This window comes from Streptosporangium amethystogenes, from assembly GCF_000721075.1.
Lineage (GTDB): Bacteria > Actinomycetota > Actinomycetes > Streptosporangiales > Streptosporangiaceae > Streptosporangium > Streptosporangium amethystogenes.
The window spans coordinates 1-55,174 of record NZ_JOEQ01000033.1; the positions used below are offsets into that span (position 1 = coordinate 1).

Consider the following 55,174-nt stretch of genomic DNA (forward strand, 5'->3'; position numbering starts at 1 on the left):
GCGCCTGGAGTGCGACATGACGCAGCGACGGCTTCGGACCAGACTGCGTGGCGCGCGGCGGTTTCTGGGGTGACGTTCACCGGTGATCGCGGCCTTCTCCTGTCGGAACTTCGGTGGGGTGGCCGGTTCCGGTGCCGACCTCCACTTCGGAGATCCGCGCGACGTCGAGAACGAGGTAGGCATTCCCGCGACGGTGCCCCGCGCACTCTCGACCAGGTGACCGTCGAGCTGCGTCATCCAGGTCCTGTCGCGGTACACCAGGCATCCGGCGCGCTCGTGGACATGCGGGGCCAAGTAACGTGCCGGGCCCCGGCGATAACGGCGCCATTGATCAACCTGAGCGGAAATTCGGGCATGAGAGATGGAGCTTTTCCGAATTTCGCGACGGTGACAGAAGCGATCACAGGGCTATCAAAACATATTATCATGTGATATACGACCATTAGTCGCTTCACCGATTGGCCCGTGAGGTGGATTATGGTTCGTCCTTTTCTCATTCTCATGGTATCGCTAGCGGCATTTCTCCCTTTCACCTCCCCCGGAGGAGAATCCCCGGACGACACCGGCGACAGCTGCCTGGCGGAAGTGAATGGCCTGCGGGGGTGGCCGCTCCAGGAAGCTCGGCAGTGGCTCAGGACTCAAGCCCGAGACATCGACATCATTCTGAACCCTGCCGACGTCCCGGCCACATGGTCACCTTTGGTGATCAGCGCTCAGTCGGATTGCGACAGCGAGGCCACGCTCGAACTCGGCACCCGCGTGCCCAACCTGATCGGCTTCACCCTCCAACAGGCCCGCGACGAGCTCACCCAGATCGGGCTGATCCCCAACTCCCAGCCAAGCAACGCGGCCCCCGACTGGAAGGTAGCGAACCAGAACCCCGGCAAGGACGCGCTCGTGCCCTATGGCACGAGCGTGGACTTTGATGTGATGGCACCGGTCACCTCGCCGCCGGAGACCAGCCCGCCCAGCACACCGCAGACCTCGAAGCCCACGCCGAGCAGGTCGCAGCCGCCCCGCGTCGTCGTGCCGTCACTGACGGGCCTCGACCGGGCCGAAGCCAAGAAGAAGCTTGCCGCCGTAGGCCTGGTGTTGCGGCTGGATCCAGATTCCCCTCGTGCGGGCAAGGTCGTCACCCAGGACCCTTCAGAAGACAGCAAGGTCGCCAGAGCCACCAAGGTGACGGTGTGGCTTGAGGCGTTGGAGGATAACCCGAATCCGGGCAACGCCAGCGCGGAGCTGAGCCTGGAAGGCGGGGCCGCACTCGCCGGCCTGCTGCTGATCCTGCTCCTCGTCTGGTCGCTGATCCGCCGTCGCAGTACCCGCAAGAAGCGGGCTCGGCAGAGCAGGCCCCACACCTTCGCGATCCACTGCGTTCCTCACCCCGATCTCACGCCCGAGGTGGAGATTCACCGCAGCAGGTCGGTCAGCTCACCGGATATCCGAGTCGAGACATACGCCGACCCCGGTCGCCAGGAACTCAGAAAGGTCCTCCCGTGACAGTTTCCATCGAAACCGATCCGAGCACGGCCGACCTGCTGCTCTTCGGCGATCCCCGCTACGCCGCGGAGGCCCTGGGCGAGGCCATCGACGCGCAGCGGATGCTGCAGACGATCCGAGGCGGCGCCCGGCGTGCCGACACCGCCTTCAGGGACGCGCTCAACGGCAACGTCGCACAGGCAGGAAGCGAACTGCTGAGCGGCCTGGATCTGGGCACGTGCCTGCTCGGCGGCTGGTCGAAGTACCGCGAGCTGCGCCTGGCCGCCCGAAAAACGGTCGAGAACCCGGGCAGCACACAGTTGGTCCGCCTGGCCGAACACAAGATCACATCCAACCACGCCCCATACGTCGAGGTTTTCCTGGACGGCAAGCGAGTCGCCCGGGTCGATTTCGGGATCAAGTTGGAGTTCGACATCGCGCTGCTACAGGCGGGCGTCAGCCAGGGCCGGATAATGAGTTTTCACGCGCCCGCGTGCACGGCGAGCATCACCTGGAACGTGCGCGGTTTCACCATCGCGCGGAACGAGGCGCCGATCTCCTTCAAGGCGCGTGCCAATCTCGGCAAGGGGATCCCCCTCTACAAGGAGAATTGACCGGACCGCCCGGCACGACCGTTCTCCGGACCCGCATCCGACGGCCGGTCGTTCGGGCGAGAGCTGATGGTTGGCGCCTCATCTACCGCTCCCAGACCCTGCTCATCGCCACCCCGGACCGGATCTCATGCGATGTCCGCATACCTTCACCGGCTCACCAGCCTCATGGCATGACCGTGGACGACCTGTTGACCCCTTCCTTTTCCGGGGGAGGACACGCGGGAGGGATATCGCTCCAGCGGGCTGGGCTATCACGTGTGCGTCCTGCAGGCCGGCCAGGATTTTTGGGACGATCGCAGCGAGGAGATCGACGCCGCCCTCCGGACACTGGTGACCGCTCTGACGGCACGCTGGGGTGAGCCTGAGGCCATCGACCTATGGCCTTACCTGTGGGGTGAGAACCCAGCTCCGGAGCCGATGATCACGCTCTGCCAGCTCAGTGGCAAGATGCTCCTGTGGCGGCGGCCGGAAGCCGGCCGGTGGATCGCGCTCGCCGTCGGCCAGGCCGATCCGGAGTTCCCGATCGAGTTGCTCGCGGCGGTTGGTGAAACGCCGATCCCCACGCCGCCTGATCAAAACCGGCGAAGGTTCGTACTCACCCCACGAGGGTTCACGTCAAGCATCACAGGCAGCGGTCGTCGACTCCGTGAGGCGTCCTTACGCTGAGGTGCATGAGTCACCGGCGTCATCGGCAGCGGAGAGAGCGTCGGCGATCCAGCGTTGAGCCGGCATCCCCGGTGACGAATGTGGTGGTGGACGCCGACGTACTGATCGCCGGTCTGTTCTCCGCCAAGCGGAAGGATCATGCCGACCTCATGGATGATCTCGCTGCGGAGATCACCGAGTTGGGTGGGCGAGTCGTCCGGCGGTTCGTGCAACGCCGAGGCGTCTCGGGCGGCAAGAAGGGCCAGGCTCCAGGCGGTCAGGCGAACATGGATCAGCCCTACTCATCGCGAACGCTGATGAGCACCGGCAAGGTGCACGAGATCGCAGAGGCCTGTACGGAAACCCAGGCCGCGGCTGTTGTGTTCGCCAACGACCTGACCGGCAGGCAACGGACGGTGCTGACCGAGATCCTCGGCTGCCCCGCATTGAGCCGCAGCGACCTGCGACGCTCGGAGTGCTACCACCCTGGCGAGTGGTCTGTCCGGAATCTCTGAAGCACCTCACTCACACAGTCGCTGAACGAGGCGCGAAAACCGCTCGACGATAGAACAAGATCACCTCGACCCGATCACAGTCCTACGACGCGGTCAGGCATGCCCAGCCATGAGGCGGCCGTGCACCCGGCAAGCAGCACCGTGTTCCACCGCGAGGAACCACTGGGACTAACCCGGCCGTTAGTCGTGCGGGGGTGCTGAAAGCATGACACGAGTCTTCAAAGTCCTCTGGTTCATCGCGGGGGCGGTTATGGCCGTCCTGGCGGTGCTGCTGGGCGGTATGGGGTTTTCTCCGGCGGAACGCTGGATCCGGCGACCTATCCGCCACCCGGACGGATCGGTGACCGTCGAAGGGGGGATCGTTCGGCTTCCCCCTGGCAAGGAGTTCTTCGGCTTCGTGACGGTGTCGACGACGAAGGTCGTGCTCTCCATCGACAAGGAGGCGAAGTTCACCCAGGTCGTGATTCCCCTGGCGGGAGCGAAGATCAACGTGCTCGATCACGACGACAAGAAGGACTTTTGGGCGAAGGCCCTGGTGACCACCGCCGAGGGCGAGGAGTATCGGCTCTCGTTCCATCCCGAGCACGTCGAGGTCCTCCTCGACCTGTTCCGTGCGGCCGTCCCGTCAGAGTGAGCGGTAGAGCACCCAGGCCCGCCCGGCCTCGGCGGCGCGGGCCCGGAAATCGCGTCCTTCCACCGGGCCGAACCGCGCCTTGTACAGCCGGAACAGCGTCCACAGCGCGGCCAGGCCGGTCACCGCGTCCGCGGGTGCGGACCGCCAGGCCGGTACGCGGGCCAGCAGCGCCTCGGTCTGCTCCGGAGTGTGACCCGCCTCGATGAGACGGGGAGCGAGCATCACCGCGTCCACCCAGGCAGCACCGCGCACCGCGAACGCCCAGTCGACGACGTACGTTCGCCCGTCATCGATCCGGAAGTTGCCGGGGTGCAGGTCGTAGTGGAGGAGGGTGTCACCCTCCAACGCGTCGGGGCTGAACGTGGTGAGCGCCGTCTCGTACATGGCCCGGTACGGCAGCTCCCCGGCGAGCAGGCGCGCGGCCTTGGCCTGGAGTCCCGCGATGTTCACCGCGACCTCCGGAAGCTGGCCGGGGCACGGGGTGAGCATCTTGTCCAGGACGACCAGGGTGTCCAGCACGAGCGGCACGTCGGGCGAGCCGGGTGACAGGTCGGCGTCCCGGCCGTCGAGGTAGTCGTGCAGCAGCACGATCCATCCCTCCACCTCACCGCTCCAGCGCAGGCGGGGGGTGGGTAGGCCGGACGGCAGTACGGTGCCGGCTCGTCGTTCCCGCTCGTAGAGGGTCGCGGCCGGGGCGGCGGTGGAGACGGCCTTGAGGAAGACGGTTTCGTTGTCCTCGGTGTGCAGTTGGGCGGCGAGGCCGGGCATGAGTCCCTTGGTCACCGGTTCGGCCTTGAGCACCTGGCCGATCTGCTGCTCAACGGTGCCGCGTACGTTGCTGGGGAGGTCGTCCCAGTGTGGTTTCACGGTCAGCTCTCCCTCGGGTCGTCGGCACAGCCCGCTTAGCACTGGCTGCATTCGCTGGCGGGGATCCACAGCTTGGGGAGGACGGACAGGCCGGGCGGCTCGCATGGCCTTGACGGTAGTCCCGGTCGTAGTCACGGAGTGGGAAATCGTGTCGGCAGGGTGCCAACCAGCATGTTGTGAATGGACCCGTCGGCGAACCTCACGCAGAGTCATCTAGGCCATCTCTGAGAGACGGGCATATCCCCTCAGTCGAGTTCAGTCCAGGTAGGTATACGGGTAACGGGAAGAGCACCAGTTAAGAGCAGTCCTCGCGATGATCGTTGGAGTCCACTCTGGGCTCTTGAGTTGGACATAGCCAGACAAGCCCCAATTTGTCACCGCAGTGCCCTATCTTGATCAGCATGATCGATGACGGGTGGAGCACCCCTGTGGGCTCGCTCATGGGACGCAAGGAGCGCATGGCAAAGTACGGGGGCGCCAAATACGGCGGCATTGAGCCATCTAGGAAGACCCCGAATGTCTTTGTCTACTCAGACCCAGCCCGAGGAGAAGCCTATGGTTACAACTTCGACGGCTGGAATGAGGATCGCACTGTCTTCCTCTACACAGGTGATGGACGTATCGGTGACCAGCAGATGCGGGATGGCAACCGAGCCATCCTCGAACATCAAGCAGAAAGCCGTGCTCTCCGTTTGTTCATAGCCGATGGAATAATCCCTGACACACGGCAGAAGAACCATCGATATATCGGCAAGTTCGAATTAGACAGAGGGCAACCATATTTTCTGGAAGAAGCGCTCGACAAGAAAAAAGTTATGCGCACGGTCTTCGTATTTCGACTCCGCCCTCTGAATGAGATTCTTTACCGCGATATCGATCAGGGCCGCCATGGAGACATTCGAACTACAAGCGAAGCTGTACTCGTCCCATTAGAAGCACATGTATCGAAAACTTTCGAAAGCCCCGGAGTAGGAGCAACAACCGCTGCCCGCAGAGAAAGTGAGCTCTGCGCTCGATACATTTCTTACCTTGGCCGCCATTTTCAACGCTGGAAGATTTCTCCAGCTGGCCAGACCAGTCCTCTTTTTACAGACCTTTACGACAAGGAAGGAAACGAGCTGTACGAAGCTAAGGGAACTACGACACGCGATGCCATACGGCGGAGCGTTGGCCAGCTACTCGACTATCGGCGTCATATCACTCCTGAGCCTAGCTTGACACTCTTACTACCTCACCGCCCAAACGACGACCTAATCAATTTCCTTCGCGATGTAGGGATATCCTGTGTATACGAAGAGCCAGAGACAGGATTCTCTCGCATAGACTTCGCCGCCAAGAAAGATCAAAAAAAGAGCAACACGTAGACCTAAGTCACCATAGGCAAGCGCATCAAAATAATTCAATTTCATTCAGAATTAAAGCTCAACGCTCTACTACCCAAGAGGACTTTCGCTGTAGCTTTCCACTAACAAAGTCGCTTAGGCGGACAACAACACATGATTCCAGAATCGACCCGTGACCGTAACCTAATAGATACTCGCAAGTTCATGACATCTATGGCTTTCTATCGCTCCCGTGGGGCTATGCTAATCGCCAATCAAGGAGGTTTCCTCCTCGGACGACATAAGTTAGGAGACACCGACCTGTGGACGACGCACCAGTGCTGGGCTTATACGACTCTCTAGTCACCAACGAACTCGTCCAACAGATGGCTTCCTGGCGCAAATCGGGCTATCTTATCGAGGTTTCCCAGGTTGACCGAGAAGAGGTCGCTCACCTACTCGGCCGGTTCATCGGAGAAGCAGCCGCCCGGGCGATGGTCACGCTTAAGAACACCGACGAGCAAGTGGAGTTAGCCAACCGGATTTTGCTGCGTCTGGCCGAGCCTAAGTCCATCGAGGATGGCCCGAACAGGTTGTTATCGGTCATCAAGGACGCGCCCGGCGCGGTTCTTCCTGAGCGGCCGTTGACCTCGCTGTCGGAGGCGGCTCTACTTACCAATGCCAGGGAGGATCCGAATCTGGCCCATGAGCTGGCAGCTGAGCTGGCCAGTGCCGATCGGGTAGACCTGCTGTGCGCGTTCGTCAAATGGTCTGGACTGCGCATCCTAGAGAAGCCGCTCGCCGAACTGCGCCACCGAGGCGTCCCGCTGCGTGTCATCACTACCACCTATATGGGTGCGACTGAGCGACGGGCCCTGGACCGGCTCGTGGATGATTTCGGTGCAGAAATTCGGATCAGCTACGAACAGAATGCAACCCGCCTGCACGCTAAGGCATGGCTATTGCGTCGCCGTACCGGCTTCGACACCGCCTACATCGGCAGTTCCAACCTGTCACGTGCTGCCTTGCTGGACGGACTAGAGTGGAACGTCCGCCTGTCCTCGGTGACTACCCCGCGACTGCTGGACAAGTTCGAGGGCACCTTCGACTCCTACTGGAACAGACAACAGTTCGAAGCGTACGACCCAAAGACCGATAGTGAACGGCTTGATGAGGCTCTGTCCCGCTCAAAGTCAGGCGAGCGGATCTTCGACATCCCCGCGCTATTGCCTCATCCTTTTCCACACCAGATAGAGATGCTGGGGGATCTCGACGTCGAGCGGACTGTGCACGACCGGCATCGAAACCTACTGGTAGCAGCCACCGGAACCGGCAAGACGGTCGTGGCCGCCTTCGACTACCGCAACCTGCAACAGCGATTGGGCCGGCGCCCCTCTCTGCTATTCGTCGCACATCGCAAAGAGATCTTGCAGCAGGCTATGCGTACCTACCGGCAGGTCCTGGCCGCTCCCGACTTCGGCGAACTGCACGTCGGCGACGACCAGTCTCGGCGCTGGCAGCACGTGTTCGCCTCCGTCCAGTCCCTTAACTCGCGTGGCATCGGCACCTTTACCGCCGACCACTTTGACGTCGTGGTTATCGATGAGTTCCACCACGCCGCCGCCACCACCTACCGACGGATCATTGATCACCTCAAGCCTAAGGAACTCCTCGGCCTAACCGCCACTCCCGAACGGGCCGATGGCACCTGGGTTCAAGATGAATTCTTCGACCGGCACATCAGTTCTGAACTGCGCCTGTGGGACGCTCTAGACGAAGACCTGCTCTGCCCCTTCCACTACTTCGGTATCAACGACGAGACCGACCTCAGCAGCGTGGCCTGGTTACGCGGCTCCTACCTCGGTCGCGAACTCGACGAGGCCCTTGCCGGTGACAGCGACCGGGCTCGACTCGTGTTTAACGCACTGCTGGATAAGGTCAGCGATCTGCAGGCGGTCCGCGGCTTGGGTTTCTGCATCTCGGTACGGCATGCACACTTCATGGCCGAGTTCTTTACCGAGGCGGGCCTGGAATCGCTGGCCGTGGACGGATCAACTGATCCCGTCGAGCGCAGAGCGGCGCTGACTGCCCTGCGTGACGGGAAAGTCAAATTCCTTTTCGCCGTGGACCTGTTCAACGAGGGTCTGGACATCCCCGATGTGAATACGCTGCTCCTGCTGCGGCCGACCGAGAGCGCAACAGTCTTCCTCCAACAACTCGGCCGTGGACTACGCCGTACGCCTGATAAGGACGTGCTGACCGTCCTCGATTTTGTCGGACAGCACCGCAAGGAGTACAGGTTCGGGAACCGATTCCATGCGTTGACTGGGTTCACCAGAGGACGTCTGCAGCAGCAGGTGGACAAGGACTTCCCGCTGCTGCCTTCGGGATGCCAGATCGTCTTGGATCGGGTTACCAAAGACCGATTGATCGCCGAACTAAAGGTTCAGCTCAACGCCACCATCTCTACACTCACCCAGGAGATCCGCTCCCTCGCGGAGATGTCCCTTATTAACTACCTCGAAGCCACCGGCCGCGATATCCACGACATCTACCGCAACCGACGCTATTGGACCTCGCTGCTGCGCCGTACTGGGCTTATCAAGGAAGATGCTTCCCCCATAGAGGATGCACTCGGCCGTCGCGTGCGTGCTCTGCTTCATGTAGACGATCAGCGACGAGCCGAGGCGTACTCACGTCTGTTGCGCTCTGACGGTCCGTCCTATAGTCAGTGCTCCCTTGCCGACCAGACCTTCGCCCGCATGCTGTTCTTCTCCTTCTGGCGCGACGGGGGCGGCTTCAACTCCTACGACGAGGCTCTCGCACAGCTGCGCGCTGAGCCTGCGCTATGCGAGGAGATCCGGCAGGTAATCGCCTACGGTGCAGAGCGTCCTAGGTACGTTGCCAGACCTCTGCCCGAACCACTGGGACAGGTGCCTCTTGCGGTCAACGCCCGGTATTCGGCTGACGAGATCCTCGCGGCCCTCGGCTGGGCGAAGCTGGGTGGCTCCATGACGTCAACCATGCGCGAAGGTGTCGTGTGGATCCCGACCACACAGTGCGACGCGCTCTTCGTAACCTTGCACAAGAACGAGAAGGAGTTCTCACCACAAACCATGTACCGGGACTTCGCGCTCACCCCGACCCTGTTCCATTGGGAATCCCAGCACCGTACGAGCGCGCAGTCAGTCACTGGGCTCCGTTACCAGAACCACGAACGAGACGGCAGCCACGTGCTGCTATTCACCCGGGAACGCAAGGAAGACGAGAACGGCTACCCCGAACCATTCGTCTTCCACGGCACCGCCCGATACGTGGAACACCAGGGTGAGAGACCCATGGCCGTGACCTGGCGGCTTGATGAGGAGATGCCAGCCGATTTGTTCCGTCGCGCTGCTATCGCGGGGTAACACAGGGTCTCTGGCCATATAAAGACCGGCACTGATGTCTTCCATGAGCAGTAGAGCAATTAATTAAGCGACATTTTTCTTCCGCCAATGAGATGATCATCTCATTGGCGGAATTGAGATCTCCTGCTACAACCTCGAACGCACTTCCGGCAACATCTGTCACTTGCCATGGAGGATCCGGCTGAACCATTGATTAGCTAATCAGACCTCGAAGGATCCGTTCTTGATGCCGCCGATGAAGGTCCGCCATTCGGCGCTAGCAAAGCGCAGAACAGGCCCGTTCGGGTCTTTGCTGTCCCGTACGGCACGACCCCCGTCTGGGAGCTCTGCCATCTCTACGCAGTTGTCCTGCTGAGCACTCTTGCTGCTCTTGCGCCAGGTGAGTACAGGGGTGATTCGGTCCACGGTTGTTACCTCTCCTCCTGCTTTAGTTGATCAACCAGGGCAGTCACATAGTGTACGGACTGCTCGACGGTCAGAGCGGCCGCTACCACGCGATTAAACATGAGCGCATACGCCTGAACCTCCTCTGGGCGCTCCAAAAAGAGATTGTCTGTTGGTGTCTCCAGATAGACAAGTGATGGATCCAGATCGCCCATAAAGTCCAGGACGACGAATCCGCTACCCATCGCCGCATGTGCCCCGATCGAGTCAGGCAGCACCTGCACGGTGATATTGGGTTGTCTCGCCATGTTGACGAGGCGTGCGAGCTGTTCAGCCATGACGGCCGGGCCGCCAACCATCTTCCTCAGTGCTGCCTCATCGACGACGGCCCAGAGCTGGGGTGGGTTGTCGCGAGTGAGGATCGCCTGCCGAGCCAAGCGCGCCTCAACGTGCCGTCGCACAGCAGCCTGATCAAGAACCTGTCCAGCTTGGAAGACTGCTGTGGCGTAGGCGGCTGTTTGCAGCAGGCCCGGGATGGTCACGAGCTCGACAGTGCGGATCTGGGTCGCTTCCGCTTCGAAGCCAGGAAGGCTGCCACCGAACACATCCTTGTACTTGGCCCACCAGCCTTTTTCGCGGGACTGACGAGCAAGGTCGAGTATCGCCTCGCGCACAGCGGGATCGATGACGTTGTAAAGGTCTAGCAGGAGACGAACGTTACCGATATCGGGCAGAACCCACTTGTTCTGCTCCATGTGGGTGAGGCGGCCCCGTGACCATTCCAAGCGCTTGGCAACTTCATCGTGCGTGAGACCAGCTTGCTCGCGTAGCCGAATGAGCTCAGCACTCAGACGCCGTCGTTTGACAGTTGGACTGCCGATCATTGGCCCTCTTTTCACACGTCAAATGAGCGAATCACACAATTTAACCGCTGAAACCAGACAATATCGGCGATGAAATATTGGCCTTGAAAATTCTGCTGCCAGCCATCACCATGTGAGAGTATCCATCACCCAGAGTGATGGGAATGTAACTCTTGCCTAATGTGCCTTTTGGACTCTCGGGAAGCTTTCAGAGCTAAATACCCGCATGTGGGTCGTTATGAGCTCAGGTAGTCCAACAGCGCTACCACTAGGCCAGGAGGCCAAAAAACGGTTCTGCCAGGCGAATGGCGTCGCCTGGCAGAACCTCGTCCGCACATCGGAGGTGCGAACTGTGCTCCACAGTAGTAGGACCCCGAAGATCGTCCGGGTCCGCTGGCATGCCGAGCAGCCGCCGACTCCCCTCGGGTGCCGCTGGTGCGGTCATCCCCCGTACGCGCACGACGCCGCCAGCCTGCCGCACCGGCCCGGTCACCTGTGGGAGCAGCCCACCCCGGCCCAGGTCCGTACCCGCATGACGGCCCGGCGGCGTCTCGGACTCTGCGGTCGGCTACCCGCGCCTCCCGTACCGACCACCGTGACCCCGCGTCCGACGAACCGTTCTCCCATCGGCCGGGGACGCCACTCGCGACCGGCCGCACCGCCGTACGGGCGCGAATCGCCACCAGGCCTGCGGCCCGGCAGGCGCGAGGCGTACCGGAAGGGGATGACAGCATGAGCACACCTCTCGTCGAGACGGAGAACCTCTGGCACGAACCCGGCGACGACCCCCGCGCGCTGCGCACGCTGACGCTCCGCTTCCCCGACTGGCGTCCCTGGTACGGCAAGAGCACCGGACACTGGTGGGCCCTCTCCCCCACCCGCTACCGGCAGCACATCGGCCTCGTCGAGGCCGACACCCCCGCCGAGCTGGCCGCCCGGATGCAGCACATCGAGGACTTTCACCCTCGCCCCGACCACCGGACGATCGTCGCGGTGCCGCACCCCGAAAACCCCGACGGGGACAACGAGACCACAGGCAAGGGAGGTGACCAGGATGACCGTACGACTGCTGTCCGTCCTCGTCGGCGTGCTCGCTGACCGCCTCCGGACCACAACCGGCGACACCACCGGACCGGCCACCACGATGTGGTCACCGCACCTGGGCCGGATCCCCGGCTGGTCGACGACACCGAACCACACCCCCGTCATCTCCCAGCGCTTCTCGGCCACCACCGACCAGGTCAGACCCGCACGCACCTTCGTCGCCGACATCCTCGGCGACGACCACCCGCTCCGCGACGACGCCATACTCCTCACCAGCGAACTCGCCACCAACGCCATCGAACACTCCGCCAGGCCAATCGACGCCGAACCGGCCGGCGCCGGAACCGCGGACACCACACCACCGGAGTTCGTCGTCACGGTGGCCTTCACCCCGCACGGCGTCATCATCACCGTCCAGGACCCCGGCTCCGCCCAGATCCCCCGCGTCAGAACCCCCCGCCCCAACGCCACCGGCGGCCGAGGACTCCTCCTCGTCAACGAACTCGCCACCCGCTGGGGCTTCCACCGCGCCCCCACTGGAACCGTCATCTGGTTCGAACTCACCTGACAACCCGACGTGACGGCGCGAGCCTGGAGGAGCAGCGCCGTCACGTCCTCAACCAACTGAGCCACGCGGTTCGAGCACTGTCGGATATCAGAACTGTCCGAATGCCTGCTCTGTCGGCCTGTTCTGGTAGCGAAGGTGGACGACGTCACGCCTCCGCTGACCGAGGTACCAGTCGGCGGCCTCATCTGTGTCGATAGTTGCCCGCAGTATGCCGGTGCTGTTGGCGGGCAGTTCGGCGAGACCCTCTCCGCGTGGCGAGATGATCATGCTGGGGCAGTGCTGGTGGGGATCGGCGACGTTGGCGGCGAGGACGAACCGCTGGTTTTCTGCGGCTCGGCTGATCAGGTGGCTTCGCCAGACTCCGGCCGACTCGGTGAGATTGGCGGCATGGGTGAGGTAGATGAAGGCTTGTGCTCCTGCGTCGGCTAGGTACTGCCATTGTTCGGGAAAGCGGATCTCGCGGCAGATCTGGACGCCGACGGTGAGGGGGCCATCAGCCAGGCGGAGTTGGAGCGTGGTGAGCTCGGATCCGGCCTCCAGCAGGCCGCGCTCGTTCATCGCCAAGTTGATCTTCCGATAGGTCCATCTGGTGCCGTGCGGTGAGAAGTAAAGGGCGGTGTTCCACCAGGCACCGTGCTCGAAGAGCAGTGAGCCGCAGAACAGGTGCACCGCTTTCTCGCGCACCAACGTGGTGACATGGTCGATGGCGCGTGCGAGCGCCGTGGGGTCAAGGCGGCTGAGAACCGACAGGTCAGAGCCGTAACCCGACAGGGCGCCCTCGGGGAGCACGACGATCTCGTCCGGCTGAGCTTCGGCCAGGACCATCGCGATGGTCGACAGATTCTCTGCGATGTCCCAGGTGATGGGGATCTGCACAACCACTATCGACGCTTTCATGAGTTCTTCCTTCGGCGACTGACGTCGGCAGCGTAGGTTATCCAGTCGCCAGAGGAGGCTCGTTGCCAGGCGACATCGATGTGGATGCCGAGCATATGGGCGAGGATGGCGGCAGGGAGTGCCGATGCCACCTCCTCCGCTGAGCTGCTGCGCGAGACTCTCGTCCAGCAGTTGCGCAAGCGAGGATTCAATGGTCTGGTCACGATCTCCTGGCCTGCGACGAACTGAACGACGAACGGGTCAGGACGCGCTGTGACTTAGCACTTCACCTGGCGGGGCTGAGCGCTCTAGTTGGCGAGCTGATCTCTGTTTAGCAACGGTGCGGATGTCGTTGCAGAGTGGGCGCGTAGGGTCGTCGGCATGGCACTGCGACCTGTTCAGGTGAACATAAAGGCTCTTGATGCCTCGGCGGTCGGCCGATTCTGGGCGGAGGCGCTCGGCTGGAGCGCTTACAGCCCCGGCGTGACCACCTACGTCGGACCCGTCGGCGGCTTGGTCTGGCCGGACCCGGTCGCCGTCTGCATCGACGTCGTTCCCGTCCCGGAACTCAAGACAACAACGAAGAACCGTGTGCACCTCGATCTCGCCACCACCTCTGTGGCCCATCAGGCGGAGTTGGTCGCACGCCTCCAGGATCTCGGTGCCACGCCCGCCGACGTGGGCCAGGGCAAAGTGCCGTGGACGGTCCTCGCCGACCCGGAGGGCAACGAGTTCTGCGTGCTGGAGCCTCGGGAGATCTACCGGGACACCGGGCCTATCGCCGCGGTGGTGGTCGACTGTGAGGATCCGCGGGCCATGGCTCGGTTCTGGGGTGAGGCGATGGACTGGACCCTGCACGAGGTGACCGACGATCATGCAGCGTCGCGCTCCGCCAAGGGGGTCGGCCCGTATCTCGAGTTCCTCCGCACGCCCGGTGTGAAGACCGTGCCCGACCGCGTCCATCTTGACCTGCTGCCGTACCCCGGTGACGACAAATCAGCGGAGGTGGCCCGACTGCGGACCCTCGGCGCCACCGACCTCGACCTCGGCCAGGGCGATGTCCCGTGGACGTGCCTGGCCGACCCGGAGGGCCACGAGTTCTGCGTCCTCGGCCCGTCCTGACGGGGAGAGGACGGCGTTCCCAGTCTCCGAGGTCATCGGGAGGCGACTGGGACAGCTCCGCCCAGCCGCGCAACCACCCTCGGGTGGCGGAGGTCGGTGGCAGAAACTCCTGGGCCGGTTTGGGGGCCATCGAAATCCCGGTCGGCTTTACTTTCCCGGTCATTGGGTGATCCTCTGTCCGAGTGGACCTTGACCAGTTCTTTGCATTCGGACCCGAGGTGCCGTTCACCGCGAAACGGGTGTTCACCGACCGTGAGGAGTACATCCGGGCGTTTCAGCAGCGGCTTACCGGACACCTGGCCGAGGAGTGGCCCGTCGAGAGGCTGATGGATTTCCAGCGGCCCGTCCGAAACGTGATGGGACTGAACGGGGAGGGCGGCATCGGGAAGTCCACGCTGATCCGCCACCTCGCCGACCTCGCCCAGAGCGGCGAGTTCGACGGGCTCCCGGATGACTGCGCGGTCGCCGTCATCGACTTCGCGGACCTGTCGAGCCAGAGCTTCGAAACGGTGCTGCTCCGGGTACGCGCCGCGCTGGGGCGCCTGGGCAAGTCGTGGCCCGCTTTCGACATCGCGCTCTCGGCGTACTGGGAGCGCAAGCACCCCGGTGAGTCCCTGGTCCGCTTTCTGGGAAAGTCCTCCTCGGTCGGCGCCGTCTCCGATTCGCTGCGCCTTTCCGAGCAGGTCGCGTCAAGCGTCGACGGCCTGTTCGCGGGGCTCGGTGCCGTCACGACCGCCTACCGGGTGCTCGATCTGGTCGGCACGTCCGCACGGCAGTCGATCACCCTGCGGCGGCTCCGGCGTGACCTACCCGCGTTCGGCCCGATCCTTCAGGAGGAGGATCCGGACCGGATGCTCGGCTACCTGCCGATCCTGCTGAGCGCGGATCTGGAGCGGATCCGCCGGAAGGACCCGGTATTGGCGCTCTGCGTGCTGGACACGTTCGAGAACGTGCAGGTCCTGCCACCCGAGCGGGGCGGGCTGGAGGACCTGGTCGTCCGGATGGCGTACCTGATGCCCAATGTGTTCTTCACCGTGGGAAGCAGGCGCCCGCTGCAGTGGCATGAGCCGGTACGCGGCGTCGGGTTGACATACGGCGGGGCGCGACGATGGCCGGGGCTGGCCGATCTCACCGACCAGTTCCCGGTCGACGGCTTCGAGGCGACGGATGCCGACCTGTTCCTGCGGGAGCGGCTGCTCGTCGACGACGAGCCGGCCATGGAGGCCGGGCTGCGAGAGCGGATCGTGGCCGGTTCCGGGGGGTCACCGCTCTACCTGGAGCTGTCGACGGGCCTTTTCGAGCAGCATCTGGCCCGGGGAGAGGCTCCGGATCCGAAGATGTTCGGCGAGCCCTTTCCCGAGCTGGTCTTGCGGATGATGCGCGACCTGTCGGCCGAGGACCGTGACCTGCTCCGGGCCGCGGCACTGCTGGAGGCATTCGACGACCGGCTGCTGGCCGCGATCCTGCCCGAGGCACGCGGCAGGCGGATCGAGGACTTCATCGCCCGGCGGTTCGTACGGCACGATCCGACCGTGTGGCCGCCCTGCCGCCTGCACGAGAACCTGCGTCGCGGGATCACCGGCTGCGACGCGCACACCCCGGATGGATGGACCGCCCGAGAAAGGCGAGATAGGGCCTCGCAGGCGCTCGCGTATCTGACGGATTTCACGCTGTCGATCTGGGGTGACGACCCACCGGCCGGGCTGACCCCGGCCGACCACAGCCGCCGTACCGTCGCCGCCTTTCTTCTCACCCTGTACGGCGCCGCCGAGCATGACATCCTGCCACCGGGGCTGGGGCAGATGGCCTACACCATGCGCTATTTGGGGCACTGGCAGGTGCTGACGTCACTGCCCCGGTTCAGCGCGTCCCCGCAGCTGGCCGCGCTCGCCGAGGTGGCCAGGTTGACGGTCCAGGTGGACCGGGAGGCGACGGAGCGTCACATGGCCATGAAAGCGGCGGTCGGGAACACCGACGCGGGTCCGTACGCCGACTACTTCCACTTCGAACTCGGCAGCCTGGCCCAGTTCACCGGTGACCTGACCGACTCCGACCGCCATTTCGGCATGGTCGCCGACCAGCTCTCACCGGTTGGCGTCGCCGCCCGGTTCGACCTGGCGGGCAACGCCTTCCGGCGCAGTCGTTACCCGGAGGTCGTACGGCAGATCGAGAGAAGGTCGGCCGGGACGAGGCTGGAACGGATCGGCGCCGGTGACCTGATGGGCCACGTGTACCTGCACAACGCCCGCTTCCAGGAGGCGGCGGAGCTGTTCACCCGGGTCCTGGCCGAGGCGCGACGAGCGGACGCACCGCTCTGGGCGGCGCGGGCCGCGCGCCACCGGGCTCTTGCCTCCATGTGGTTCGATCCGGAGCTGACCCTCCGGACGGTTCCGGAGGCGCGTGAGCTCAACCAGTCGGTCGGGGAGGTCGTGGGGCTGGCCCAGTGCGACATGGCGGAGTCGATGGCCCACGCCATGCGGGGAGAGTGGGCCGTCGCCACCCGCCTGCTCGGCGAGGCTCGCCTGACCTTCGAGGCCGTCGGCGCCTCCGCCGAACTGCTGCCCATCGACGTGGTCGAGGTCCTGCAACTCATCGCGCGAGGCCAGGAGGAGCAGGCCCTGGCCGTCACGGTCCGCCTCGCGGAGACGGCCGGAGCCGAGGAGGCTTTCCTGCCCGTGTGGGCGGCGGTCACCGCGCTTTGGACCGGGCAGCCGGAGCTGCACGACTTCACCCGGACAAGGTGGTTGGATCTTCCTGAGACGACACGAGAGCGGTGGGTACAACCGCTCCATCGGCTGCGAGCGGGAGGCGGGTCATGAAGGTCTGCGGCCCGCTTGATGTCGGTGACAAACGAGGGCTCATCCCGACCGGCCGCGTTCCGGAGGCCGACATCGCCAAGGCGCGCGACGTGGCGCTCAAGAGTGCGGCGTTCGACGGTGTGGCCGGTCCGTACGATCCGGGGGCCACGGTGGTCCACGGTCGCCGGACGGCCGTCAAGGTCCAGCACCGCCTGCACGAACGCCTTGGCACCGCGCTGCGGATGGAGTCGATGCGCGAGGCCGCGGGGCTCAGGGTTCCGGCCCTGCTGGACGCGGGCACCGTGCGGACCGCGTCCGGGCCTCGATGGTGGCTCGTGCTGGAAAGGATCGGCGGTTCACCCGGCGAACGTCCGACCCCCGCTCAGCAGCGCGGCCTGGGCGAGCAGCTCCGCCGCTGGCACGGTGCCGCGGACCAGGGCGGGCTGCGCCTGGACGAGCCCGGCGCTCTCGGGGTGCTGCTCGGCTCCGCGCGCAATCTCGCGGCCCGCGATTACCCGGCCATCTCGCACCTGTTCGACCAGGCGTGCGCGGGACAGCCGATGGTGGCCATCCACGGAGATGTGGCGGTCGGCCACAACGCCCTCTTCGAGGGGGACGACCTGCTGGCCGTCCTGGACCCCGGTGCCGTGGAGGTTGGGCCGCCCGTGCTCGACCTCGCCTGGTGCCTGGCCGTCGACCTGCCACGCGGCGCTCATCCGCGATGGCTGCTGGAGGGGTACGGCACCGATGCGGTCGATCAGGAGGCTCTGGGCGCCCTGCTTCCCCTGATGATCCTGCGCAGGCTGATTGACTCTCACGCCGAAGGACTCAGCGAGGACTCCCGGTGGCTCGCCTCCTGGTTGGCCGCCAACGCCCCCGACCTCGCGCCTCTGGCCGCGCCGGAATCATCGCGGTGAGCGCGGGTCGGGCCGGCGGCCCGTTCGAGTACGCCATCCTGATCAGGCGCACGGAAGGGATCGCGATATGAGCAAGGCGACCACCGGCATGCTGCACCACGTCGAACTCTGGGTGCCCAACCTGCCACGGACCGTCGCCGGCTGGGGGTGGCCGTAAGAAGATGGATCCGGCGAACGGCCTTCATCGGTCGTGACAGGCGGGAACCCCGGTCTCCGGATGTCGGCCGTGAACGGGGTCAGCCGGCGCCGTGGTCCAGGGCGTGGCGCAGGTAGAGCTCGGGCTTGGCCAGGTAGCGACGCCAGTGGTCGACCAGCTGGAGCTTGTCCCACTCGGCGGTGTGGATCCCGTGGTCGTCGAGTTCGAGGATCTGGGCGCCGGGCAGGCCGGCGAGGATCGGCGAGTGGGTGGCGCAGATGATCTGACCGCCCTCGCCGCGTACCCGGTCCATCAGGCTGAGCAGCCGCAGGCACGAGGTGAACGACAGGGCCGCCTCCGGCTCGTCCATCAGGTACAGGCCGGGGCCGGCCACCATCCGTTCGAGAACCGTGAAGAATCCCTCACCGTGCGACTGCTCGGTGAGATCCTCCTGCCAGTAGCCGTACAGGCCGGACACATTGCGTCCCAGGTTGAACAGGGTTTCGGCGCGGAGGAAGAACCCGCGTCTCTTGAGCCGGGGACCGTGGATGAGCCGCAGCCCGAGCGAGGTCAGCTCGACGTCCAGGACCTCGCCGAGCGGGGTGGCCGCGGGTCCCCTGCTGGCATACTTCGTCCCGGCCTTCCCTCCCTCGGAGTTGATCCGGCACACGTCGGCGACGGCCTCGACGATCGTGGACTTCCCCGAGCCGTTCTCCCCCACCAGGAACGTCACCGGGGCGGTCAACTCGACGCCGTCGACCAGGTGGGCCACCGGAGGCAGGGTGAACGGCCACTCTCCGGGGCGGGGGTCGGGAATGCGCAGGTTCGTGATCAGCATCGCGGTCATTATCGCCGACCGCGATTTCCTGGACCTTGAGCCCGTCCGGCCACGAGCCCGCCTGGCCTGTGGAGTCCACCACGGCGCCGCTTCTGACGACGGCGTCGTCCCTGAGAACGAGCCGGTCGCCGCGGAGACCTCCGCTGGTCCTAGGTCCAAGGTCGCAGGCCATGCTGACCGGACGTCCGATGCCGTCGGCCACGGCGAGCGGCATAGTCGTCTCGAAGACAGCACGGAACACGCGGGGAAGGGAGGGGCGATGACCGGACCGGACGGACCGAGCCCGGGCGCCGCCCATCCCAGTGCCCTCAAGGGGTGTGCCAACAAATGTCCGCCGATCCCGGTGCAGCCATGACAGGCCACCGAACCACATACGGACGAAAGGCACACCCATGTCCACAGCCCAGTCCCCGGCCCGCGGCCGACGGCCGGGATGGAGCCTCGCGCTGCTCGCGCTCGGGCATCTGATCATCAGTCTCGACTTCACCATCATCTACGTTGCTCTTCCCGACATCGCTACCGATGTCGGCTTCACACCGCACACCCTGCAATGGGTGGTCACCGCGTACGTCGTCCTGTACGGAGGCTTCCTGCTGTTCGGCGGTCGGCTGTCCGACCTGGTGGGACGCCGGCGGATGTTCGTGCTCGGCATGGCGCTGTACGGCGTGGCCTCCGTGCTGGGCGGCCTGGCCACAGCGCCGGCGGTACTGCTCACCGCGCGCGCCCTGCAGGGCCTCGCGGGCGCGGTGCTGTTCCCCGCGGTGCTCGCCCTGGTCAACACCGCCTTCGCCGAGGGCAGGGAACGCAACCGCGCGCTGACGGTCTGGGCCATGGCGGGTGCCGGCGGGCTCACCGCGGGCGCACTGGCCGGCGGGGTGCTCACCCAGTCCCTGGGCTGGCAGGCCGTGTTCTACGTCAACGTCCCGCTGGCCGTCGCGGGTGCCCTCGCCGCCTTCGCCCTGCTGCCCCCCGACGGCCGCGTCACCAGAGGAAACGTCGACGTGCTCGGAACCTTGACCGGTACCGCGGGCATCACACTGTTGATCTTCGCGGTCGCGCACGGCTCCGAGGTCGGCTGGGCACGGGCCGAAGTGATCGCCGTAGCCGTTCTCGCGGCGGTCCTGCTGGCCACGTTCCTGCGCGTCCAGGCCCGGGGTCGGACACCGCTGATGCCGCTGCGGCTGTTCCACAACCGCGCGCTCAGCGGAGCGGTCGTGGTCATTCTCGTCTTCGGGCTGACGATGCAGGCCGTGCCGTACTTCCTGACCCTGTACTTCCAGGATGTCCTTGGCTTCAGCGCCCTGGAGACCGGGCTGGCGTTCCTCGGCCCGACCCTGTCGATCACGGCAGGAAACTTCCTCAGCGAGCGACTGGTCCACCGTTTCGGCACCCGGAGCACGCTGATCACCGGCATCGTCGTCAACGCCGTAGGCGCCGCGCTCCTCGCCCCCGGCATGCACGCGGACGGATCCTTCCTCACCGTTCTGGCCGGGATCGTCGTCATCGGTCTGGGCATGGGCATCACCTACGAGTCGATGTGGATCGCTGTCGGCACCGGCGTCTCGGCGGACGAGCAGGGTCTGGCCTCCGGAGTGGCCTCCTCCGCGCTGCAGGTGGGAACCGCCGCGGGTCTGGCGGTTCTCGTGGCTGTCGCCAACCACGGCATCGAAGGGCTGTCCGGGCAGGCGCTGCGCGTCGCCTCCGCCGAGGGGATGCGTGCCGCCGTCTACGTGCTGGGCGCCGTCATGCTGACGGCCGTCCTCGCCGCCCTCAGGCTCCCCGGTCAGCGTGCCCGGGTCACCGCGTCCCCGCCGGTCCCCGACCCGGACGCCGCCGACCTACGCCCCACCGGCTGACAGGACTGACAGCGTCCGCGGCTCCGGCGTCCGGTCGCCGTCGCCCTCCCTCACCTCTCGGCGACCGGTCCGGTTCGGACCCGTCACCGCCTCCCGGTCACGCGTCCCAGGTGACCGGGAGGCTTTTCACCCCGTAGATGTCCGCGGCCTCCGGACCCAGACCGACCTCCTCGGCCGGTACGGCCAGGCGTAGCGTGGGGAAGCGGTTGAGCAGCGCGGGGAACACGACCCGCATCTCGACGCGGGCGGCGATGGGCGGGCAACAGAGCACGCACGACGATCAATGGCAGTCACCGCGACTTCGGGCTTGTCGCCGAATTGCCCGACATCCTCGCCCTGGCCCACGAAGCGGCCGAAACCCGCATGACGACGGCCACCTATAGGCCGATTGCGGCTGACTCAGCCGACGCGATGACCGGGGCAGACCCTCCACGGGGGGCACCGGGAACGGGCCACGCCCCATAGTGGCCTCCTCAGCGGGGGTTCAGGATCTCGGTGATCCGGATGAACCCGTCTGTGCCGTGGCCCCGTCCGATGGCGCGGCGCGCCATGCCTTCGGCCGCACGCATCACACCCGCGTCGATGCCATGGGCCTCGGAGGTGTGGACGATATGGGCCATGGACGATACCGCCGAGGTGATCGGGTTGCCTTCGCCGGAGAACCGGCCGCTGTCCACTTCCTCCGCGGCCTCCTCGAAGATCGGCGGGAGGATCGCGCCGATGCCCTTGGCGAACGGTGCCAGCTCCCGTGCGGTGACGCCTTCTGCCCTCGCCACGGCCAGGGCGTGCGCATAGCCCGCCATCGCGGTCCAGAAGATGTCGAGCAATGCGATGTCGTATGCGGCCGCCCGGCCGATTTCCGCACCGAGGTGGGTGTGGGTGCCACCCAGAGCGTCCAGCACCGGCCGGTGCTCCCGGTAGATCTCCGTGGGGCCACTGTGCAGGAACACCGCGGCCGGCGTGCCAATGGTCGTGGTCGGAGTCATGATCGCACCGTCCAGGTACCCGATGCCGTGCTCGGCCGCCCAGGCCGCGGTGTTCCGGGCCCGGTCGGGGGTGTCGGCGGTCAGGTTCACGACCGTGTGCCCCTTGAGCGCGCCGGTGACCGCACCGCGCCGCACAATGCCGTCCACCGCGTCGTAGTTCACCACGCAGACCACGGTCAACCTGCTTGCGGCGACCGCCTCCTCGGCCGATCGGGCGCCGACCGCGCCCCGCTCGACCAACTCCCGATCCCTGCCCGGCGTCCGGTTCCAGACCGTGGTCAGCAGACCGGCGTCCAAGAAGGCGCCGGCCAGAGCCCGGCCCATCGGCCCCAGGCCGAGCACGGTGACGGCAGACTGTTCGGTGTGCGAGGTCATGCCTCAACTCCCTTGGAAATTAACGAATAGGACGAAGATGACGCGCAGTCGCGCCCAGGACCCGAATGTGTGCGGAGTGACTGCCGCGATCGCCGTGATCGACGGCAAGTGGAAGACGATTTTGCTCTGGCTCCTGGAGTCCGGTCCCCACCGCCCTGGCGAGCTGCGTCGGCGGCTGCCGGGCCTCACCGAGAAGGTGCTGACTCAGACGCTCCGGGAGATGGAGACCGACGGACTGGTCCACCGGGAGGTGCACGATGTTCGGCCACTGAAGACCGTGTACTCCCTGACCACGTTCGGCCGCGAACTCTCCGAAGCGTTGACGCCTCTTTCCGACTGGGGCCACCGCCGCTTGGAGAAGCTGGCCGAGGCCCAACCGGTCTCCTGATGCACCGCCAACCTCCCCGTCACACCTGGATCTGACGGCCCTCCGACCGCCCACGACCAAGCTTCAGGCCACCCCGGCCCGGCCGACAAGTACCCACAAAAAAGTGGCTACCACAGGTAGCGCGAGTGCAGGCGGTGATGTGACCGGGTACGGCGGAACAGGTGGTCGGATCGGTCAGGAATCGAGAAGCACCGGTCACCGAGCCGCGGATAACGTAATGGCCATGGACATCACCATTCACACGAGCTTCCTCCCGCACGACGACCCGGACGCGTCCCTGGCCTTCTACCGCGACACCCTCGGTTTCGAGGTCCGCAACGACGTCGGACAGGGCAAGATGCGCTGGATCACGGTCGGCCCCGTCGGCCAGCCCGGCACGTCCATCCTGCTGGCGCCACCGGCCACCGACCCCGGCATCACCGAGGACGAGCGCCGCACCATCGCCGAGATGATGGCCAAGGGCACCTACGGCTGGATCCTGCTGGCCACCTCCGACCTCGACGGCACCTTCGAGAAGGTGCAGGCCGGCGACACCGAGGTCGTCCAGGAGCCGACCGAGCAGCCGTACGGCATCCGCGACTGCGCCTTCCGCGATCCCGCGGGCAACCTGATCCGCATCCAGGAAGTTCGCTGAGCCGTCCGGTCATCGCCACCGCCTACCTCGGCGTGCGCCCCGGGTGCTCGCGGACATCGACGAAAAGGAGTTCTTCCATGTGTCACCCCTCGTGGGGGCGCGCACTCACCGCGGCGCAGCGCCTGAAAGACCTCGCGCGACTGCGCCGCGTCCGCGACCGGATCGACCGGGAGTACGCGCAACCGCTGAACGTCGAGGCGCTCGCCCTCGGCGTGCACATGTCGGCCGGGCACCTCAGCCGCCAGTTCCGGCTGGCCTACGGCGAGTCGCCGTACTCGTATCTGATGACGCGTCGCATCGAGCGTGCGATGGCGCTGCTGCGTCGTGGCGACCTCAGCGTCACCGAGGTCTGCTTCACGGTCGGCTGCTCGTCGCTGGGCACCTTCAGCACCCGCTTCACCGAGCTGGTCGGCATGCCGCCCAGCGCCTACCAGCGCCGCGCGGCGGGCGCCGCGGCGGGGATGCCGCCGTGCGTGGCGAAACAGGTGACCAGACCGGTCAGGAATCAAGAAGCGCCGGTCACCGAGCCGCAACTAGCGTGATGACCATGACATCCATCGAATCCGTCACCCTCGACGTGGCCGACCCCACGGCCGCCGACCGCTTCTACACCGCCGCCTTCGGTCTGGACACGCAGATACGCCTGCGTGCCTCGGAGGCACCCAGCACCGGCTTTCGCGGGTTCATTCTGGCACTCACGGTGTCCCAGCCGGCCACCGTCAACAACCTCGTCGAGGCCGCCCTCGACGCCGGCGCCACAGCGCTGAAGCCTGTCGTGAAGTCGCTCTGGGGCTACGGCGGTGTCATACAGGCCCCGGACGGGACGATCTGGAAGATCGCCACCTCGGCGAAGAAGGACACCGGTCCCGCCACCCGGCAGATCGACGAGATCGTGCTGCTGCTGGGAGTCGCGGACATGGCCGCGAGCAAGAAGTTCTACGTCGACCAGGGCCTGACCGTGGCGAAGAGCTTCGGCCGCATGTACGTCGAGTTCGCCACCGGGTCGAGTCCCGTCAAGCTGGCGCTGTACCGGCGCCGTGCCCTTGCCAAGGACGTCGGCGTCTCTCCCGACGGCACCGGATCGCACCGGCTCATGATCGGTGGCGATGCCGGGCCTTTCACCGACCCGGACGGGTTCGCCTGGGAGACCGCACCGATGACCGACGGAGCCCGTCCCCTGAAGGAAGGGCTCTCCACGTAGTGACTGGAGAAAGTATGACGGGCGCGCCGCCGCGTGGACCTGAGGAGCGGCTGCGGGACACTCTCGCGAGACTGGAGAGCGACGTCGATCTCTGGGTCGCGACGTCGGGCTCTCCGGGTGGCGTCTATCTCATCCCGCTCTCGTACCTCTGGGACGGGACCACGTTTCTCATCTCGACGCCGCGTGCCTCGGTCACCGGCCGCAACCTGCTGGCGGACGGCCGGGTACGACTCAGCCTCGGGTCGACGCGCGACGTCGTCATCGTCGACGGCACCGCCGAGCCGGTGGACCTCGCCCATCTCACCCCGGAGAGGGGTGACGCGTTCGCAGCCAAGACCGGTTTCGACCCGCGCGAGCTCGGCAAGTCCTACCAGTACTTCCTGATCCGGCCGCGGCGCATCCAGGCCTGGCGAGAGGCGAACGAGCTGCGGGGCCGCGACCTCATGCGCGACGGCCACTGGCTCGGCTGACCTCCGCCCCAGGAGAACGGTACGGCCGAGGACATGGACTTCCAGCTCGTGATGTTCGTACGCGGACCGGCTTGCCGGTGCCCGTCGCGTACGGCGACCGTTCCGATGGCGCGGTCGGGCCGGCCGAACACCGGCTCCCCCACCCCGACGTCACCTCCCGGTGCCGAATCGGGTCGGGCCGGAGTCCGGTTCGAGTACGCCATCCTGGTCGGAGGCACGGAAAGGGGATCGCGGGATGAGCAAGGTGACCACCGGCACGCTGCACCATGTCGAGCTCTGGGTGCCCGACCTGCCACGGGCCGTCGCCGCCTGGGGGTGGCTGCTGGGCGAGCTGGGCTACACCCTCTTCCAAAACTGGGCCGACGGGCGCAGCTGGCGGCTCGGCTCCACCTACCTGGTCCTTGAGCAGTCCCCCGCGCTCAGCGCGGACGAACACGACCGGCGCCGCCCCGGCCTGAACCATCTCGCCTTCCACATCGAGAGCCGGGCCATGGTCGACACCCTGACCGAGCGGGCACCGCGGCACGGCTGGACCCTGCTGTTCCCGGAACGCCATCCCCACGCCGGCGGCGAGCGGCACTACGCCGCCTATCTGGAGAACACCGACGGATTCGAGGTCGAACTCGTCGCCCCCGAAACATCACGCCAGGACTGACGCCGCCCCACGGCTCCGGCCGAGCACATGCGGCCGCCGCCACCCGGGCGGCGCGCTGATCACTCTTATCCCAACAGCGATACACCGGGCGCGCCGACTGGTGCCTGGTCAGAGACGCCGAACCACACGAGGCGGCCCGCGTCCTGTGCGACGAGGCCGCGCTGCGCGACGCCCTCGACAGGGTGGCCGACGAGTTCGGTCCGCCGGACGTCGTGGTGTACAACGCCGCGATCATCCAGGCCGACGCGCCGGGCGAGCTGTCGGTCCGCGCCCACCTGGACGCCTGGGCGGTCAATGTGATCGGCGACGGCGCTCTCGGTCACGTCCTGTCCCTCACGGCGGACGGCAGACCATGTCGCCGGTCAGGAAGGACGGCACCGTCGGCATCTGGGACACGGCGACCGGCCGACCACGGCCGGTGACGATCCGCATTCCCGAGCCGTACGCGGCGCTCGATCCCACGGGCACCCGTCTGCTGAGCTTGGCGGCCCGGACGGCCTGCCGTACAGCCGCCGTCGACGACCGCAGACTGACCGGCCTGCATCGGTCGTGACGGGCAGGAACCCCGGTCTCCGGGACGCCGGCCGCAACCAGGATCAGTCGGCGCCCCGGTCCAGCGCGTGGCGCAGGTAGAGCTCAGGTTTGGCCAGGTGGCGGCGCCAGTGGTCGACCAGCTGGAGCCTGTCCCATTCGGTGGTGTGGCTCCCGACGAGTACGACATGACCTGCTCCGACTGATCCGCAACCGGCTTCCAGGTGGTCCGCAGTTCCACCGTGATGGACTCGCTCACATTCCGATGAGGCGAGAAGGAGTCCTCGATGTCGCGTTTCTCCAAGCCCGGCAAGCGGATCATGGCCGTCGTGCTCGGCGTCCTCGCCGCTTTCGTGATCAGCGGCGCCACCTCCGCCCCCGCCCAGGCGCAGCCCAATGACGGCTACATCGTCTGGGAGTGGTGTTTCGACTGGGAGGACGGCTTCTTCGGTTAGTGCGGCCACTATCTGTGATCCGATGACCCGGGGTCCTTCGGGCCCCCGGGTCATCGAGCCGTGCGCGGGGACTCGGCGCGCATCCGTCGCCCCTGGTCGCCGGCCAAGCCCCTGACAGAACGAGATGACCCATCCTGCCCTACCTCGGAGGTAGGGTCACCCTTTACCTCGACGGTAATCGATGGATCACGCCCGGACCCGAGAGGCTTGCGACATGAGTAGTGACACCCGTGACATCGTGGAAGAACTGCTGCGTCGGATGGCGGAGGGGGATCACGACCGTACGGCTGAGTTGTTCGCCGAGCCGATCGACTGGCGGCTCGACTGGCCCGCCGAGGGGCATCCAGCGGTGCCGTGGATTCGCCCCCGGTCCAGCCGGGCCGATGTGGCAGACCACTTCCGGTCGCTGGAGGCCCATCACGTGCCCGAATCGAACGGCACATCGGTGACGCGGATCCTGGTCGACGGGGCGCACGCCGTCGTGCTCGGGGAGATCGTGCAGACGGTGCGGGACAGCGGCGCCGCGTACACCTCGCCGTTCGCGCTACACCTCACCGTTGAGGACGGGCTCGTCACCCGCTACCACATCTACGAGGACAGCCTCACGGTCGCGCGGGCCCTCAGCGCTTAAGCCTGATCACGGCGTTAGGCGCTGCCAGGACGGTCCTCCGCCCTGTGACAGCTCCGGCGAGATTCCCCGGATTGTGGACCCCGGTGCCAAGGTGTCACAAACCACAACACCGGCACTATTTGCCACAACGAGCGGTGTCGCCGTCGCCACAGCTCGCTGGAAGTCCTGGGGCAGCTGCGGCCGAGCCGACCTGTCATCAGGTGAGCTCGATGGCCGGCAGGCGGGACGTCGGGTACGACACTCAGTCGCCCATGCTCACTGCCGTCTGGCGCCCTTCCACGTCCGCTCGACCACCGCGTCTACGGACGCTGGGGCCCGCGGCCGAGCTGCCAGACCTCCCAGCCGGCGGCGAGCCACGGCCCCGGCTTGACCGCGTTGCGCACGTCCACCAGCACCCTGTGACGTACCAGGTCGGCGGTGTCCGCGGGGAGCTCGGGGTCGGCGGCGAACTCCGGCCACTCGGTGGCGAGCACGACGAGATCGGCGTCCGTGATGGCCTGCTCGGCGGTGTCGGCGTAGTCGAATTCGGGGTGCAGCTCGCGAGTGGCGGCGATGGCCGCGGGGTCGTAGATGACCGGTGTCGCGCCGCGTTCGGCCAGTCTCTCGGCCAGGCGCAGGGCGGGCGAGTCGCGTACGTCGCTGGTTCCGACCTTGAACGCCGTGCCGAGGAACGCGATGGTACGGCCGTCGATCGGACCGCCGTGTGCCTTCTCGATCAGTCTGATCGCCGCCGGGATCCGGTCGGCGTTGATCGATTCGACGGCCGTCAGGAATCCGTGCGCGTTCCGCGCGCCCAGCTCGCCGACGCGGTGCGTGAAGGCCGCCACGTCCTTGGGCAGGCACCCGCCGCCGTAGCCGATGCCCGGCCGCATCCCGTCGTGCCCGATCCGCTTGTCGGCGCCGATCGCGTGGGCGACCGTGTTCACGTCCGCTCCGACGAACTCGCACACCTCGGCTATCGCGTTGATGAACGAGATCTTGGTGGTCAGGAACGCGTTCGCGGCCGACTTGATCACCTCTGCCGTGGGCGGGTCCGTGAGGATCAGTCCCACCCCGTGGTCGAGGATCGGGGCGTACACCTCCTCGACAGCCTCTCGGGCCTGCCGGGAGGTCAGGCCGGCCACGATCCGGTCGGGGAACAGGGAGTCCCGCACGGCATGGCCCTCGCGCAGGAACTCCGGGTTCCAGACCAGCTCCACGCTCGGGACCCGCGCGTCATCATCGATGATCTTCTGGAGCCGTTCGACGGTGCCGACCATCACCGTGCTCTTGCCGACGATCGTGGCCGGCCTGCTCAGCAGCGGGACCAGCGACCGTATCGCGTCGATCACCTGGGCCATGTCGTAGCCGTGGCCGTCCTCGCGCAGCGGGGTGCCGACCGTGATGAAGTGCAGGTCGGCGAAGTCCGCGGCCTCCCCCAGGTCGGTGGTGAAGCGGAGCCGGCCGGAGGAGGTGTGCCGGACCAGGAGGTCCTCGAAGCTCTCCTCGAAAAAGGGGGCGATGCCGTTGCCCAGGGCTTCGCACCTGCCGGGGTCCGACTCGACGCCGATCACCTCGTGGCCGATCTCGGCCATCGCGACGGCGTGCGGAGCGCCGAGGTGACCGCATCCGATCACGGAAACGCGCATCTTGGGTCCTGTCCGTTGACTTCCTCGGGCGCATACGGGATGCGCCCCAAGAAGTTATCGCGTGCCGGGGTACCGAGGTGTCGGCTCGGCGGCTTTCACACCTCAAGTCCAGAGGTCGACGCGGCTCTTTGCCGCCTGATGTGTGCGGGCCGGCCGTACGGTCCCGTCGGCGGCGGCGCATCGAGAAACACGAACCGGTAACAACTCGCACCCATACGGTCACCGCACTTGACAGGAAGGCCCGCTTGCCATTTTATGCACTTAACCGACTTATTAAGTAGGAATTAAGGAGTAATCAATGAGGGTTCGCAGGCTCCGGGGGACGGCAGTGGCACTGGCCGCGGTCACGGTGACAGCCCTCGCGGCGGCCTGCGGAGGAGGCGGGGGGTCCTCCGGCGGCGACACGGCGAAGACGACCGAGGTCCGCCTCGGTTTCTTCCCGAACATCACGCACTCCACGGCCCTGGTCGGGGTGCAGAAGGGCTTCTTCGCCAAGGCACTCGGCAGCGACACGACGTTGAAGGTCTCGACCTTCAACGCCGGACCGGCCGCGACCGAGGCGATCTTCTCCGACGCCATCGACGCGACCTACATCGGGCCGAACCCGGCCATCAACGCCTGGGCGAAGTCCAAGGGCGAAGCCATCAAGATCGTCGCAGGCGCGGCGTCCGGCGGCGTGTTCCTCGTGGTCAAGCCCGAGATCAACAGCGTCGAGGACCTCAAGGGCAAGAAGATCGCCACGCCTCAGCTCGGTAACACCCAGGACGTCGCGCTGCGCTACTGGCTCCAGGAGAAGGGGATCAAGACCGACACCAAGGGCGGCGGCGAGGTCTCGATCCTTCCCCAGGAGAATGCCCAGACCCTGCAGACCTTCGCCACCGGTGACATCGACGGCGCCTGGGTGCCCGAGCCCTTCGCGAGCCGCCTGATCCAGGAGAGCAAGGGCAAGATCCTGCTCACCGAGGCCGACCTCTGGCCGAACAAGCAGTTCGTGATCACGCACCTGATCGTGCGGCAGCAGTTCCTCAAGGACCACCCCGACCTGGTGAAGAAGCTGATCGAGGCGCACGTCGAGTCCAACGCCTTCATCCAGTCGGACCCGGCGGGCGCCAAGGAGGCGGTCAACGCGGAACTGAAGGAGCTGACCGGCAAGCCCGTCGCGCCGGCGGTCCTGGACAGCGCCTTCGGCAACATCACCTTCACCAACGACCCGATCGCGTCCTCCCTCGTCGGCAGCGCCGACCACGCCCAGAAGGTCGGCCTGCTCGACCCGGTGGACCTGAACGGCATCTACGACCTCAAGATCCTCAACGAGGTCCTGGCGGCCAAGAGCCAGCCCGCGGTGAGCGACAAGTGATCAAGCACAGAACAGCAGAGTGGAAGCGGCGCCCCCGGTCACGGACCGGCGAGCCGCTGGTCAGGGAGGCGAAGTGACAGCTCCGATCCAGGAGCTGCGCCCCGGCCGGACCGACGGGCACGAGCCCGCGGTCCGGCTGGACGCGGTTTCCAAGGTGTACGGCAGGGAGCTCCTGGCCCTGGACCAGGTCGCGCTCTCGGTGGACCGAGGCGAATTCGTCTGCCTGCTGGGCGCGTCCGGCTGCGGCAAGAGCACGCTGCTCAACCTCGTCGCCGGTCTGGACCGCCCCACGGCCGGAGAGATCGACACCGGGGACGCCCGCATCGCGATGATGTTCCAGGAGCCCGCCCTGTTCCCCTGGCTCACGGTCTCGGGGAACATCGAGCTGGCGCTCCGGGTGACGAGCTCGGGCAAGAACACCACGAAGAAGGAACGCCGCGCGCGGGCGACGGAGCTCCTGGAGATCGTGCACCTCGGCGGCTTCGGCGACAAGCGCCCGCACGAGCTGTCCGGCGGCATGCGCCAGCGGGTCGCGCTCGCCAGGGCCCTCGCCCAGGAGGCCGACGTGCTCCTGATGGACGAGCCCTTCGGCGCCCTCGACGCCATGACCCGTGACCTGCTCCACGACGAGCTGGAGCGGATCTGGCGGGAGCGGGAACTGTCCGTCCTGTTCGTCACCCACAACGTGCGCGAGGCCGTACGGCTCGGCGACCGGGTCGTCCTGCTGAGCAGCAGGCCCGGCAAGGTGATCGAGGACTTCCCGGTGACGCTGCCGCGGCCACGTCGTACCGACTCCGCCGAAGTGGCCGAACTGGCCTCCACCATCACCGACAGACTGCGCCAGGAGGTGCTGCGCCACGCCAAGCCGGCGACGCAGCCGGCCGCCGGCGCCGGGATCGAGAAGTAGCGGGTGCCCAATGACTGCTGATCTTTCCCAGCACATCGCCGGTCTGGACGCGCTGGAGCTGTCCAACCGGGAACGACAGAGCCTGGCTTCGAGGATCTGGGCCAGGAGCTGGCCGATGATCTCGGCGATCGTCCTCGTCCTCGCCATCTGGGAGCTGGTCGTGCTCAGCGGGTGGCGCCCGGAGTACGTCCTTCCCGGCCCGGTGGCCGTCCTGGCGGATCTGTGGAACCGCCTCGGTGAGCCCGAGTTCTACGAGGCCCTGGGCGTGACGATGCGCCGCGCGATCACCGGATTCGCGATCGCGGTGCTGGTCGGGCTCGTGGTCGGCGCGGCCGTGTCCCGGGTCCGGCCGCTACGGGCGGCGCTCGGCTCCCTGATCACGGGCCTGCAGACCATGCCCTCCATCGCGTGGTTCCCGCTGGCGATCCTGTTCTTCAAGCTCAGCGAGAGCGCGATCCTGTTCGTGGTCGTCCTCGGGGCGGCGCCGTCGATCGCCAACGGACTGATCGCCGGCGTGGACTACACCCCGCCGATCCTGCTCCGTGCCGGGCACATCCTCGGCCTGCGGCGCCTGGCCCTCTATCGGCACGTCATCCTGCCCGCGTCGCTGCCGTCGTTCCTGTCGGGCCTCAAGCAGGGCTGGGCGTTCGCATGGCGATCCCTGATGGCGGGCGAGCTTCTCGTGATCATCGCCCACCAGGCGTCGATCGGCGAACAGCTCGACAACGCCCGGGAGCTCTCCGACTCGCCCGGCCTGCTCGCGACGATGATCGTGATTTTGGTCATCGGCATCGTGGTGGACATGTGCTTCGGCGCGGCCGACAACGCCCTCCGGCGTCGCTGGGGACTCGACCAGCGCGTCGGCTGATGCGAATCCCCCGCTCCGCGGGCCCCGTACCCGCAGAGCGGGGGTTTCGTGACCCCCGCTCCGGTGCCGGTGCCGGTGCCGAGAGGGGTCGTGGCCACGATCGCCGGCCCTGCATTCCGCACGTGACCCCGATCCACCCGGGGTGATTACCCGCTGCGCCGGATCAGGTATGGCTACCGACCCGCAACGACGCGGCACGTACGGAAAACGGGGTTAGCGCGTCAGGTGCCGTCCGCCGGCCACGGAGAGGACCTCGCCGTTGACGTGCCCGTTCGCGGCCGAGCCGAGGTAGGCGACCGCGGAGGCGACGTCCTCCGGCGTGCAGATACGGCCCGTCGGTGTCTTCGCGGCCTCGGCGTCGACGACTCCCTGCCCGAACCCGGGTGTGTTCAGCACCCGCTCTGTCAGGGTGAAGCCTGGTCGCACGACGTTGGTGAGGATGCCGTGCTGAGCCTCCCGGACGGCGAGCACCTTCGCGGCCGTCTCCAGCGCGCCCTTGGCCGCGGGGTACGCCACGGCCGCGGGCATCGGCTGATCGACCACGTCGGACGAGATCAGCACCAGCCGGCCCCACCCGGCATCTCTCATGCCGGGAAGGACTGCGTCGATCATCGTCAGCGTCCCCGCCGCGTTGAAAGGCCCGAAAGCTCGCGGCGCTCGGGCTGCACCCGGGGCAGGATGTGCTGCTCTGGCTCCTGGCCCAGGAACGCGAGGGAATGACGGTCTCGGAACTGGCGGCGCGGATCGGAATCGAGCCACCGACCGCGACCCGCAGCCTGGCCCGGCTGGAGAGTGGCGGATGGTTCCGGCGCGAGCCGGTCGCCACGGACCGCCGCCAGGTGCGCATCGTGGTCACGGACGCGGGTCACGAGCTGATACCCGGCATCGAACGCGCCTGGGCGGAACTCGCCGAGCAGGCGCTGGGCGGCGCGAGCGACGAGCAGCGCGAGATCGCGCTCACCACGCTCGAACGGGCCAACGACCGGCTACGCGGTCTCGTCGGTGAGGACGTCCTGGCCGAGGAATGACACACCCGCGCTTCCCTCAGCCACTTCAGGACCTCACCGAGCGGTGTGACCGCTCCGATACCCGCGTACTTTGTCCCGCGCGCGGTTCGAAGCGCGTGTGTTCGCGGTATCTCGGGTGAGAAACGCGTGAGCCCGCACGCCTTCCTCAGCTCATGACAGCAAGGCGTGCGGGTTACGGGAATCCGAGTCAGTGTCCTGCTATCGGCCGCGGGGCTTCATGGCTGCCGCCGCGTCAACCTGCGGTAGATGAGCCGCTGCCTTGACCAAGGGCAGGCGAACTCCTCGGCGTCATCGGGCACGCCTTCGCGGGTGGTCGCGGAGCTGCGCGCCTTCCTGCCTGAGTAGGAAGCGAACGGTGCGCCGGCTCCCGTACCGTCGTGACGGCTGCAGCGAGTCCGTTGTGGCCTTAGCCGTCCTGGCCGACGGAGATGAAGTTCGCGTATTCGTCGAAGCGGAAGTACACCGCGGCGTGCGCCTCGCCGCGCATGCCGTTCCTGGTGGCCACGTGCACGACATGCTGTTGGAGGACTTCGCCGGGCCGGGAGAGTTGGCGGACGACGTCGTAGTGCATCGATTCGAACTGCTCCCTTCCTCCGTCGCGAACGCTCCAAGGTGGATGGTTCGCGACGGTGTCCGCGCGGAGAGGCTGCGCGGGCTCAACACCCAACCTGCGAGGCTCGTGCTCCACAGGCATCACGCATTGCGCATAAGGCAAGGAGTCGGCGCCGACACTGCCTGGCGGACAACCCGCGTGGAGATTGCCGATCAGCTGAGGCGTGCGGCCCAGACGGTGCGTTCGGTGCGTACCAAGAGGTCGTCGCGGCGCAGGATGCTGTGAGGGCTGTCCGTGTCGAGCAGCCGGTCGAGCGCGGCGAGATCTTCGGCCGGGAGTGCCTCGGCGGCGGTGTCGCGGATGCGCCGCAGGGTGGCCAGGGCGTAGCGGCCGATGGCCTCGCTGCGGGAGCCTTCGATGTTCACGGCGACGGTGCGCTCACCTTCGATGGTGAACCCGGCGGCGACCAGCATCGGCCCCCAGTCGGCGCCGCGGTGGGGCATCTGTTCGGCGTGGAAGTGCTCGGTCGCGGCGTGGCAGCGGTCTTCCAGGCCGGGCCGGTCCTCCGGGGCATTCTCGGGCAGGAAGCGGGGGAATCCGGCCAGCTCGACGACGGCGAACAGGCCGCCGGGCGCGAGCATGTCGCGGACGTTGCGCAGGACGTGGTCGGGGTCGGCCATGTGGTGCATCGAGGCCGAGGCCCAGACCAGGTCCGGCGTGCCGAGGTCGGGCCAGTCTGCGGCGTCGAGGTCGGCCTGCACGGTGCGCACGCGGTCATCCGCGTCCTGGGCGCATGCCTTCTTCCGCAGGCGCTGCAGGTGTCCGGGCGAGGCGTCGACGGCGATGACGTGTGCCTCGGGGAAACGGTCGAGGAGGGCGAAGGTGCCCGCTCCGGTGCCGGAGCCCAGGTCGACGATCTGGCGCGGGCCGGTTTCCAGGGGCAGCCATGCGGTGATGGACGCGATGTGCTCGGCGAGGACTTCCGTGTCCAGGTCGAGGATCTCCGCCTGGCCGGCGTCGTCCTGCTGGTGGGGAATGTGCGGGTGTGCGTGGGTCATGCCGTCACCGTAAGGCGGGTTTGCCTACTCGGCACGACGGCTCCCGGGATGCGCAAGATATCGGCGCGTGGCGGTGCCCGACGCGCAAGGCGCACCCGTACCGAGGGTGCGCGTTGCCGTCATTCGGAGATGCTGGGGGTGTCGTAGTCGTCGCCGTTGGCGCGCTGGTGTCCGCGGCGGGCATCGCGGTCGAAGATGCCCAGAATCTCACACGGTCCGCCTTCGGCGCCGATGGCGTGCGGCATCATGGTGGGGAACTCGGCGGCCTGGTTGGCCTCAAGGCGGAAGCGCCGGTGGCCCAGCATGAGGATCGCGGTGCCGGAGAGTACGACCAGCCATTCCCGGCCGGGGTGGGCACGCATGCGGGAGGGGTTGTCGGGCGGCGGCTCGGTCATGCGCTGGCGTATGACGCTCATGCCGGGGTCGCCCTTCACCGGCCAGCGCATCAGGCCGTGGATGCTGTCGATCATCGGGCTGGTGACGACGTCGTCGGTGGCGGTCTCGACGAGCTGGTCGAGGGTGGTGTCCAGGGCGCGGGCGAGGGTGACGAGCTGGTCCAGGGCGAGGCGACGCCGGCCGTTCTCGATGCGGCTCAGTGAGGACTGGCTGAGGTTGGCGCGGGTGGCCAGTTCTTCCAGGGACCACCCCTGTGCGACTCGCAGGGCGCGGATGCGTTTGCGCACGAGGCTGTCCAGCTCTCCGATTTCTTGCGTCATGGGCAGCATCGTATGCCCATGACGCAAGGCTGAATCCTTTCCCCTTCCCGTGGCGCTAGCGGCGGTGTCTGTCGAGCAGCCGGCTTCCGACGTCGACATAGCCGGCGAACAGCCCGATCACGTCCTGGAGCCGGTCCTGCGCGGGCCCCGGACCCAGCAGGGCCTCGCCGTCGCGCAGGGCGGCGATCAGGGTTCTGGCCCGCGCGTGGCTGGCCTCCAGCAGTGACTCGATCCCTCCGGTGGCCTCCACCAGGAGCCTGCGGCTGCCGGGCTGCGGGATCACCTTGGCGAGTCCCCAGGAGTTCAGCTGCCGCACCGCGGTGCTCACCGCGCCCTTGCTCAGGTCGAGCTCGGTGGCGATAGCGTCGAGAGAGGCCGGCTCCTCGGTCATCAGGAGCAGGCCGTAGACGCGACCGGTCGCGTGCGGGAGGTTCCATGAGGCCAGCAGGTCGCCTACCGAGGTGATGAACGCGCTACGCCTGGTCGCGCTCACCGCTGTGCCCGCCCCGAGTCCGAGATCGCACGCAGGAACGCCTCGATCGCCGCGTTCACCGCGTGCGGATCGTCCTGGTTGGCGATGTGCCCCGCGCCGGGGACGACCACCTCCTGGACGCCTTCCGCCGCGGCCCACTCGCGCATGGCCGAGGCGATGTTGCCGGTACGGTCTCGCTCGCCGCGGATCAGGCACAGCGGCACCGGCGTACGGTAGCCGGGGTCCGGGTCGAGGAGTTCGACGGTCGCCCGCCACACCTGGACGAACTCCCGCTTCGACAGCAGGGAGAACGCCCGCCGCGCATCCGCCCGCGTGCCCTCCGTCACCGCGGAGGCCCTGGCCATCACATCGGGAAGGCGACCGGCCGGAATCATCGACAGGCTCGGCGCGGCCGCCCTCAACAGCAGGCGCTCCGTCCATGACAGCGGCTCGGTGTTCCAGGTCGAGCCGATGACGACCAGCGCCCGGGCGAGGTCCGGATGCCGCCGGACGACCGCCTGGCCGAGGTTGCCGCCGAGGGACTGTCCCACGAGTACCGGCCGGTCGAGTGCGAGATGCTCGATGAGCGCGCACAGGTCGTCGATCGCCCGCTCGGCGGTGAACGGAACGCCCGCCGGGCGAGAGCGGCCGTGGCCGCGCATGTCCCAGGTGACGACCCGGTATCCCCGGGCGCGCAGCTGCTCGCCCTGGGCGTCGAACATCGCGTGATCGGCCCCGGCTCCGTGCGAGAACACCAGCGGCACACCGTCGCCACCACTGTCGGCGTAGTGGAGGTCGCACCCTCGCAGCGAGAGCGTCGATGGCATATTCACCATTTACTAAATCTAGCAAATATGTCCGATCGACGAAGGGCCGGAGCGATGTGCGCTCATCCGCGGGGCGGCGGGGCGAGCCGCGCCGGCCGAGCACGCCTCCGGTGCGGCTCGTACCGACGCGCCCGGCCGCACACGACCACTCCGCCGGTGGGGCGGAGATCCCGGCTCGTCGTGCGCTGCGGGGGCACGGCGAGCCGGGAGGTTCAGGAGGCGGGTTTCTCGTCGGTCCAGCCGGCTTCGAGGACGGTCTCGGAGTTCCACACGGTGCCCGGCGCGAATCCGGCCTGCAGGCCGCCCGGCCGTACCACGACGCTGTCCCTGGCCAGTGCCCGCCCGGTCGCCTCGTCGAAGATCAGGCGGTTCCGCAGGATCCCCTCACCCGCCTTGGCGTCCGCCTTCGCCCTGACCCGTTCCTCGATGGCGACGGCACTGCCGGTACGGCCCTCCGCGTCGACAACATCCCGGACGACCTCGATGCTCTCCAGGTCGGCGAGCATCCGGAAGGCGGCGCCGCGCACCTGCGGGGTGACCGGCATGTCGGTGATCAGCCCGACCGTGACGGCGAACAGCCAGGCGTCCGACGACATCGGGTCGTCCGACTCGGTGCCGTGCCCCTCGTACGAGCGCAGCAGCCACGCCTTGAGCCTGTCCGGGTCGTTCGGCAGGTCGCGCAGGTCCTTCATGGTGACGTTGCGGCCCAGCCAGAACACCTTGTCCCCGTCGACGAGGGGGGCGTGGCCGTCCCGCGCCGCTCCCGGCTCGGTCGACAGGGTGAAACCTTTGGATTTCGGGCTGTCGCCCATCTTGGGGGACTTGACCTGGATCTCGGCAGGGGAACCGGCCCGCTCCCAGGCCGCCCTGTCGTCCGGACCCGCGGGCTCCGCGCCGAGGGATCTCGTCCGGCTCCACTGCTCCCCGCCGGTCGCCGACGGGGTCCATACCTCGTTCCGCTGCGGGTCCACGACGGTGTAGTCCCCGTCGGCCGCCTCGAACAGGTTCCGGCTCACCGACACGGTGTGCCAGTAGGCGCCGGTCACATCCGGCTGGCGGGCCGCCCCGTGGGCAGCGGCGAGCAGGATGGATCGCCCGGAGAGCTCGATTCGCGGGGTGGTGGTCGCCGGGCTTGAGATCACCTGGGCGGAGGGCGCGCGCGGGGCCGTACCGCCGGTCGCGGAGATCGTGACGGCGACCGCGGTCACGGCCGCGGCGGCTCCGGCGAGGCCGAGGCCCCACACCGGGCGTACGATCCTGCGCCTGGCCGGGGCCTGCCGGGGCCGCGCCATGGCTCGGGAGAGCTCGGCGGCCCTGGTCCGCGGGTCGACCGGGGTGTCGTCCAGGTGCGCGGGACGTGCGGCCCGCAGCTGATCGATGGGATTCATGACCACTCCTCGCTGAGGTTCCTCATCCGGGGCTCGGGACTCACTGCGGTGTCCATCCGCTGTTTGAGCCGCCTGCGAGCGCGGTGCAGCCGTACCCGGAAGGTGGTCGGAGAGCAGCCGACGACCTGGGCCGCGTCGCGGGGGGAGAGCCCCTGCCAGGCGGTCAGGATCAGGATCTCCCGATCGTCCTCCGACAGCCCGGTCAGCGCCTTGAGCACGTTGAGCCGTTCGGTGACCTGCTCCGCGACGTCGTCCTCGGTCCAGGCCCGCAACTCGGCGCTGAGCGCGTCCCGCCGGATCTCCGCCCGGATGTTGTCGCGCAGCACGTTGCGGGCCACCCCGAGGAGCCACGGCAGCGCCGGCTCCGGCACGTCCTCCAGCCGTCGCCAGGCGATCGCGAACGTCTCGCTCACCACCTCGTCCGCGACCTGCCGTCCCGCGCGGCTGACCACGTAGGCCCAGACGCGCTGCCGGCACTCGTCGTACATGCTGGTGAATCTCTGCGAGTCGTCCGTCACCGCCCCGCCCCCTTCGTCCCGGATGTGTTCTTCTGACACCGGGAAGTGGCCGGGGACCCCCGTTTGTTACCCGCTTCCTCGAAAAAGGGTACGGGCCTCCTGGGACCGCTGGTCAGTGGCGGTGGCGGCGAACAGCGGCACCGCGAGGAAGATCCTGCCGTCCCGCGCGCGCCCGGCCGCGCCGACCTGACGGGACAGGGGAAACAGCGGCTGGTCGCTCTCGTTGACCAGCCGCTGCTTCAGCCCGGAGAGAGCCCCGGCGTTCTCACGAACATTAAAGGCAGCACCGTGGCCCCATACGGCGGCGGTCCCCGGTCGCGTACGTACCGTGCCCCTCCCCGGGCGGCGTTCGCCGGCGTGATGTGGTCCCCTGATATTCAGCGCCGACAGGGACATCTTTCGGCATAGGCTGATGTTCTGGGAACCTGGAAGGTTCTAGGGTGCCAATAGGAGGATGGATGCGGACGATCCTCTTGCAGGCCGAGGCTCCCGGCGCTGGAGCGGCCGTCATCGAGCTTCCTCCGGGTCGCGAGGTCACCTTCGGCCGCGGATCGGAGAGCACCCCGGTCGACTTCCCGCTGGACCATCCGGGGATCTCCCGGCGGGCCGGGATCATCCGGGCCGTGGACGACTACTGGCTGCTCACCAACCTCAGCCGTGACGCCACCCTGGTCGTGGAGAACCCGGAGGGCGGTGGGGAGTTCCTCAAGGTGGCTCCGCGGCGGGCGGCGGCGCCCGTGCCGTTCGAGTTCGCCCGCGTGGTGCTCCCGGTGGCGGGTGGCGCCTGTTCCTTCCTGGTCTTCGCCTCGCAGCACAGCTTCATCGACCCCGACGCGCCCGAGAGCGCGACGGTCGGCGAGCCGACCGTCTCCGGCTTCCCCGTGGACGAGACGGCGAAGTACTTCCTCGTGCTGGTCGCGCTCTGCGAGCCGCGGCTGCGCGACGGCTCGTCCCCGATCATCCCGACGGTGCCGGAGATCCTGGAGCGGCTGCGCGACGTTCCCGGCGGCGCGGGCCTGACCCGGGCCGCGGTCAACTTCCACATCGACTATCTGGCGCGGACGAAACTACGCGTCAAGCCGCCGTCGGGCTCGCGCAAGGCCGACTGGCAGCGCGCCGCGCTGGTCTCCGTCGCGCTCCGCTTCGACCTGGTGCGGGAGGAGCACCTGAAGTGGCTGAACGGCTGACCGCGCCCCCGTACCCGATCGAAACGTCAACCCACCGGGCCACCCTCGCCGTTCCAGATCACGGCTCGTAGCCGGCCCGGTATCGCCGTACCAGGTCGGCGTGGGCCTGGAAGCGCTCGGGAATCCCGCCCTCCTGGCGGACCACGTCGTCGGAGGAGCGGAACGCCACCGCTCCCAGCAACCCGGGGTCTCCGGGCACCCCGGCCAGCAGCGGTATCCGTACGCACAGGTAGCGGCCGACGGCGGGGATGGTGTCCTCGGGTGACAGCGGCGGGGTGAGGATGGTGCCCAGGCGCTCGTTCGGCAGGTAGTACTGAAGCACCGACGGCGTCCAGCGCGCCAGGCCGTACTCGTTCGTGTCCATGTCGACCAGGTACGGGTCGAAGTCGCTCTCCACCTTCAGCATTCCGGCGACCAGTGCCGGGCTCAGGCCCGGCACGTCGCACATCGTGCCGGCCTCGACGATCAGCGCGCGGTACTCCCGGGGGATGTCGGAGTCGGAGCGCAACCACCGCCCGAACGGATCGGCCACCCGCGAGTCGACCACCCCCGCCCCGGAGGCACTCGCCAGCACGAGAGCGGCCGAGACCACGGCCTTCGCCATCCGGCGGCCCGTTCGCCGGGGCGCCCCCTTCAGGGTGCCGGCCAGCAGCCGCGCACGGTAGAGCTGACGGGCCGCGCTGGGCCTGGACCTCGGGTCGGGGTCCAGGCAGTCGCCGACCCAGGAGCGCCAGGCCTCGGGCAGCGAGACCGGCAGCGACAGGGGGGACTCGCCCGCCGCGTACTCGGCGGCGGCCACATAGCGCGCGCGAGCGGTGGGGGCGTTGAAGGGAAGGTGGCCGGTGAACAGCTGACAGGCCGTCACGCCCAGCGCCCAGATGTCGGCCGAGGCCCGCACCGCGTGCCCCTTCTCGCTCAGCGGCTCCCCCCAGCGCTCGGGAGGCACGTGGTCCACCGAGCCCATCGGGGGAAGGTAGCCGTGCGTCCCGTCCATCTCGGTGGCCAGGCCGAAGTCGGCGAGCCGTACCGAGCCGTCGGCCATCACCAGCACGTTGTTGGGTTTGAGGTCTCCGTGCACCCACCTCTCGGCGTGCATGTGCGCCAGCCCCTCGCAGATCTCGGCGATCAGCCTCGGCGCGTCGGGAACCGGAGCCCCCTCCTCGATCAGCTCGGCCAGCGACCGTTCCGCCAGGTCCATCACCAGCACGCAGGCGCCGTCGAGTTCGGAGTTTCCGGCGTCGTCGACGACGAGCGTCTCCCGCAGCCGGATCAGCCGGGGGTGCCGGAGCCTGTCGTGCAGGCGTATCTCCCGCTCCGTCATGTCCCGCAGGTGCCGTAACTGCCGCCGGGTGAGCGTGCCGGTGGGCAGGAACTTCAGCGCCGCCTCTTTCCCGTCCCGCGTTCCCAGGTAGACGCTCGCCCAGCTCCCCGTGGCGACGGGCCTGCCGACCCGCCAGTCACCGACGCGATACCCCGAGGAGACACTGACCGCCCATCCCTTGGTGTCCATCGTCCTGCCGCCCTCTCACATCACCGAGCCGGCGCGATGACCGCGGTCATCGCCCGGAACGTCGTGAACAGGTGGATGCGCCTCGGACGGATCACCGTACGGGGGCGTGCCGTCATGCTAGATCGAATACGAGCGCACGGAGCACCGTCACCGCGACCGGCTCCGCACCGCCGATCATCCGTCCGGCGGCCTGCCCGCTGATCTTTTCGGTCGGTCCGGTAGGAGCGTCTGTGTCGCCCTCATAAGGCCGGGATTCCGAGGCGCGAGCAGGTCAGCGCGGTGGGCGATATCGCGCCGGCCGGGATCCCTTGCGGGAGGGCGGCAGCTGGTTATCGTTTTTCCGGAACAATCAGGACGGCCGGTCAGCAAGGGAGCTACATGAGCGAGACTCCGACGCCTCCGTTGTACATGCGGCGAGCAGGGTTCGGCCCGGATCCGGAACTGGGAACGCTGCGGGACGGGGAGGGGATCGGGCGCGTCAGCACGCCGTTCGGCGTCGACGCCTGGTTGGTGACCCGCTACGCGGACGTACGGACGGTGCTGAGCGACCCCGAACGGTTCAGCAACGCCGTGGGGATCGACTTCGTGCCGTCCGACACGAAGATGAGCAAGGAGGAGATCGCGGCGCTGCGCGCGGGCAACATGCTCGCCCTCGATCCTCCCGAGCACACCCGGCTGCGCCGGACGCTGACGCCGGAGTTCACCATCCGCCGGATGCGCCAACTGGAGCCGCGGATCACCCGCATCGTCGAGGAGCACCTGGACGCGATGGAACGCGCCGGGTCCCCGGCCGACCTGGTGTCGTCGTTCGCACTGCCGATCCCCTCGCTGGTGATCTGCGAGTTACTGGGGGTGCCGTACGCCGATCGGGAGGACTTCCAGCGCAGAAGCAGCAAGATGCTCGATGTGGGGTCGCCCTTCGAGGAGCGTCTGGCCGCCCAGATGGAGTCGCGCGCCTACATCGGCGAGCTGGTCGCCCGCGCCCAGGTCGAGCCCGGGGAGGAGCTTCTCGGCACGCTGGTGCGCGAGCACGGCGACGACCTGACGGTGCACGAGCTCGTCGGCATCGGCACCCTGCTGCTGCTGGCCGGACACGAGACCACCTCCAACATGCTCGGGCTGGGCACACTGGCCCTGCTCCGCCATCCCGACCAGCTGGAGCTGCTGCGGAAGGAACCCGAGCGCATCGACGCGGCGGTGGAGGAGCTGCTGCGCTGGCTCAGCATCGTCCACTCCGGCACCGCCAAGATGACCACCGCGGAGGTCGAGATCGCCGGCCAGGCCATCGGGCCCGGCGAGCTGGTGGTCTGCGCGCTGCCCACCGCCAACCGCGACGCCGAGTTCCTGTCCGATCCCGAGACGCTGGACATCACCCGGGGCGCGCCCGGCCACCTGGCCTTCGGCCACGGCGTGCACCACTGCCTGGGCGCACCGCTGGCCCGGCTGGAGATGCGCATCGCCTTCCCCGCACTGCTCGGACGCTTCCCCGAGCTGCGCGCGGTCGAGCCCGAGGCGCACTTCCGCTCTTTCAGCGTCGTGTACGGCCTGACGTCCCTGCCGGTCGCCTGGTAGCCGACGGAACCGTCCGGAGCCGTGATCGCGGCTCCGGGCGGGTACGGCTCAGGCCGTGCCCGAGCTCAGGTCGCCGTCGAAGACCTTGTCCAGGAAGCTCTCCAGGTTGACGACGGCTCGCATGATCCGCTCCTCGTTGCTGAGCGTCTCGAACCGCACGCCGAGCTCCGTCTTCTTCACGTCCCGCACGTAGAGGGAGCAGGCCAGGTCGGCGCACATGTAGGTGCCGACCGTGTTGCCCTGGCGGCCCGCGGCGCCGACCCTGGGCGCGACGAACAGGGAGATCCCGGTGCCGGCGTGCGGTGTCACGCAGATCGAGCAGACCGTGCTCTTGGCATAGCTCCTGCGCACCTCCCGGCTGAGACGCAGAGTGACACCGACCAGCTCGCCGCGCCGCTCGACGACCAGGTAGCCGCGGTCGGGCGCGCCGGGGTCGAGCCAGCCCAGGAAGTCAAGGTCGGCCCAGGGGGTCTCCGGCAGGCTCCTGGGCAGGTTGATCCTGCGCGCCTCCCCCTTGGAGCAGTTGGCGAAGGATCCGCGTATCTCCTTCTCACCGACTGGAATCATGACTCACCCACTGTTGATCGACACGTCTGCTGAGCCCCGGCGGCGCGACCGGCGCTTCCTCGGGGGGGCAGGGCACGAGCGAACTGCCGGCCCCTGCTGGATCACTGTCTTTTCCGACATTCAGCGCCGACCACTATGTCAGCACGACATCGGGGGCGTCGAATGCTTTTCCCCGGTGTCAGGACACCTCCAAGAGGGTCCAAGACCGCGACGACGTCGCAAGCCGACGGTACGGGGCGCTCGCCGATGAGTCACAGGTCCCCGTGGACGGCGTGCACCGCCACACGGGGCCGCTCCTCGATCTCACAGCCGTTCTGCCGGAGGGTCGCTCGCCCCGTACCCGGGAGGATCCGGGGACGGGAGGATCCGTGAAACCCGGAACCGCGGGTCAGTCGTGTCGGCGCAGTTCGGCGTTGATCCGCAGGGCTTCCTGGAGCTGATCCTCCAGGATGATGATGCGGCAGGCGGCCTCCAGCGCGGTGCCCTGGTCGACCAGTTCTCTGGCGCGGGCGGCCAGGCGTAGCTGATAGCGGGAGTAGCGGCGGTGTCCGCCGGACGAGCGCTGCGGCTCGATCAGTCTCGCCTCGCCCAGGCTACGTAGGAAAGCCGGCGTGGTGCCGAGGATCTCGGCGGCACGGCCCATGGTGTAGGCCGGGTAATCGTCATCGTCGAGCTTGATCTCTGGGTTCTGTGGGGCTGGATCCATCGCACCTTTTTCATGTCACAGGGGCCCCGGTGCTGCAGCACCGGGGCCCAGAGTTATGGGTTCAACACCTTTTATCGACACGAGTGTCGATTTTTCGTATCCGCACCAGCCGCCGGAAAGGCAGGGAGTGCGGGGATCGCATATGCGTGACCGGAGACCACCTTCCAATCTGATGGGACTACGGCACCCGCCCGGCGAGACACAACCGGCAGCGGGCGATCCAACGGCGTGTGACCCTCCCCCTTTTCCTCTGATTTCCCTACGTACCTTTGCCATCGGCACCGGCTGGAACCCCTTGCAGGATCCTGGCTCCAGCACACCTGACGACGGCACCTCACGGGCTGTCCTCATGCCCGCCGGCCACCGCGTTGGAACCCGTGCACCAGTTGGCTCCAGCATGCCTGACCGTCTTGCCACTTCTTTGCGACAGTTCGTCATCTGCCGCGAGTTCTTGATGTTCTCTACTCTTCTGACACCTGAAATACTAACCCGGCCCGCAGCCAATGTCTACTGTGGCCACAACAGATTTTCTCTGCCGCTCGCGTGACCAACCGCCCCGTGTCCCGCCTGACGGGCATCGCCCCAGGACCGCACCGGACCGGGCCATCGGGATACGCTCGGCGTCATGATCGTCTGGCTGAACGGGACATTCGGTGCGGGCAAGACGACCACCGCGGGGAACTCGTCACGCTCATCCCGCAGGCACACCTCTTCGATCCCGAGCAGGCCGGTTACCTGCCGCGGGTAGCGAGAGGGCTCTTCACTCCGGAAAGCCATGGCGGGCACCCGATGCGAGGCCGGCGAGATTCAGACCGGCGACTGCCGCCGGATCCGGACCTCTGATCAGGCGTGAACGCTTCGGCGGCACGGTGACTTGTCAGCTTATATCCGTACAGAGCACTACGCTCGGCATATGTCTGACCAGCCGGTATGCCACTGTCTGCTCTGCGTCGGGCGGGAGGTGGAGCTCGACGAGGCTGATCTCGCGACGCTGCGGAGCGTCCGGGACCGGGGGTGGGCGATCGTCATGATCCCTGAGGACGAGGACGGTCCCGGCTGGGCATTCACCGTCGGGCTGTGGCACACGCTCCGCTCCCCCGAGGTGGTGATGCTCGGCCTCCGGGTGGACGTGATGGGCAACTGCCTCAGCACCCTGGCCGACCAGATCGCCGCCGGGCACCACCTGGTCGAGGGCCGGGAGCGGGATGACGTGATCAGGAACTACCCGGTCGTCGCCAAGACAGTGGACACCAGCTGGTACCGGTCGCTGTTCGGTACCGCGCTGCACTTCTACCAGGGACCTCCGCTGCCCTTCATGGAGATCGTCTGGCCCGATGCCGCGGGCCGCTTCCCCTGGAACGACGGCTGCGCCCCGCGCCTGCGGGAACTGCAGCCCGCGCTCTGGATCCCCAAGGACGACCACGCCCCGGGCCCCTGGACCAAACTCCCCTGACGGGGCCGTGCCGACCGGGCCTGACCCGCGTCCCGACCGGCCGCCGGCGACGCCACGCGGCGGCCATCCGGGGCGGCGCCGAGGGCGCGACAGGGCGGACGGCCGGGCCACCGAGGCCGCCCGGCGGAGACCACGGTCAATGTGAGACCACCGCGCGACAGAGGCCGGGTCCGACGCTGAGGCCACCGTACGGCGGGCGCCCCGGCCGGCGCCGTGTCATCCGGAAGACGTGAGACCCGGAGCGAAAGAAACCGCACCGGGTGTGCCCCGTGTTTCTCCGGCCGCCGGACCGGCACTTTAGCGAGATTTACTACCGATTTCAAGATGGCCTGTTTCAAGTCGCTCAACGGTCCTCACCAAGTCATTCACAAGTCCCCACCAAGTGGGAAAAAGGAGCCTCGACGCGGGCCGAAAAAGGCTTCGAGGGACGCGCCAGGAACACCAAAGGCGCTTCCCGGCATCAATTCTCTTCGCACATTCCCGTTGGCATGCATGTGAGGAAAAGTGAGGACTAAAAAGGCCGTTGACCTGGCGCGATGATCGACCACCGGACGAGGGACGGCTCGCACCCGGTGACCGCCGGGCGGCACACGGATCCTCACACGCTCCGACGTCATAAATGAATCGTTGAGAAAAACGGTCACCCAGATCTTTAAGTCCGGCGGGAGGCCCAGTGGAAGCCCGCGGGTCCACCGGGCCTCCCGCCTGGCAACGCCCACGAGGAGAAGCATGCACGTCAAACTCAACGAACCCGTCGTGGAAGAACTGCGCAGGGTGGTTTCAGAGCCGATCTTCAACCCGGTCCTCAAAACCTTCGTCGGGGAGGGGAAGCTGGAGTACGAGGTGTATGTGCGGACCTCGGAGTTGTTCTCCCTGCAACCCGCCACCGACGAACTCGTCTCCTCCGACGAGCTGATGTTCCAGATGGTCCACCAGGCCCAGGAGGTGTGGCTGAAACTCCTCGCGCACGAGATGACGGAACTGGTGGGCGACCTGGACCGGGACGCGCTCTGGGACGCCTCGGCGCGGCTGGACCGGATCGCGCGCATCGTCCGCTGCCTCAACGACGAGCTGGGGGTTCTGGAGACGCTGACGCCCGACTCGTACCAGACGATCCGGCAGCATCTCGGGAACGGCAGCGGGCAGGAGTCACCGGGGTACAACCGGCTGCGCGTGGTAGCCCACTACATATCGGACGCGCTCGACCGGCTGGTCGCCCGCCGCGGGGTTTCGGCCACGGATGTCTACCAGGCACGGGATGCCCGGCACAGCGACCTGAAACGCACGTTCGAGCTGCTCCTCGACGTGGACGAGGCCTACCAGATGTGGCTCGTCACCCACTTCATGCTCGTCCGCAGGACGATCGGCATCAGCCGGAACACCGCGGCGCTCGACGGCGTGCCGACGCAGGTGCTGACCGGCCGCATGACACAGCCCCTCTTCCGGCAGCTGTGGAAGGTGCGCGAGGAGATGACCGCCGCCTGGGAACGCGGCGGCGGGTACGCGCCCGGAGAGTCCAGGCACGCGGAGAAGAAGTCCTGATGACCCTCACCGACAAGACGGGCGGCGCGGACCACGACCGGGCCGTGAGGTCGCTGCGCGCCGAGTTCCCGCTGCTCGACACCTGTGTCTACCTCAACAGCAACTCCACCGGCGCCGTCCCCCGCGGCGTGCAGGAGGTGCTGCGCGGCTACTGGCGGACGCTGACCGGGTGGCGGGACGAGGTGTGGGGCGACTGGCTGGAACAGACGTCGGCCTACACCGACACCCTCGCCGCCTTCCTCGGCGCACCCCCCGGTTCCATCGTGACCGACGTGAACCTCAGCACACTGCTCGCCCGGATCGGCACCTGCCTGGACTTCGACGGCCCGCGCCGCAAGGTGGTCACCACCGGCATGGAATTCCCCACGGTGCCGCTCATCTGGCAGGGGTTCGCCCGGTACGGAGCGGAGCTGGAGATCGTGGGCTCGGGTCCCGGGTTCGACGAGGCCGCGCTGGAGGCCGCCATCGACGAGCGGACCCGGTGCGTGTGCGTCTCACACGGCAGCTATTCCACCGGAGCGCTGCTGGACCTGCGGCGGATCGTCGCCAGGGCCCACAGCGTGGGCGCGTACGTCATCGTGGACGCCTACCAGACCGTCGGCGCGGTTCCCCTGGACGTCACCGAACTGGGCGTCGACTTCGTGCTGGGCGGTGCTCACAAGTGGATGTGCGGCGCCCACACCGCGTTCCTGTACGTGCGCCCCGACCTCATTCCCGACCTGCGACCCGCGGCCACCGGCTGGCTGGCCGGCGCCGACCCGACCTCCTTCCGCTCACCGGTCGTGTTGGCCGGGGACGCCCGCCGCCTGGCCTCCGGCACACCGGTGCCGCTGGGACCGATGATGTCCAGGATCGGCCTCGACCTGCTGTCCGGCATCGGCGTCGAGACGATCCGCGGGCACTCGCTGGCGTGCACCGGCCGGGTGCTGGAGCGCGCGGACGCGGCCGGAATCGAGGTGGTGACCCCGAGGGAGCCACACCGGCGCGGCGGCATCGTCTGCCTGCGGTTCGACGGGGACGAGCGGGTGAGCAGGTCACTGATCGACCGGGGCATGGTGTGCAGCTGGCGCGGCTCCCTGCGCGTGGCGCCGCACATCTACAACACGATCGCCGAGGTCGACGCCTTCATGGACGCCGTCGAGACGGAACGGAAGCAGATCACCGCATGAACGTCACCACCCTGTCGCCACGGGCTCTGCTCAGCCTTCTGGCCAACGGCGCGAAGGCGATGGACGTCGTGGAGACCGCGCTGCACCTCGGCCTGCTCGACGCCCTCGACCCCGATGCCGAGACCGGCACTCGGACGGACACCGTCTCCCTGTCCGACCTCAGCCTGCGGCTCGGCGTCGTACCCGGCCGGCTGTACAAGATGCTCGACTGCCTGGAAAGCCTCGGTTTCGTCCACCGGGAGCAGCACGGCGACGAGCTGGACCTGGTCCGCTACCGGGCGGTTCCCGGCCTGAGACAGGCGGCCGAGGCCGTCGCCGGTCCCGGCTCGCTGGAGCGCGACCGCGACCGGTATCCGTGGCGCCTGCTCCACGGCAGGCTCGTCGACGTCCTGCGCGGCGAGATGTCGATCCCCGCGGCCACCTTCGGCTGGCCACCGCGCGACGAGGGGCAACTGGCCGACTTCGAGCAGAGCATGGCCGCGGGTCTCGGCCCGATCATCGAGACGTTCCGCGCGCATGCCGGGCGACTGTGGGGCGAGCGGGCGCTCCGGCTGCTCGACGTCGGCGGCGGCGACGGCACCCTCGCCGCCCACCTGCTGGAACGCTCGCCCGCCCTCCGGGTGGACGTGTTCAACCTCCCCGCGGCGGAACCGCTGGTGGACCGTACGAGAAAGGAGAGCGGTCTCGGCGGGCGGCTCGGATTCGTCGCCGGAGACTTCCTCGACGGCCCCCTGCCCGGCGGGTACGACGCGCTGTCGTTCGTCCGCGTCCTGCACGACTGGCCGGTCTCCACGGCACGGGCGCTGCTGCGGAAGGCCCACGCGGCCCTCGTCCCCGACGGGCGGATTCTGATCTGCGAGGAGTTCAGGACCCCCGACCGGCTCGCCGGGCAGTTCTTCTGGTCGTACTTCCTGATGGGTGTCGACACCTGCGTCAGCCGCCTCTACGAGATCGAGCACTATGTGCGACTGCTCGAAGAGAGCGGCTTCAGGGACGTCACCGTCCTGCCGGGCCCCTTCGAGCTGATCACCGCGACCCGGTGATCCCGGCGGCCCCCGCCGCCCTTCATGGAGATCGTCCGGCCCGATGAGGCCGAACCTCACGCGGGAGGTGCGTCGGCGGTCGTACGGCCGCGGCCGGAGACCACGACTTCTGGAGTACGGCGGGTGCCTCCCGGGGAGGGACGCGCGGGCGGGACCGCGCCGGAAGCATGAGCGGCATGGAGACGCTCGATCTCGCCCGCCTGCAGTTCGCCGTGACCTCGGGGGCACACTTCCTGTTCGTGGCCCTCACCCTGGGCCTGGCCACGGTGCTGGCGGTCACCCAGACCCGGGCGACGCTGACGCGTTCCGACACGCACCTGCGGATGACCCGGTTCTGGGGACGGCTGTATGTGATCAACTACGCGATGGGCATCCTCACCGGGCTGGTGATGGAGTTCCAGCTCGGGATGGCCTGGAGCGGGCTGACCCACTTCGCGGGGAACGTGTTCGGCGCCTCACTCGCGATGGAGACCCTCGTCGCCTTCTTCATCGAGTCCACCTTCCTGGGTCTGTGGATCTTCGGCTGGGACCGGTTGAACCGCTGGGCGCACCTGGGCGTGATCTGGGTGGTCACGATCACCGCCTACGCCTCGGCGTACTGGGTCCTGGTCGCCAACGGCTTCCTGCAGAACCCGGTCGGTGCCGAGGTCGTGGACGGGACGCTGCGGCTCACCGACGCGGCGGCGGTGCTCACCAACCCCGATGCGCTCCTCGCGTTCGCCCACATCCTCTCCGGCGCCCTGGTGACCGCCGGGTTCTTCCTCGCCGGGGTGAGCGCCTACCACCTGCGCCGCGGGACGGCCGAGCAGGAGTTCTTCCGCAGGTCCCTGCGGATCGGCGTGTTCACCACGTTGCCCGCGCTGCTGGTCAACGCGGCCTTCGGCGGCGTGCAGTTCCCGTCCCTCCAGCCGATGAAGACCGCCGTCTTCGGCGGGCGGGAGGCGGAGATCTCCCGGTTGCAGGCCGAGATGGTCGCCACCCACGGTCCGGGGGACTACATCCCGCCCACCGCGCCGACGCAGATCAGCGCCATGATCATGCTGGGGGTCTTCACGGTGCTGCTGCTCGTGTCGGCGCTCAGCGTCCTGCTCGCCTCGTTCCGCCGGATGGTCCTGGGGTCGCGGGCCTGGCACCTGCTGCTGATCGCGATGATCCCGCTGCCGTTCGTCTCCATGATCGCCGGCTGGGTGTTCCGGGAGGTGGGCCGCCAGCCCTGGATGGTGGAGGGCCTGCTCAGGACCGAGGACGCGCTGAGCGACCTGTCGCCGGGCACGATGGTCCTCTCGCTGATCGCCTTCATCACGCTCTCCGTCCTGCTGGTGGCCGTCAACACCTGGATCCTGGCGCGCAGCGCCCGCCAGGGCCCCGAGGCACCCGCCACCGGCCCGGCCCCGGCGGAGCCGGCTCCGGTCCTGGCCTTCTGACAGCCCCTCGGTCCACCGGCTTTCGCAAAGGGATATCGACATGGAAATCGCCCTGCTCGCGTTCTTCGCGGTCGGCTACTTCGTCCTCGCGGGCGCGGATCTCGGGGTCGGCATGCTGCTGCCGTATCTCGGCCGCACCCCCGAGGAGCGCGGCCGGGTGCTCGGCTCCATCACCCCGTTCTTCCTGACGAACGAGGTCTGGCTGGTCACCGCGGTGGGCGTACTGATCGGCGCGTTCCCCGTGCTGGAGGGGGAGATGTTCAGCGGGCTGTACCTGCCGTTCGCCGCGCTGCTGCTCGGCTGGGTCGCCCGCGACGCGGGGATCTGGCTGCGCGGGCGGGTGGACCGGGCCGCCTGGCGGGCCTGGTGCGAGGGCGCCGTGGTCGCGGGAAGCTGGCTGGCGGTGCTGAGCTGGGGGCTCATCCTCGTCGGGATGGGCGACGGGTTCACCGTCGGTTTCGGCGCGCTGGTCGCCGCTCCTCTGGGGGCCGTCCTGTTCGCCGCCCACGGACTGGCGCTGGCCGGGCTCCGGCTCGACGGCGCCCCTCTGGAGCGGGCCCGGCGGTTCGCCGGGCCCGCGGCCGGGCGTACGGTCTACGCCCTGACGTCGGGCGGGATGGCTCTGGTCTGCCTGCTGGCCGGGGCCCGCCTGCCACTGGCGGAGCACCTGGCGGACCCGGCGACGCTCGCCCTGCTCACTCCCTCGATGCTGCTGCTCACTCCCCTGCTGGTGGCGTCACAGGTGTGGCTGTGGTGGCTCTTCGGCCGCGTCCAGGTCAGGCAGTGATCATGAAAGCCAGCCCGAGCAGCACTGCCACGGGGATGACCCAGACCACGGCCTCGATTGCGAACTCCTTGTACACGGCGAGCTTCTCCCTTTTATCCATGAAAGCGGTGAAGCGCAGCATATGTGCACTTGGCGGCATCCTCACACCCGGGCTGGAGACCCGCCTCGGTCAGATGACGGCGCCAGGTAGTGGAAGCTCGGTTTCCGGTGCATCAGGAAATCGTGGTGGGAGATGTTCCAGGCGTAGGCGCCCGCCATGGTGAACTCCACCCGGTCACCGGGCTTCAGCGCGACGGGCACCCGGCGGGCCAGGACGTCCTTGGGGGTGCAGAGCTGGCCGACGATCGTGATCGGCTCGCCGGGCTCCGTGATGACCAGCGGCTGGTCGTGGCCCTTGGTGGCGGGGGTGCGGATGTGGTGGGTCCCGCCCGCCACGACCGCGAACAGCTCGCCGTGCACACGCTTGACATCGATGACGCGCGTCACGTAGCGCCCGCAGTAGACGGTCAGCGAGCGCCCAGGTTCGATCCTGAGCGTCTCACCGGGACGGCGCAGCCGCCCGAGGCCCTCCCCGTAGGCCCGCCAGTCGAACCGGGTTCCGGGGTCGGCGTACGAGACGGCCATGCCGCCGCCGAGATTGACCTCACTCACCCCCAGCGTCCGCGCGTAGTCCAGGACCGCCGCCGCCAGCTCCAGCATCCGGGGCGCGTCGAACCCGCTGGCCAGGTGGGCGTGGATCCCGCGCAACCGTACGGCGTCCTGGGGCTCAAGCAGCGCGACGCACTCGGCGATCCCCGCGGGATCCATCCCGAACGGCGTGGCGCCGCCGCCCATCGCCAGCAAGGCCCCCTCGATCGGGATGTCCAGATTGACCCTGAGCAGCACGTCGGCGGAGCGCCCGGAGGCGAGCAGGCGGCGCAGCTCGCCGGGACTCTCCACATGCAGGCGGGTGACCTCGCTGAACAGCTCGTCGTCCGTCTTGCCGGGGCCGCCCAGCGCGACCGGCGCGTCCGGGAAGTGCTCCCGCACATGCGCGAGCTCCCCGCTGGAGGCGACCTCGAAGCCGTCGAGGTGCGGAGCGAGCGTCCGCAGCAGCTCCGGGTCGGGGTTGGCCTTGACCGCGTAGTACAGCTCGACGTCTCCCAGCGCGGCCCGGACGGCCCCGGCATGGGCGTCGAGCTCGGCCAGGTCGTAGACATAGGCGGGTAACCGCCCGGTGGGAACGGCCCCGGAGGTCCGCGTCGCGGCCGTGACTGTCACAGCGTTCATCTCCGATCTCAACGGTACGGGGAGCCGGATCTCGACGATCAGGCAGCGGATGGGCGTGACGGTCGTGACCGGCCCGAGCCTGCCGGTCAGGCCGGTCAGAACTCGTCGTACCCGGAGACCTGGCCGATCGAGAAGATGTGCCTGTTCGCGGCGCAGATCGTCTCCAGGACGTGGACGGGTGTGTCCTTGCTGGAGTAACCGGCCCGAAGGACCTGCACGACCCACTCCCCCGGTTCGAGTTCCAGGGTGTCGTACTCGAAGGATGTCGGCGGGCGAGCCGTCAGGTTCTCCTCGGCATGGCCGAAGACGTGCCCGAGGGCGACCAGCGCCGACTGGAGCGACGGCCTGACGAACTCGGGCTCGGCGATGCGCGTCCCCCCGAACAGGTCCGCCCGGAAGTAGCTGGTGGCGATCCGTACCGGAACCTCGTTGGCCGTCATCATCTTCCGGCGGGCGATCACCTCGGTGCCGGGCTCGACGCGCAGGCAGGCCGCCACGTGATCACTCGCCGGCTCCGGGCCGACATAGAGCATTCTGCGGTCCGGCTTGATCCCCTGCCGCTCCGCCTCGACGAGAAAGAGGGACGCGGAGGCGCGCACGGCGGGGTCGGTCGGCAGCGCCCGCCGGACCAGCACCTTCGGCGCGCGGGCCGCCGCCTCGGGGGCACGGGCCGTCGGCCCCTTCCGCATCTGGGATATCCGGCCGGGGGAGACGCCCAGACGGGCTCCTATCTCCTCCAGGCCCATGCCGGAGTCACGGGCCTCGGCGATCGCCTGGCGGCGCATCTTCGCCGCCTCCTCCAGGCGCTCCTGCTCCTCGGTCATGAGACGGCCCAGAACCCGTGCGCGCTCGATGGGGTCACTCAGCTCCGAAACATCACGCAGCGTATTCAGATCCATCCGGGACCGTTCTCCTCGCACTCGACACCGACTGGGATTTTAGCCCCCCTACAACGAGAGAAACCGCAGCCGGGGCACCGATCCGGCGACACGGAGAGGAAAGTCACCTCGGCGCCGCCCAGGATGACGATGATGACTGAATGTAATGTGGTGACCACACCCAGAGGAGGCTGTCGTCGATGACAGATGCGAGTGCCGAAGAGCAGGACGTCGTCGCCGAGCGGCTCAGGTTCGGGACGGGCTTCGCCGAGAGCGAGCGTCAGGGGATCATCGAGCGGTTGGCCGGGCTGGGAAAGCGGCTGCTCTCCTATCCCGGTGACGCGGTGGAGTTGCGGCTGAGCGTCAAGGACCGCGACACGCCCCAGCAGCGGGTGACGCTCGAATGCGTGCTCCCGGGCACGGAGCCGCTGGTGGCCCACTCCTACGAGCAGGATCTGCCCGCCGCGCTCGCGGAGGTCCGCGACGAGCTGATCCACCACCTGGAGAGGCTCAAGACCAGGCGGGACCCGCGCCGCGACCATCCGCACCGGCCCTGAGCCCCGGCACCCCGGCGGTCGCCGAGAGCCGACCACGGAGGCGATCACGGGGGCGATCACGTCCTGAGCGCGCCTCCGGTCTCCTCACGGGGCGGGTCAGTTCTTGGCCGAGCCGCCCTTCGGGGACACCTCGGGGGCGGAGGCGCTGAGCCAGCGGGTGCCGTACGGCTCCAGGGTGAACTTCACCCGGCCACTGGCGGGCAGCCTGACGGTGCCGTCCACCAGCAGGTCGACCAGGACCTCGCAGTGGTCGAGACCGTCGAGCGTCAGCTCCACCTGGGCCTCGCGGTCGGCGAAGTTGTGGACGGCGACCACGGTGCGTCCCTCGGCGCCGGCCCGGTGGGCCAGCACCGCCTCGTCCCCGGCGTCCAGGACCTCGTAGGTCCCCCAGGCCAGCTCGGGCGACTCCCGGTAGCGCTCGGTCAGCAGCATGATCCAGCGCAGCAGCGAGTCGGGGTCGCGACGTTGGTCGGCGACGTTGACGTTGCGCGGGCCGTACTTGCCGGTGGGCGAGGCCACCGAGGTCTTCGGGTCGGCCGAGAAACCCCCGTCGGCCGACCACTGCATCGGGACCCGGACGGCCATCCGGCCCTCGGCCTCCAGGTTCTCGCCGAGGCCGATCTCCTCACCGTAGAAGAGCACCGGCGTGCCCGGCATGGAGAACAGCACGCTGTAGGCCAGTTTGAGTCTCCGCATGTCCCCGTCGAGCATCGGCGGGAGGCGGCGGCGCAGGCCCCGGTCGTAGACCTGCATGTTCTTCTGGGGCCCGAAGGCGTCGAAGACCTCCTGCTTCTGCGACTCGGTGAGCTTGTCCAGGGTCAGCTCGTCGTGGTTGCGGAGGAACATGGCCCACTGGGAGTCGTCGGGCGGCTCGGGCCGCTCGCGCAGGGCGTCGGCGAGGAGTTCGGGGTTCTGGCGGGCCATCGACAGATGGAACCGCTGCATGGCGATGAAGTCGAAGCACATGGTGACCTCG

The 55,174-nt window shown here is 67.7% G+C and carries 60 protein-coding genes and 1 pseudogene (1 of these 61 cut by a window edge); 37 read left to right on the forward strand and 24 right to left on the reverse strand.

What is annotated here, in order from left to right:
• Positions 1-477 precede the first annotated feature (477 nt).
• From IG98_RS0134530 to IG98_RS0134550, 5 genes are all read left to right on the forward strand, one after another.
• The gene (locus tag IG98_RS0134530; RefSeq protein ID WP_157594689.1) at positions 478-1,500 is read left to right on the forward strand and encodes a PASTA domain-containing protein; all 1,023 of its coding nucleotides are present in this window, start codon (positions 478-480) and stop codon (positions 1,498-1,500) included.
• The gene (locus IG98_RS0134535) at positions 1,497-2,093 is read left to right on the forward strand and encodes a hypothetical protein (RefSeq protein ID WP_030922119.1); all 597 of its coding nucleotides are present in this window, start codon (positions 1,497-1,499) and stop codon (positions 2,091-2,093) included. The genes IG98_RS0134530 and IG98_RS0134535 overlap by 4 nt, the downstream gene beginning before the upstream one ends.
• Before the next feature lie 255 nt (positions 2,094-2,348).
• Positions 2,349-2,759 carry a hypothetical protein gene (locus IG98_RS0134540; protein WP_063766340.1) on the forward strand — a complete coding sequence of 137 codons (411 nt, stop codon included), beginning with the start codon at positions 2,349-2,351 and terminating at the stop codon, positions 2,757-2,759.
• A gap of 86 nt (positions 2,760-2,845) precedes the next feature.
• Complete coding sequence (locus IG98_RS45670; protein ID WP_245651845.1) at positions 2,846-3,253, forward strand: HflX-like GTP-binding protein; 408 nt, start codon at positions 2,846-2,848, stop codon at positions 3,251-3,253.
• A gap of 205 nt (positions 3,254-3,458) precedes the next feature.
• Entirely contained in the window at positions 3,459-3,887 is a 429-nt protein-coding gene (locus tag IG98_RS0134550) for a hypothetical protein (RefSeq protein WP_030922127.1), read from the forward strand.
• Here the strand turns inward: IG98_RS0134550 and IG98_RS0134555 are convergent.
• Complete coding sequence (locus IG98_RS0134555) at positions 3,879-4,754, reverse strand: phosphotransferase family protein (protein ID WP_030922130.1); 876 nt, start codon at positions 4,752-4,754, stop codon at positions 3,879-3,881. The two genes, IG98_RS0134550 and IG98_RS0134555, sit on opposite strands and share 9 nt — an antisense overlap.
• Before the next feature lie 401 nt (positions 4,755-5,155).
• Here IG98_RS0134555 and IG98_RS51180 point away from each other — a divergent pair, with 401 nt between their 5' ends.
• Positions 5,156-6,118, forward strand: a complete 963-nt coding sequence (locus tag IG98_RS51180) for an SRA domain-containing endonuclease (RefSeq protein WP_157594691.1) — start codon at positions 5,156-5,158, stop codon at positions 6,116-6,118.
• A gap of 281 nt (positions 6,119-6,399) precedes the next feature.
• Complete coding sequence (locus IG98_RS0134570) at positions 6,400-9,486, forward strand: DEAD/DEAH box helicase (RefSeq protein WP_030922135.1); 3,087 nt, start codon at positions 6,400-6,402, stop codon at positions 9,484-9,486.
• A 201-nt stretch (positions 9,487-9,687) separates the two neighbouring features.
• On the opposite strand, the gene IG98_RS49390 is transcribed toward IG98_RS0134570, so the two are convergent.
• Positions 9,688-9,891: a DUF397 domain-containing protein gene (locus IG98_RS49390; protein WP_084195868.1), complete on the reverse strand. Its 204-nt coding sequence runs from the start codon at positions 9,889-9,891 to the stop codon at positions 9,688-9,690.
• Between the two features lie 5 nt (positions 9,892-9,896).
• The gene (locus IG98_RS0134575) at positions 9,897-10,754 is read right to left on the reverse strand and encodes a helix-turn-helix domain-containing protein (protein ID WP_030922138.1); all 858 of its coding nucleotides are present in this window, start codon (positions 10,752-10,754) and stop codon (positions 9,897-9,899) included.
• 331 nt (positions 10,755-11,085) lie between these two features.
• Here IG98_RS0134575 and IG98_RS49395 point away from each other — a divergent pair, with 331 nt between their 5' ends.
• The 3 genes from IG98_RS49395 to IG98_RS0134585 are packed head-to-tail and all read left to right on the forward strand — an operon-like array spanning position 11,086 to position 12,345.
• Positions 11,086-11,469, forward strand: a complete 384-nt coding sequence (locus IG98_RS49395) for a hypothetical protein (protein WP_084195869.1) — start codon at positions 11,086-11,088, stop codon at positions 11,467-11,469.
• Complete coding sequence (locus IG98_RS45675) at positions 11,466-11,831, forward strand: hypothetical protein (RefSeq protein WP_037972038.1); 366 nt, start codon at positions 11,466-11,468, stop codon at positions 11,829-11,831. The genes IG98_RS49395 and IG98_RS45675 overlap by 4 nt, the downstream gene beginning before the upstream one ends.
• Positions 11,788-12,345, forward strand: coding sequence for an ATP-binding protein (locus tag IG98_RS0134585; protein WP_051753331.1), 558 nt, complete (start codon positions 11,788-11,790; stop codon positions 12,343-12,345). Before IG98_RS45675 ends, IG98_RS0134585 begins: the two co-directional genes overlap by 44 nt.
• A gap of 87 nt (positions 12,346-12,432) precedes the next feature.
• On the opposite strand, the gene IG98_RS0134590 is transcribed toward IG98_RS0134585, so the two are convergent.
• Positions 12,433-13,242, reverse strand: coding sequence for a carbon-nitrogen hydrolase family protein (locus tag IG98_RS0134590; protein WP_030922143.1), 810 nt, complete (start codon positions 13,240-13,242; stop codon positions 12,433-12,435).
• An 84-nt stretch (positions 13,243-13,326) separates the two neighbouring features.
• On the opposite strand from IG98_RS0134590, the gene IG98_RS52800 reads away from it, so the two are divergent.
• The 4 genes from IG98_RS52800 to IG98_RS0134610 all read left to right on the forward strand — a co-directional run bounded on the left by IG98_RS52800 (position 13,327) and on the right by IG98_RS0134610 (position 18,058).
• Entirely contained in the window at positions 13,327-13,470 is a 144-nt protein-coding gene (locus IG98_RS52800; RefSeq protein ID WP_211264258.1) for a hypothetical protein, read from the forward strand.
• Between the two features lie 132 nt (positions 13,471-13,602).
• On the forward strand, positions 13,603-14,343 hold the full coding sequence (locus IG98_RS0134600) for a VOC family protein (RefSeq protein WP_030922146.1): 741 nt from the start codon (positions 13,603-13,605) through the stop codon (positions 14,341-14,343).
• A gap of 182 nt (positions 14,344-14,525) precedes the next feature.
• Positions 14,526-17,162 carry a hypothetical protein gene (locus IG98_RS0134605; protein ID WP_030922149.1) on the forward strand — a complete coding sequence of 879 codons (2,637 nt, stop codon included), beginning with the start codon at positions 14,526-14,528 and terminating at the stop codon, positions 17,160-17,162.
• The gene (locus tag IG98_RS0134610; RefSeq protein ID WP_030922152.1) at positions 17,159-18,058 is read left to right on the forward strand and encodes a phosphotransferase enzyme family protein; all 900 of its coding nucleotides are present in this window, start codon (positions 17,159-17,161) and stop codon (positions 18,056-18,058) included. Before IG98_RS0134605 ends, IG98_RS0134610 begins: the two co-directional genes overlap by 4 nt.
• A gap of 236 nt (positions 18,059-18,294) precedes the next feature.
• Here IG98_RS0134610 and IG98_RS0134620 read toward each other — a convergent pair whose 3' ends face one another.
• The gene (locus tag IG98_RS0134620; protein ID WP_030922155.1) at positions 18,295-19,032 is read right to left on the reverse strand and encodes an AAA family ATPase; all 738 of its coding nucleotides are present in this window, start codon (positions 19,030-19,032) and stop codon (positions 18,295-18,297) included.
• 392 nt (positions 19,033-19,424) lie between these two features.
• On the opposite strand from IG98_RS0134620, the gene IG98_RS0134625 reads away from it, so the two are divergent.
• Entirely contained in the window at positions 19,425-20,888 is a 1,464-nt protein-coding gene (locus IG98_RS0134625; RefSeq protein ID WP_030922158.1) for an MFS transporter, read from the forward strand.
• A gap of 97 nt (positions 20,889-20,985) precedes the next feature.
• Here the strand turns inward: IG98_RS0134625 and IG98_RS51185 are convergent.
• Positions 20,986-21,138 (reverse strand): annotated as a pseudogene (locus IG98_RS51185) (cytochrome P450); the annotation flags it as partial.
• A gap of 223 nt (positions 21,139-21,361) precedes the next feature.
• Entirely contained in the window at positions 21,362-22,249 is an 888-nt protein-coding gene (locus tag IG98_RS0134635; RefSeq protein ID WP_030922161.1) for an NAD(P)-dependent oxidoreductase, read from the reverse strand.
• Positions 22,250-22,325: 76 nt separating this feature from the next.
• Between IG98_RS0134635 and IG98_RS0134640 the strand changes: the two genes are divergently transcribed.
• The 6 genes from IG98_RS0134640 to IG98_RS0134665 all read left to right on the forward strand — a co-directional run bounded on the left by IG98_RS0134640 (position 22,326) and on the right by IG98_RS0134665 (position 25,597).
• Positions 22,326-22,637, forward strand: coding sequence for a winged helix-turn-helix transcriptional regulator (locus IG98_RS0134640; RefSeq protein WP_342666874.1), 312 nt, complete (start codon positions 22,326-22,328; stop codon positions 22,635-22,637).
• Between the two features lie 223 nt (positions 22,638-22,860).
• Positions 22,861-23,271: a VOC family protein gene (locus tag IG98_RS0134645; RefSeq protein WP_030922167.1), complete on the forward strand. Its 411-nt coding sequence runs from the start codon at positions 22,861-22,863 to the stop codon at positions 23,269-23,271.
• 77 nt (positions 23,272-23,348) lie between these two features.
• Positions 23,349-23,813 carry a helix-turn-helix transcriptional regulator gene (locus IG98_RS0134650; protein ID WP_030922171.1) on the forward strand — a complete coding sequence of 155 codons (465 nt, stop codon included), beginning with the start codon at positions 23,349-23,351 and terminating at the stop codon, positions 23,811-23,813.
• A gap of 5 nt (positions 23,814-23,818) precedes the next feature.
• On the forward strand, positions 23,819-24,472 hold the full coding sequence (locus IG98_RS0134655) for a VOC family protein (RefSeq protein ID WP_030922174.1): 654 nt from the start codon (positions 23,819-23,821) through the stop codon (positions 24,470-24,472).
• Between the two features lie 14 nt (positions 24,473-24,486).
• The gene (locus IG98_RS0134660) at positions 24,487-24,942 is read left to right on the forward strand and encodes a pyridoxamine 5'-phosphate oxidase family protein (protein ID WP_030922177.1); all 456 of its coding nucleotides are present in this window, start codon (positions 24,487-24,489) and stop codon (positions 24,940-24,942) included.
• A gap of 235 nt (positions 24,943-25,177) precedes the next feature.
• Positions 25,178-25,597 carry a VOC family protein gene (locus IG98_RS0134665; RefSeq protein WP_030922180.1) on the forward strand — a complete coding sequence of 140 codons (420 nt, stop codon included), beginning with the start codon at positions 25,178-25,180 and terminating at the stop codon, positions 25,595-25,597.
• A 65-nt stretch (positions 25,598-25,662) separates the two neighbouring features.
• Here the strand turns inward: IG98_RS0134665 and IG98_RS51190 are convergent, their stop codons facing one another.
• Complete coding sequence (locus IG98_RS51190; RefSeq protein WP_030922182.1) at positions 25,663-25,920, reverse strand: hypothetical protein; 258 nt, start codon at positions 25,918-25,920, stop codon at positions 25,663-25,665.
• Between the two features lie 29 nt (positions 25,921-25,949).
• Here IG98_RS51190 and IG98_RS51195 point away from each other — a divergent pair, with 29 nt between their 5' ends.
• The 3 genes from IG98_RS51195 to IG98_RS0134690 all read left to right on the forward strand — a co-directional run bounded on the left by IG98_RS51195 (position 25,950) and on the right by IG98_RS0134690 (position 27,214).
• Positions 25,950-26,150 carry a hypothetical protein gene (locus tag IG98_RS51195; RefSeq protein WP_030922185.1) on the forward strand — a complete coding sequence of 67 codons (201 nt, stop codon included), beginning with the start codon at positions 25,950-25,952 and terminating at the stop codon, positions 26,148-26,150.
• 265 nt (positions 26,151-26,415) lie between these two features.
• Positions 26,416-26,583, forward strand: coding sequence for a hypothetical protein (locus IG98_RS51200; protein WP_157594692.1), 168 nt, complete (start codon positions 26,416-26,418; stop codon positions 26,581-26,583).
• 214 nt (positions 26,584-26,797) lie between these two features.
• Positions 26,798-27,214 (forward strand): nuclear transport factor 2 family protein, encoded by a 417-nt coding sequence (locus IG98_RS0134690; protein WP_030922188.1) that lies wholly within the window; start codon positions 26,798-26,800, stop codon positions 27,212-27,214.
• Positions 27,215-27,513: 299 nt separating this feature from the next.
• Here IG98_RS0134690 and IG98_RS0134695 read toward each other — a convergent pair whose 3' ends face one another.
• Positions 27,514-28,842: a UDP-glucose dehydrogenase family protein gene (locus IG98_RS0134695; RefSeq protein ID WP_030922190.1), complete on the reverse strand. Its 1,329-nt coding sequence runs from the start codon at positions 28,840-28,842 to the stop codon at positions 27,514-27,516.
• A 298-nt stretch (positions 28,843-29,140) separates the two neighbouring features.
• Here IG98_RS0134695 and IG98_RS0134700 point away from each other — a divergent pair, with 298 nt between their 5' ends.
• The 3 genes from IG98_RS0134700 (at position 29,141) to IG98_RS0134710 (ending at position 31,974) form a co-directional block, all read left to right on the forward strand.
• The gene (locus IG98_RS0134700) at positions 29,141-30,199 is read left to right on the forward strand and encodes an ABC transporter substrate-binding protein (RefSeq protein ID WP_030922193.1); all 1,059 of its coding nucleotides are present in this window, start codon (positions 29,141-29,143) and stop codon (positions 30,197-30,199) included.
• 73 nt (positions 30,200-30,272) lie between these two features.
• The gene (locus tag IG98_RS0134705; RefSeq protein WP_051753332.1) at positions 30,273-31,106 is read left to right on the forward strand and encodes an ABC transporter ATP-binding protein; all 834 of its coding nucleotides are present in this window, start codon (positions 30,273-30,275) and stop codon (positions 31,104-31,106) included.
• A gap of 10 nt (positions 31,107-31,116) precedes the next feature.
• Positions 31,117-31,974, forward strand: a complete 858-nt coding sequence (locus tag IG98_RS0134710; protein ID WP_030922200.1) for an ABC transporter permease — start codon at positions 31,117-31,119, stop codon at positions 31,972-31,974.
• Between the two features lie 213 nt (positions 31,975-32,187).
• Here the strand turns inward: IG98_RS0134710 and IG98_RS0134715 are convergent, their stop codons facing one another.
• On the reverse strand, positions 32,188-32,733 hold the full coding sequence (locus tag IG98_RS0134715) for an SDR family NAD(P)-dependent oxidoreductase (RefSeq protein WP_281178571.1): 546 nt from the start codon (positions 32,731-32,733) through the stop codon (positions 32,188-32,190).
• Here IG98_RS0134715 and IG98_RS0134720 point away from each other — a divergent pair.
• Entirely contained in the window at positions 32,655-33,002 is a 348-nt protein-coding gene (locus tag IG98_RS0134720) for a MarR family winged helix-turn-helix transcriptional regulator (protein WP_211264260.1), read from the forward strand. The two genes, IG98_RS0134715 and IG98_RS0134720, sit on opposite strands and share 79 nt — an antisense overlap.
• Before the next feature lie 406 nt (positions 33,003-33,408).
• Here the strand turns inward: IG98_RS0134720 and IG98_RS51205 are convergent, their stop codons facing one another.
• From IG98_RS51205 to IG98_RS0134755, 7 genes are all read right to left on the reverse strand, one after another.
• Positions 33,409-33,573: a hypothetical protein gene (locus IG98_RS51205; RefSeq protein WP_211264261.1), complete on the reverse strand. Its 165-nt coding sequence runs from the start codon at positions 33,571-33,573 to the stop codon at positions 33,409-33,411.
• A gap of 194 nt (positions 33,574-33,767) precedes the next feature.
• Positions 33,768-34,613, reverse strand: coding sequence for a class I SAM-dependent methyltransferase (locus IG98_RS0134730; RefSeq protein WP_030922206.1), 846 nt, complete (start codon positions 34,611-34,613; stop codon positions 33,768-33,770).
• A 119-nt stretch (positions 34,614-34,732) separates the two neighbouring features.
• Positions 34,733-35,329 (reverse strand): helix-turn-helix domain-containing protein, encoded by a 597-nt coding sequence (locus IG98_RS0134735; RefSeq protein WP_211264262.1) that lies wholly within the window; start codon positions 35,327-35,329, stop codon positions 34,733-34,735.
• A gap of 55 nt (positions 35,330-35,384) precedes the next feature.
• Entirely contained in the window at positions 35,385-35,822 is a 438-nt protein-coding gene (locus tag IG98_RS0134740; protein ID WP_030922210.1) for a GbsR/MarR family transcriptional regulator, read from the reverse strand.
• Positions 35,819-36,637: an alpha/beta fold hydrolase gene (locus tag IG98_RS0134745; protein WP_030922211.1), complete on the reverse strand. Its 819-nt coding sequence runs from the start codon at positions 36,635-36,637 to the stop codon at positions 35,819-35,821. Before IG98_RS0134745 ends, IG98_RS0134740 begins: the two co-directional genes overlap by 4 nt.
• Before the next feature lie 203 nt (positions 36,638-36,840).
• Positions 36,841-38,016, reverse strand: a complete 1,176-nt coding sequence (locus tag IG98_RS0134750) for a CU044_5270 family protein (protein ID WP_030922212.1) — start codon at positions 38,014-38,016, stop codon at positions 36,841-36,843.
• Positions 38,013-38,534: an RNA polymerase sigma factor gene (locus IG98_RS0134755; protein ID WP_245651846.1), complete on the reverse strand. Its 522-nt coding sequence runs from the start codon at positions 38,532-38,534 to the stop codon at positions 38,013-38,015. Before IG98_RS0134755 ends, IG98_RS0134750 begins: the two co-directional genes overlap by 4 nt.
• Positions 38,535-38,992: 458 nt before the next feature.
• On the opposite strand from IG98_RS0134755, the gene IG98_RS0134760 reads away from it, so the two are divergent.
• On the forward strand, positions 38,993-39,721 hold the full coding sequence (locus tag IG98_RS0134760; RefSeq protein WP_030922214.1) for an FHA domain-containing protein: 729 nt from the start codon (positions 38,993-38,995) through the stop codon (positions 39,719-39,721).
• Between the two features lie 58 nt (positions 39,722-39,779).
• Here IG98_RS0134760 and IG98_RS0134765 read toward each other — a convergent pair whose 3' ends face one another.
• Positions 39,780-41,231, reverse strand: a complete 1,452-nt coding sequence (locus tag IG98_RS0134765) for a serine/threonine-protein kinase (RefSeq protein ID WP_030922215.1) — start codon at positions 41,229-41,231, stop codon at positions 39,780-39,782.
• A gap of 378 nt (positions 41,232-41,609) precedes the next feature.
• Between IG98_RS0134765 and IG98_RS0134770 the strand changes: the two genes are divergently transcribed.
• Positions 41,610-42,803, forward strand: a complete 1,194-nt coding sequence (locus IG98_RS0134770) for a cytochrome P450 (RefSeq protein WP_030922216.1) — start codon at positions 41,610-41,612, stop codon at positions 42,801-42,803.
• Positions 42,804-42,851: 48 nt separating this feature from the next.
• Here the strand turns inward: IG98_RS0134770 and IG98_RS0134775 are convergent, their stop codons facing one another.
• Together IG98_RS0134775 and IG98_RS0134780 are read right to left on the reverse strand one after the other, a co-directional pair.
• Entirely contained in the window at positions 42,852-43,370 is a 519-nt protein-coding gene (locus IG98_RS0134775; RefSeq protein ID WP_030922218.1) for an FBP domain-containing protein, read from the reverse strand.
• A gap of 388 nt (positions 43,371-43,758) precedes the next feature.
• Complete coding sequence (locus IG98_RS0134780; RefSeq protein WP_030922220.1) at positions 43,759-44,076, reverse strand: MerR family transcriptional regulator; 318 nt, start codon at positions 44,074-44,076, stop codon at positions 43,759-43,761.
• Between the two features lie 913 nt (positions 44,077-44,989).
• Here IG98_RS0134780 and IG98_RS0134785 point away from each other — a divergent pair.
• From IG98_RS0134785 to IG98_RS0134810, 6 genes are all read left to right on the forward strand, one after another.
• Positions 44,990-45,529, forward strand: a complete 540-nt coding sequence (locus tag IG98_RS0134785; protein ID WP_030922222.1) for a DUF4262 domain-containing protein — start codon at positions 44,990-44,992, stop codon at positions 45,527-45,529.
• Positions 45,530-46,258: 729 nt separating this feature from the next.
• Positions 46,259-47,071 carry a tryptophan 2,3-dioxygenase family protein gene (locus IG98_RS0134790; RefSeq protein WP_037972044.1) on the forward strand — a complete coding sequence of 271 codons (813 nt, stop codon included), beginning with the start codon at positions 46,259-46,261 and terminating at the stop codon, positions 47,069-47,071.
• Entirely contained in the window at positions 47,071-48,240 is a 1,170-nt protein-coding gene (locus IG98_RS0134795) for an aminotransferase class V-fold PLP-dependent enzyme (RefSeq protein WP_051753334.1), read from the forward strand. Before IG98_RS0134790 ends, IG98_RS0134795 begins: the two co-directional genes overlap by 1 nt.
• Positions 48,237-49,283 (forward strand): methyltransferase, encoded by a 1,047-nt coding sequence (locus IG98_RS0134800; protein ID WP_030922227.1) that lies wholly within the window; start codon positions 48,237-48,239, stop codon positions 49,281-49,283. Before IG98_RS0134795 ends, IG98_RS0134800 begins: the two co-directional genes overlap by 4 nt.
• A 176-nt stretch (positions 49,284-49,459) precedes the next feature.
• Positions 49,460-50,707 (forward strand): cytochrome ubiquinol oxidase subunit I, encoded by a 1,248-nt coding sequence (locus tag IG98_RS0134805; RefSeq protein WP_030922230.1) that lies wholly within the window; start codon positions 49,460-49,462, stop codon positions 50,705-50,707.
• A 40-nt stretch (positions 50,708-50,747) separates the two neighbouring features.
• Positions 50,748-51,494 carry a cytochrome d ubiquinol oxidase subunit II gene (locus tag IG98_RS0134810; protein ID WP_030922233.1) on the forward strand — a complete coding sequence of 249 codons (747 nt, stop codon included), beginning with the start codon at positions 50,748-50,750 and terminating at the stop codon, positions 51,492-51,494.
• Here IG98_RS0134810 and IG98_RS54450 read toward each other — a convergent pair.
• The 3 genes from IG98_RS54450 to IG98_RS0134825 all read right to left on the reverse strand — a co-directional run bounded on the left by IG98_RS54450 (position 51,484) and on the right by IG98_RS0134825 (position 53,662).
• The gene (locus IG98_RS54450; RefSeq protein WP_281178572.1) at positions 51,484-51,615 is read right to left on the reverse strand and encodes a hypothetical protein; all 132 of its coding nucleotides are present in this window, start codon (positions 51,613-51,615) and stop codon (positions 51,484-51,486) included. The two genes, IG98_RS0134810 and IG98_RS54450, sit on opposite strands and share 11 nt — an antisense overlap.
• A gap of 20 nt (positions 51,616-51,635) precedes the next feature.
• The gene (locus IG98_RS0134820) at positions 51,636-52,763 is read right to left on the reverse strand and encodes an alanine racemase (protein WP_051753335.1); all 1,128 of its coding nucleotides are present in this window, start codon (positions 52,761-52,763) and stop codon (positions 51,636-51,638) included.
• Positions 52,764-52,858: 95 nt separating this feature from the next.
• The gene (locus tag IG98_RS0134825) at positions 52,859-53,662 is read right to left on the reverse strand and encodes a UTRA domain-containing protein (RefSeq protein WP_030922240.1); all 804 of its coding nucleotides are present in this window, start codon (positions 53,660-53,662) and stop codon (positions 52,859-52,861) included.
• Positions 53,663-53,841: 179 nt separating this feature from the next.
• Between IG98_RS0134825 and IG98_RS0134830 the strand changes: the two genes are divergently transcribed.
• A complete protein-coding gene (locus IG98_RS0134830) occupies positions 53,842-54,198 on the forward strand; it encodes a hypothetical protein (protein WP_084195871.1) in 357 nt (118 codons plus the stop codon).
• 96 nt (positions 54,199-54,294) lie between these two features.
• Here IG98_RS0134830 and IG98_RS0134835 read toward each other — a convergent pair whose 3' ends face one another.
• Positions 54,295-55,174, reverse strand: the 3' portion of a protein-coding gene (locus tag IG98_RS0134835) for an alpha-amylase family protein (RefSeq protein ID WP_030922254.1). It continues 779 nt past the right edge of the window; the window shows 880 of its 1,659 coding nt (coding positions 780-1,659); its start codon lies off the right edge, out of view; its stop codon occupies positions 54,295-54,297.

Coding starts and splice junctions, on each gene's coding strand:
- IG98_RS0134785 (WP_030922222.1), top strand. CDS start 44,990: ATGTCTGACCAGCCGGTATGCCACTGTCTGCTCTGCGTCGGGCGGGAG.
- IG98_RS0134770 (WP_030922216.1), top strand. CDS start 41,610: ATGAGCGAGACTCCGACGCCTCCGTTGTACATGCGGCGAGCAGGGTTC.
- IG98_RS0134530 (WP_157594689.1), top strand. CDS start 478: ATGGTTCGTCCTTTTCTCATTCTCATGGTATCGCTAGCGGCATTTCTC.
- IG98_RS0134795 (WP_051753334.1), top strand. CDS start 47,071: ATGACCCTCACCGACAAGACGGGCGGCGCGGACCACGACCGGGCCGTG.
- IG98_RS51180 (WP_157594691.1), top strand. CDS start 5,156: ATGATCGATGACGGGTGGAGCACCCCTGTGGGCTCGCTCATGGGACGC.
- IG98_RS0134690 (WP_030922188.1), top strand. CDS start 26,798: ATGAGTAGTGACACCCGTGACATCGTGGAAGAACTGCTGCGTCGGATG.
- IG98_RS0134695 (WP_030922190.1), bottom strand. CDS start 28,842: ATGCGCGTTTCCGTGATCGGATGCGGTCACCTCGGCGCTCCGCACGCC.
- IG98_RS51195 (WP_030922185.1), top strand. CDS start 25,950: ATGTCGCCGGTCAGGAAGGACGGCACCGTCGGCATCTGGGACACGGCG.
- IG98_RS0134610 (WP_030922152.1), top strand. CDS start 17,159: ATGAAGGTCTGCGGCCCGCTTGATGTCGGTGACAAACGAGGGCTCATC.
- IG98_RS52800 (WP_211264258.1), top strand. CDS start 13,327: ATGCCGAGCATATGGGCGAGGATGGCGGCAGGGAGTGCCGATGCCACC.
- IG98_RS51200 (WP_157594692.1), top strand. CDS start 26,416: ATGTCGCGTTTCTCCAAGCCCGGCAAGCGGATCATGGCCGTCGTGCTC.
- IG98_RS0134825 (WP_030922240.1), bottom strand. CDS start 53,662: ATGGATCTGAATACGCTGCGTGATGTTTCGGAGCTGAGTGACCCCATC.
- IG98_RS0134810 (WP_030922233.1), top strand. CDS start 50,748: ATGGAAATCGCCCTGCTCGCGTTCTTCGCGGTCGGCTACTTCGTCCTC.
- IG98_RS0134665 (WP_030922180.1), top strand. CDS start 25,178: ATGAGCAAGGTGACCACCGGCACGCTGCACCATGTCGAGCTCTGGGTG.
- IG98_RS45675 (WP_037972038.1), top strand. CDS start 11,466: ATGAGCACACCTCTCGTCGAGACGGAGAACCTCTGGCACGAACCCGGC.
- IG98_RS0134650 (WP_030922171.1), top strand. CDS start 23,349: ATGTGTCACCCCTCGTGGGGGCGCGCACTCACCGCGGCGCAGCGCCTG.
- IG98_RS0134700 (WP_030922193.1), top strand. CDS start 29,141: ATGAGGGTTCGCAGGCTCCGGGGGACGGCAGTGGCACTGGCCGCGGTC.
- IG98_RS0134830 (WP_084195871.1), top strand. CDS start 53,842: ATGACAGATGCGAGTGCCGAAGAGCAGGACGTCGTCGCCGAGCGGCTC.
- IG98_RS0134790 (WP_037972044.1), top strand. CDS start 46,259: ATGCACGTCAAACTCAACGAACCCGTCGTGGAAGAACTGCGCAGGGTG.
- IG98_RS0134575 (WP_030922138.1), bottom strand. CDS start 10,754: ATGATCGGCAGTCCAACTGTCAAACGACGGCGTCTGAGTGCTGAGCTC.
- IG98_RS0134745 (WP_030922211.1), bottom strand. CDS start 36,637: ATGGTGAATATGCCATCGACGCTCTCGCTGCGAGGGTGCGACCTCCAC.
- IG98_RS0134765 (WP_030922215.1), bottom strand. CDS start 41,231: ATGGACACCAAGGGATGGGCGGTCAGTGTCTCCTCGGGGTATCGCGTC.
- IG98_RS0134600 (WP_030922146.1), top strand. CDS start 13,603: ATGGCACTGCGACCTGTTCAGGTGAACATAAAGGCTCTTGATGCCTCG.
- IG98_RS0134820 (WP_051753335.1), bottom strand. CDS start 52,763: ATGAACGCTGTGACAGTCACGGCCGCGACGCGGACCTCCGGGGCCGTT.
- IG98_RS0134550 (WP_030922127.1), top strand. CDS start 3,459: ATGACACGAGTCTTCAAAGTCCTCTGGTTCATCGCGGGGGCGGTTATG.
- IG98_RS0134660 (WP_030922177.1), top strand. CDS start 24,487: ATGACGGGCGCGCCGCCGCGTGGACCTGAGGAGCGGCTGCGGGACACT.
- IG98_RS0134800 (WP_030922227.1), top strand. CDS start 48,237: ATGAACGTCACCACCCTGTCGCCACGGGCTCTGCTCAGCCTTCTGGCC.
- IG98_RS0134625 (WP_030922158.1), top strand. CDS start 19,425: ATGTCCACAGCCCAGTCCCCGGCCCGCGGCCGACGGCCGGGATGGAGC.
- IG98_RS0134760 (WP_030922214.1), top strand. CDS start 38,993: ATGCGGACGATCCTCTTGCAGGCCGAGGCTCCCGGCGCTGGAGCGGCC.
- IG98_RS0134590 (WP_030922143.1), bottom strand. CDS start 13,242: ATGAAAGCGTCGATAGTGGTTGTGCAGATCCCCATCACCTGGGACATC.
- IG98_RS0134775 (WP_030922218.1), bottom strand. CDS start 43,370: ATGATTCCAGTCGGTGAGAAGGAGATACGCGGATCCTTCGCCAACTGC.
- IG98_RS54450 (WP_281178572.1), bottom strand. CDS start 51,615: ATGCTGCGCTTCACCGCTTTCATGGATAAAAGGGAGAAGCTCGCCGTG.
- IG98_RS0134805 (WP_030922230.1), top strand. CDS start 49,460: ATGGAGACGCTCGATCTCGCCCGCCTGCAGTTCGCCGTGACCTCGGGG.
- IG98_RS0134730 (WP_030922206.1), bottom strand. CDS start 34,613: ATGACCCACGCACACCCGCACATTCCCCACCAGCAGGACGACGCCGGC.
- IG98_RS0134735 (WP_211264262.1), bottom strand. CDS start 35,329: ATGACGCAAGAAATCGGAGAGCTGGACAGCCTCGTGCGCAAACGCATC.
- IG98_RS0134645 (WP_030922167.1), top strand. CDS start 22,861: ATGGACATCACCATTCACACGAGCTTCCTCCCGCACGACGACCCGGAC.
- IG98_RS0134710 (WP_030922200.1), top strand. CDS start 31,117: ATGACTGCTGATCTTTCCCAGCACATCGCCGGTCTGGACGCGCTGGAG.
- IG98_RS0134655 (WP_030922174.1), top strand. CDS start 23,819: ATGACATCCATCGAATCCGTCACCCTCGACGTGGCCGACCCCACGGCC.
- IG98_RS0134620 (WP_030922155.1), bottom strand. CDS start 19,032: ATGCTGATCACGAACCTGCGCATTCCCGACCCCCGCCCCGGAGAGTGG.
- IG98_RS0134780 (WP_030922220.1), bottom strand. CDS start 44,076: ATGGATCCAGCCCCACAGAACCCAGAGATCAAGCTCGACGATGACGAT.
- IG98_RS51205 (WP_211264261.1), bottom strand. CDS start 33,573: ATGCACTACGACGTCGTCCGCCAACTCTCCCGGCCCGGCGAAGTCCTC.
- IG98_RS0134585 (WP_051753331.1), top strand. CDS start 11,788: ATGACCGTACGACTGCTGTCCGTCCTCGTCGGCGTGCTCGCTGACCGC.
- IG98_RS0134635 (WP_030922161.1), bottom strand. CDS start 22,249: ATGACCTCGCACACCGAACAGTCTGCCGTCACCGTGCTCGGCCTGGGG.
- IG98_RS0134750 (WP_030922212.1), bottom strand. CDS start 38,016: ATGAATCCCATCGATCAGCTGCGGGCCGCACGTCCCGCGCACCTGGAC.